Here is a 54,796-nt window from a genome sequence, read left to right as displayed (position 1 = left end):
CAGGTCGCGGATCTCGAACGAGAGCTGGTCGGGCACTGAAGCCCGCAGAAACCTCCTCCATCACTGCGGATCCCTGCAGTAGGGCCAGGATCGGAAGAAGACATGTCGCTAGTCCAGTCCCTCAGCAGAGCCTCAGGCTCGCTCAAGGGATTCAAAACAGGCATCGACGGCGCCGGCCGCTCCGCCGGCGCGCTCGGTAAGCAGGCCGGTACGGCCAACACCAATGTGGGGCGGATCAAGGGGGCCGCCCAGCAGTCCGCCAAGGAGCTCAAGGGGATGAAGACCGCCGCCGACCAGGCGGCCAAGTCCGTCGGGAAGGTCGGCAAGGAGGCCGGGACCGGCGGGGTCTCGATGGGCAAGCTGCAGGGCGGGCTCAAGAAGGCCGACGGCGGGTTCAAGGGCCTCAACAAGGCCATGAGGGGCAACGTCATCGGGATGCTGCTCGAACTCTTCGCCCCGCTCATCGAGAAGGTCGTCGCCATGGCGACCAAGTCGAAGGCGATGCAGAAGATCATGAAGGTGGCCTTCGACGTCATCGGCAAGGTCGTCGACACCGTCATGAAGGCGATCGGCCCGCTCATGAAGAGCACCGGGAAGATCATTTCGAGCGTCTGGAACGGCATCAAGGGCGCGATCCTGCCCATCGCGCTGTGGATCGCCAGCTTCATCCCCGGTGCGTTCGACACCGTCAAGAACGCCCTGTCCAGCGCCTGGGGCGGGCTGTCCCGGTTTGCGGGCGGGGTGTTCGACGGGATCCTGTCGGCGGTGAAGTCGCCGCTCAACATGGTCATCGGGCTCATCAACTCCGCCATCGGCGCCCTCAACGGCATCCACGTCTCGATCCCCGGCTGGGTCCCGCTCGTCGGCGGCAAGACGTTCGGCGTCAACATCCCGAGGATCCCGATGCTGGCCGAGGGCGGCATCGTCGCCCCGCGCAGCGGCGGTGTCCCCGCGATCGTGGCCGAGGCGGGCGAGTCGGAGGCGGTCCTGCCGCTGTCCCGGCTGGACCGGCTGCTGAGCCGCGCCGCCCGCACGGGACCGCTGCCCGCCGGAGCGGGCGCCTACGGCGAGGGCTTCCACATCGAGAACTACTACGCCACCCAGGGCACCGACCCGCAGGACACCGCCCGCGCCCTGCTCTTCCTCGCCAAGGCGCGCGGATGACGCCCCGCGGCACGTACCGGACCCGAACCGGCACAGAAGCCCGGACCGGCACAGAAGGGAGGGCACGCCATGGCCGGGGCCCCGCCGCACCCGCTCGCCAACTCCAGCGGCGCCTTCCGTAGCTTCGGCTCCTCGGCCGGCCAGGCCGCCGGGGCGGCCGGGGCCGCGCGGACCGGCATCACCAGCGCCGCCCGGGCCGTCGACCGGATCAGGGCGTCGGCCACCCGGACCGGCAAGGACATCAAGCAGTTCGCCACCGGAGCCGACGGCGCCGGCCGCGCCGTGGGGGCGCTCGGACGTCAGGCGCCCGGCGCCACCACCCAGGTCCTGAAGGTGAAGTCCGGTGCCCAGGGCGCCTCCCGCGAGGTGAAGAACCTCAAGCGGAGCTCCGACCTCGCCGCCAAGTCCCTCACCGTCTCCGCGAAGGGCTCCGGCGTGCTCGGCAAGGTGACCGGGCTCTTCGGCGGGAAGCTGAAGATCGCCAGTGGTGTCATGACCGCGATCAACCTGGTCATGAAGGCCAACCCATGGGTCCTGGTCGCCACCCTGCTCGCCCCGTTCGCGGAACAGCTCATCGAGTTCGCGCTCGACTCGCAGCTCGGGCAGCAGCTCATGGAGACGGTCATGACCACCCTCGGCAGCCTGATCGAAACCGCCCTGACCTACGTCGCCCCCGTCATCACCGGCTATCTGACCGTCGTCCTCGGGTTCTGGAAAGGCGTGGCCCAGGTCCTGAAGCCCGCCGTCGACTGGATCACCAAGTCCCTTCCCGGCGGCTTCCGTTCGGTCAGCTCCGCGATGGAGAAGGCCCTGCACGGCATGGGCGACTTCCTTCAGAGCGGCTTCCAGATGGCCGTCGGCGTCATCAAGGGCCCCATCAACGGCCTCATCGCCTTCGCCAACTGGGTCATCGACGGCCTCAACAAGCTCAGCTTCAACTTCCTCGGCAAGCACTTCGGCGTGGATCTCTCCAAGATCCCGATGCTCGCCGCGGGCGGGGTCGTGGCACCCCGCACCGGAGGCGTCCCGGTGATCCTCGCCGAGGCGGGCGAGGCCGAGGTCGTCCTGCCGCTGTCCAAGCTCGACGCGCTGCTCGCCCGCACCGCGGCGGCCGCCCGCGCCGCCCGGTCCGCCGCCGACACCCCCCGCATCGAGCACTACCACGAGCCCGCGGGCCGCGGCTCGTACGGCATCGCCGAGGATCTGCTCTTCCTGGCGCACACGACGTAACCCAGAAGGTGAGGGCCAACCACCCATGCCCCCAGCACAGTTGACCACCACGACCGAACCCCCCGGCTCACTGATCACCCGCGACGGGCAGATCCAGTGGGCCGGACTCCTTTTCGGGCCCGGCACCGACTACGAGATCGCCGACAGCGGCCTCACCGGCTGGGCCGACCTGCCCGGCCTCGACAGCGGTGACGTCCTGCGGCCCGACCAGCACGGCGCCTGGCCCGGTGCCCAGTGGTCGCAGCCCCGTACCGTCACCGCCGCCATCTGGCTGCTGCCCGACGGGCGCGAGCAGGCGGCCGCCGTCGCCCAGCGCTTTCGCGCCGCGACCTCGGTGCACTACGGCGAGCAGTGGCTCGCCGTGCGGCTGCACGGCGAGACCCTGGCCGTGCGGGCCCGGATCAGCCAGCGTTCCCTGCCGCACGACCGGATGTACGTCACCCACGGCGCCGCCAAGGCGACCGTGCAGTGGATCTGCGCCGACCCGCGCCGCTTCGCGCTCGACGTCCAGTCCGTACGCACCGGGCTCCCCCTGCCCGAGCCCGGCCTCACCTGGGAACGTCCGCCCGCCCAGGTCCCCGACCCGAACCAGCCACCGCCCAGGCCCGACGAGGAGACCCGGCCCTCCGGGGGGACGCCCGTGGCCGCCCCCGTCGTCGCGCCCGCCGTCACCGACCCCGCTCCCCCGGCCGGTCTGGCCTGGCCGCTGGGCTGGGGCGCGGCCCGCTCCACCGGGCTCGCCACCGCGTTCAACGGCGGCGACGCGCCCGCCAACCCGGTCATCGAGTTCCGCGGCCCGGTCCGCAAGCCGTCCCTGACCCGGCTCGGCGACGGGGTGCGCCTGGAGTACGACATCACGCTGGCCGCGTCCGACGTCCTGAGCGTCGACACCGGCGCGGGCACGGTGCTCCTCAACGGCACCGCCTCGCGCATCCACACGGCCACCGCCTGGTCCACCCCCGAGCAGCTCTTCCAACTGGAGCCGGGCCAGAGCACGTTCAGCTTCCGTGCCGGGGCGGGCTCGGCCGCGCCGGCCCCCCAGGGCCCGCAGCCCTCGGCGACGGTCAGCTGGCGCGACACGCACTGGTAGACCGCCCCGCGCACCCCCGTCCCGCGCACCCCGCGCCCCAACTCCCGTACGTCCCTTAGGAGATCGCATGAACATCGGCAGTGCCTGGCTGCTCAACAGCACCGACGGCAACGGGGGCCAGTCCCGGCTCGACACCCGGCTCGCCCCGATCGGCACCATGGCCCCGGACGGCCCGCTCGCCACCCGCAGCGGCATCATCCCCGGCTCCCCCGAGGGCCAGTTCTTGATGGCCGGCCTGTACGTCTTCGGCGACACGGCGGGCATGAGCGCCCTCGTCGCGCCGGGCCGCGCCGTCATCCAGGGCCGCCCGGGCGCGGGCGCCTACCCCGTCTACATCTCCGAGTACACGAGCCTGACCTTCCTCGACGGCGACCCGGGCCTGCCCCGCATCGACCTCGTCGTGGTGCGGGTCTACGACGACGCCGGCAAGACCGCGGCCGTCCTGGAGGTCGTCCAGGGCGCCTACGCGGCCAGCCCCGTCGCACCCCAGGTGCCGGAGGCCGCCCTCGCGCTCGCCGAGGTGCGGGTGCCGGCCGGCGCGTCCGCGGGCAGCGGCGGCATCGACTGGACCACGGCCGTGAAGGACCTGCGCCGCCCCACGGCGTCGGTCGGCGGCATCATCCCCGCGGGCGGCCCCGCCTACCGCGGCTCCTACCCCGGCCAGTACCGCGACAACGGCGGCAGCCTGGAGCGCTGGAACGGCACCGAGTGGCGGCCCTACCCCGAGCCGCGGGCCACGTGGCGGGACTACACGCCCGCCTGGGGCCAGGCCACCGCCGGCGCCCCGGTCCCCAAGCTCGGCAACGGCTCGCTGTGGGGGCGCTACATCAAGGACGGCCCGATCGTGCACTTCCAGGCCGCCCTGGTCATCGGCTCCACCAGCAACTGGGGCGGGCCGAACAAGAACGGCAACTGGTACCTGAGCCTGCCGGTCCGCCCGGCAGGACCGCGCGGCCTGACCATCAACTTCCGTGCCCGCACGGGCGGCGACGCGGGCGGCTACTTCTACGGCGGCGCCGAGACCAGCACCGCCTTCCACCCCAACGGCGTGGCCCGCAACTGGTCGACCGTCCAGGCCAGCGGCAAGCCGACCGGCGTGTGGGTCGACGCCGACGACCCGATGACCCCGGTGCCGGACAGCTGGTACGAGGTGTACGGCACCTACGAGGTCGCCCCGTGAACCGTGCGATGCCGACCGGCGAGGTCACCTATCGCGCCCTGTTCTGCGATCTGCGGACCGACCGGGTCATCGACGCGCTGCCGCTCACCGAGGTCGAGTTCGACGACTTCATCGGCAAGCCGGGCCAGCTGCGCGCCACCGTCCCGCTGCCCGACGCGGCGCTCGCCGCGCGGGCCCGCGCGGCGCTCCGGCCCGGCCGCACCGCGGTCTGGCTGGAGCGCGGCTCGGACATCTGGTGGGGCGGGATCCTGTGGACCTCGACCCCGGCGGGCGACGACCGGGGCCGCCTGGAGGTGCAGATCCAGGCGGGCACCTTCGACTCCTACCTCGACCACCGCATCCTCTCCGCCGACCTGTCCTTCCCGGCCCCCGGCGCCGACCAGTTCGACATCGCCCGCGCGCTGGTGCGGCACGTCCAGGAGCAGCCGGGCGGCGACATCGGGATCGTCCTGGACGACGAGCCGTCGGGCGTGCTGGGCAGCCATGCCTACGCCCGCACCGACCTCGCCCGGGTGCGGGAGCTGATCGACCAGCTCGCGGCCCTGCAGTACGGCTTCGAGTGGCGCGTGCAGTGCTATCGCGACTCCGACACCGGGGCCCGGGTCAAGAGGCTCCAGCTGGGGCACCCCAAGATCCGTACCGGCGCGGTGCCCATCGTCCTGGACCGGCCGGGGCCGGTGCTGACCTACAGCCTGCCCGCCGACTCGACCGTGCAGGCCAACGTGTGGCTCGCCCGCGGCGAGACGGCGAACAACAACAACGCCGCCGCCTCGCTGCCGCAGATGTCCGACCCGGCGGTCGCCGGCGACGACCTGGAGGCGGGCTGGCCCCGCCTGGAGGGGTCGTCGGACCACAGCGGCATCTCGGACCGGGCCGTCCTGGACAGCCTCGCCCGGGCCGAACTGGCCCGGGCCCGGCAGCCGCAGATCATCCCCGAGGTCACCGTCCGGGTGGACGGCCGCATCACGCCCGCCCTCATCGGCGCCTCGGTGCTGCTGCGCATCCGGGACGGCTGGCACCAGGAAGGGCCCGATCCGCGCTACCGGATCGTCGGCCTGACCGTGACGCCTCCCGGCCGCGGCCGGGCCGAGACCGCGAAGCTCTATCTGGAACTGGAGGACGCCTAGATGGCCGCGATCCCCACGGATCTCCTGGACCGCATCCGCGCCCTGGAACGCCAGGTGCGGGCCCTGATGGGCAGCGCCAACACCCGCCCCGCGATGGACCGCATCAGCGGCGGCAACGTCGTCATCAGCGACGGCGGACAGCTCGCGGTCCGCAACCGGGACGAGCAGAAGGGCGCCGAGCTCCTCTACATCGGCCAGGTCTCCCCGGCCCGGCCCGGGGGCGAGGAGCAGCAGGGGTTCTTCGTGCGGCGCGACGACGGGTCCAAGGCGCTCACCGTGCACGCCGACGCTCCCGACCTCCAGCCCAACCAGTCGGTGAAGGTCTTCGACCGCAAGGGCAACGCCCTGTTCGCCGACGACACCGGCGGCGAGGGCCTGGCCCGCCCCTACATCCCGTATCCGCTGCCCACCCCTGAGGACACCGGCCGCTGGGAGTCCACCTCGGCCACCGAGTGGACCACCCTCTACAACGGCAACGCCATCGCCCAACACCCGTACCTGTACTGCCTGATCGCGGCGACGCCGGGCGGCGAGGTCCGGCTGCTCGTCAACGGTGTCCAGGTCGGGCCGAGCGCCACGGGAACGCTGGAGTTCACCGCGCCGATCGGCGCCGCGTACGACAGCCCCGTCACCTTCCTGGTGCAGGCGCGGGCCGGGGCGCCCGGCGCCACCGTCCGCTGCTCGCCCCGCGCGCTGTACGGCGTCAAGTCCTGACGCCGCTGCCGTCCCCCTCTCCTGACCCCCAGTCCTAGGAGCACCTCCGTGTTGCCCTCCACCATTCCCACGGTGACCGTCACCGCCCGCTACCTCACCCCGGCGGGCACCGCCCTGAGCGGCACGGTCACCTTCAGCGCCCCCGCCCTGCTCACCCACACCGCGAGCGATGTCATCCTCGGCGGCCCGATCGTGGCCCCGCTGGACGCGGACGGCCGGGTCAGCGCGGTGCTGCCGGCCACCGACGCCCCGGGCATGAACCCCGCCAAGTGGCAGTACACCGTGACCGAACAGCTCTCCGGGCTGCCCTCCAACCGCACGTACAACATCGTGCTCCCGGCGGCCCGGCCGGCCGTCGACCTCGCCGACCTCGCTCCCGCCGACCCGCAGGCCCCGGAGTACGTCGCCGTTCCCGGCCCGCCGGGACCGGCCGGCGCACAGGGCCCGGCGGGACCGGCGGGCGCGCCCGGCGCCGTGCGGTCCGTGAACGGCAAGGGCACCGCCGACATCGTGCTCACGCCCGCCGACGTGAAGGCCGTGCCCGCCGCCTCGGTCGGTGCCGCGAACGGCGTGGCCGCGCTCGACGCGGCCGGCCGGGTGCCCGTCACCCAGCTCCCGCCCGGCACGGTCGACCCGGTCTCGTCGGTCAACGGCAAGAAGGGCGCCGTCGTGCTCAGCGCGGCCGACGTCAACGCGCTGGACCAGGCCGCGGGAGATCTGCGCTACGTACGCCCCGAGGGCATTCCGGTGCAGTCGGTCAACGACCGCACCGGCAAGGTCGTCCTGGACGCCGTCGCGGTCGGCGCGGCCCCGCTGGGCTCGGCGGTCCTGCTGAGCGGGGCGCAGAGCATCGACGGCGCCAAGACGTTCACCTCGGCCCCCACCACCCCCGACACCCCCACGGCCGCGGGCCATCTGACCCGCAAGGCGTACGTGGACGCGGTGGCCACCCCCGGCAGTTGGGCGCCGGGCGACCTCGGGTTCAAGGCCTGGGGCTTCGACCCCGCCGCGACCTCCGGCACCCGCTCGCAGTACTGCGGCGCCGGCTCGGTCTATCTGATGGGCGTCCGCCTCAACACCCCCGCCACCCTCAGCAGTCTCGTCTTCTACTGCACCGGTTACGTCGGCGGCACCCTGAGCGAGGCGACGTACGCGGGGCTCTACGACGCGAACGGCACCCGGGTCGGCGTCACGGGCTCGTTGAAGGACGTCATCAAGGACGGCGCCACCGCGGTGTGCCCGCTGACCAAGAGCTATGACGCGGCCGCCGGGAACTACTGGGTGGCGCTGCTCATCAACGGCCCCACCGAGCCGGGCAAGGGCCCCGCCTTCGCGATGGGCGCGGGCGCGGGCGACCGGCCCGCGGGTTCCGCCCGGATGCCGAACGCGTTCGCCCGCTACGGCCGACTGCCCGCGACGGGCCAGGCCTCGCTGCCGACGACCTTCGCCCCCAAGACCGTGATCAACGACACCAACTCCCTCTGGGCGGCCGTCGCCTGACCGTCCCGCCCTCCCTCTCCCCGCCCTCCCCCTCCACCGGCCCCCCGTGCCTTCCGGCACGGGGGGCCTTCACCTTCCCACCGAACGGATCATCCATGTCAACTCCCCTGTCCGCAGACGCATTTGTGAGCGCGCTGCGCGCCGAAGGCGTCAGCGTCGTCGAGGTCGACGGCTGGCGCGACCACAACCGCAACCACAAGGGCGCCTGGGGCCCGGTCAACGGCGTGATCGTCCACCACACGGTGAGCAGCGGCACCGATGCCTCGGTCCGGCTCTGCTACGACGGCTACGACGAGCTGCCGGGCCCGCTGTGCCACGGCGTCATCGCCAAGGACGGCACCGTCCACCTGGTCGGCAACGGCCGCGCCAACCACGCGGGCGGCGGCGACCCGGCCGTCCTGAACGCCGTGATCGCGGAGGACTACGGCGACCGCCCGCCGGCCACCCACCGGCACGAGGGCAGCTCGGGCGCGGTCGACGGCAACGCCCGCTTCTACGGCTTCGAGTGCGTCAACCTGGGCGACGGGGAGGACCCCTGGCCCGCCGCCCAGCTCGACGCCATCGAGCGGGTGTCGGCGGCCCTGTGCCGCGCCCACGGCTGGTCGGCCAAGAGCGTGATCGGCCACCTGGAGTGGTCGGACTGGAAGAGCGATCCGCGCGGGTTCACCATGCCCGATCTGCGCGCCCGCATCGCCGCCCGCCTCGCCGGCAAGGACGCGGGGACCTCCGCGGCGGCCGAGGCCGCAGCGGCGGCGGCCCGCGCCGGGGCGTCCCGCCAGCCGTTCCCCGGCGCCGGGTTCTTCACCGAGGGCCGCGAGTCGCCGGTGATCACCGCCATGGGACGGCGCCTGGTCGCCGAGGGCTGCTCGGCGTACGCCGAGGGCCCGGGCCCGCGGTGGACCGGCGCCGACCGGGCCTCCTACGCCCAGTGGCAGCGCCGGCTGGGCTTCGACGGCCCGGACGCCGACGGCGTGCCCGGACGCACGTCCTGGGACGCCCTGAAGGTCCCGTTCACCGCCTGACCGCCCCGCCCGGCCCCGGGGCCGCCACCCCGGGGCCACCCGGGGCCACGGAGGCGGCGCACCGCCGGCCCGGGCCCCGGGCAGCCCCCGTGCCCCGCCGCACCAGAAATGAGAACCCCATGTCCGAAGCAGCCAAGACCACCCTGCGCACCGTCCTCCAGACCGCCGTCGCCCTCGCCCTCGCCCTGCCCGCCCTCGTGGACGCCTCCGGCATCCCGGCCGGCCTGCCCTGGGTCGCCGGGGCCCTGGCCGTGGCGGGCGGGCTCGCCCGTGTCATGGCGCTGCCCGCCGTCCAGGCCCTGCTGCCGGGCTGGCTGCGCACCGGGTCCCAGCACACGGGTGCCGCCGATGACCGAGGCTGACCCGGGCGACCCGGTCGCGGTCGCCCTGGAGCTTGAGCGGCTGCGCGGCACCCTGGAGGCCGGGTTCGCCCGCGTCGACGGAGCGCTCGCCCTGCTCGTCCAGCGCAGTGACCAGACCGACCGCCAGCTCGCCGACCACGAGAGCCGCCTCGACGCGCTGGAGCGGACCCGCTGGCCGGTGGCGAGCATCGCCGCGCTGACCGCGGTGACCGGGACCGCGCTCGGCCTGTGGCAGCTGGCCGCGCGCTGAGCACGCCGGAAAACCCCGAAGGGCGCCCACCCCGCGCAAGCGGAGTGGGCGCCCTTCGGCAGACGTACGCCTTACTGGTTGTACGGACCGTAGTCGTAGTCCTCCAGCGGAACGGCCTGGCCGGAGCCCGTGCCGAACGGCGAGTAGTCGATGTCGTCGTAGCCGACGGCCGAGTACATCGCGGCCTTGGCCTCTTCGGTCGGCTCGACCCGGATGTTGCGGTAGCGGGACAGGCCCGTACCGGCCGGGATGAGCTTACCGATGATGACGTTCTCCTTGAGGCCGATGAGGCTGTCGGACTTGGCGTTGATCGCCGCATCCGTCAGGACTCGGGTCGTCTCCTGGAAGGAGGCGGCCGACAGCCAGGATTCCGTCGCCAGCGAGGCCTTGGTGATACCCATCAGCTGCGGACGGCCGGAGGCGGGGTGACCGCCCTCGGTGACCACACGACGGTTCTCGGTCTCGAACTTCGAGCGCTCGACGAGCTCGCCCGGCAGCAGCTCCGCGTCGCCGGACTCGATGATCGTCACGCGGCGCAGCATCTGCCGGATGATGATCTCGATGTGCTTGTCGTGGATCGACACGCCCTGCGAGTTGTAGACCTTCTGGACTTCGCCGACCAGGTGGACCTGGACCGCACGCTGACCGAGGATCCGCAGCACGTCGTGCGGGTTGGTGGCACCGACGGTGAGCTTCTGGCCCACCTCGACCGCGTCGCCCTCGCCGACCAGCAGACGGGCACGCTTGGAGATCGGGAACGCCGTCTCCTCGCTGCCGTCGTCCGGGGTGACGACGATCTTCTTGGTCTTCTCGGTCTCCTCGATCCGGACGCGGCCCTTGGCCTCCGAGATCGGCGCGACACCCTTGGGCGTACGGGCCTCGAAGAGCTCGACGACACGCGGCAGACCCTGCGTGATGTCGTCACCGGCCACACCACCGGTGTGGAAGGTACGCATCGTCAGCTGGGTACCGGGCTCACCGATGGACTGGGCGGCGATGATGCCGACCGCCTCACCGATGTCGACCAGCTTGCCGGTGGCGAGCGAGCGCCCGTAGCAGAAGGCACAGGTGCCGACCGCGGACTCACAGGTCAGGACCGAGCGGGTCTTGACCTCCTCGACACCCGCACCCACGAGGGCGTCGATGAGCACGTCACCGAGGTCCACGTTGGCCGGCGCGATGACCTTGCCGTCGACGACGACGTCCTCGGCGAGCATGCGGGCGTAGACGGAGGTCTCGACGTCCTCGGTCTTGCGCAGCACGCCGTCGGCGCCCCGCTCCGCGATCTTGAGCTTGAGGCCGCGGTCGGTGCCGCAGTCCTCCTCGCGGATGATGACGTCCTGCGAGACGTCCACCAGACGACGGGTCAGGTAACCCGAGTCGGCGGTACGCAGGGCGGTGTCGGCGAGACCCTTACGGGCACCGTGGGTCGAGATGAAGTACTCGAGCACGGTCAGGCCCTCGCGGAACGAGGCCTTGATCGGACGCGGGATGGTCTCGTTCTTCGCGTTCGACACCAGACCACGCATACCGGCGATCTGACGCATCTGCATCATGTTTCCTCGGGCACCCGAGTCAACCATCATGAAGATGGGGTTCGTCTTGGGGAAGTTCGCGTTCATCGCCTCGGCAACCTCGTTGGTCGCCTTGGTCCAGATCGCGATGAGCTCCTGCGTGCGCTCGTCCTTGGTGATCAGACCGCGCTCGTACTGCTTCTGGACCTTCTCGTCCTGCGCCTCGTAGCCCGCGACGATCGCCTTCTTGGCCTCGGGGACCACGACGTCGGAGATGGCCACGGTGACACCGGAACGGGTCGCCCAGTAGAAGCCGGCCGCCTTCAGGTTGTCGAGCGTCGCCGCCACGATGACCTTGGGGTAGCGCTCGGCCAGGTCGTTGACGATCTCGGAGAGCTGCTTCTTGCCCACCGAGTAGTCGACGAACGGGTAGTCCTCGGGCAGCAGCTCGTTGAAGAGCGCGCGGCCCAGGGACGTACGCAGCCGGAACGAGTCGCCCTGCTGCCAGGTCGTCTCGCCGTCCTCGTCGAGCGGCGGGGTCCAGCCACGCGGCGGGACGGTGCCGATCGGGAAGCGGATGTCGACCTTCGCCTGGAGCGAGAGCTCCCGGGCGTCGAACGCCATGATCGCCTCGGCGGTCGAGTTGAAGGAACGCCCGGCGCCCTTCACCTCGCGCTCCTCTTCGTCCGTGGTGAGGAAGAAGAGGCCGAGCACCATGTCCTGGGTCGGCATGGTGACGGGACGACCGTCGGCCGGCTTCAGGATGTTGTTCGAGGACAGCATCAGGATGCGGGCCTCGGCCTGCGCCTCCGCGGAGAGCGGCAGGTGGACGGCCATCTGGTCACCGTCGAAGTCCGCGTTGAACGCGGTGCAGACGAGCGGGTGGATCTGGATGGCCTTGCCCTCGACCAGCTGGGGCTCGAAGGCCTGGATGCCGAGGCGGTGCAGCGTGGGCGCACGGTTCAGCAGAACCGGGTGCTCGGCGATGACCTCTTCGAGGACGTCGTACACGACCGTGCGGCCGCGCTCGACCATCCGCTTGGCGCTCTTGATGTTCTGCGCGTGGTTCAGGTCGACCAGGCGCTTCATCACGAACGGCTTGAAGAGCTCCAGTGCCATGGCCTTGGGCAGACCGCACTGGTGCAGCTTCAGCTGCGGACCGACGACGATGACGGAACGCGCGGAGTAGTCCACGCGCTTGCCGAGCAGGTTCTGACGGAATCGACCCTGCTTGCCCTTGAGCATGTCGGACAGCGACTTCAGCGGACGGTTGCCGGGGCCCGTGACCGGGCGACCACGACGGCCGTTGTCGAAGAGCGCGTCGACGGCCTCCTGAAGCATGCGCTTCTCGTTGTTCACGATGATCTCGGGCGCACCGAGGTCAAGGAGTCGCTTGAGGCGGTTGTTGCGGTTGATCACGCGGCGGTACAGGTCGTTCAGGTCGGAGGTCGCGAAGCGGCCACCGTCCAGCTGCACCATCGGACGCAGGTCCGGCGGGATGACCGGCACGCAGTCGAGCACCATGCCCTTGGGGCTGTTGCTGGTCTGCAGGAACGCGGAGACGACCTTGAGGCGCTTGAGCGCACGGGTCTTCTTCTGGCCCTTGCCGGTGCGGATGATCTCGCGGAGGCGCTCGGCCTCCTCGTCGAGGTCGAAGGTCTCCAGGCGCTTCTGCAGGGCAGCGGCACCCATCGAGCCGTCGAAGTACGTGCCGAAACGGTCACGCAGCTCGCGGTAGAGCAGCTCGTCGCCCTCGAGGTCCTGGACCTTGAGGTTCTTGAAGCGGCTCCACACCTCGTCGAGACGGTCGATCTCGCGCTGCGAACGGTCGCGCAGCTGCTTCATCTCGCGCTCGGCACCCTCGCGCACCTTGCGGCGCACGTCGGCCTTGGCACCCTCGGCCTCAAGCTCGGCGAGGTCCGTCTCGAGCTTCTTGGCGCGGGCTTCGAGGTCCGAGTCGCGGCGGTTCTCGATCTGCTGACGCTCGACGGAGACGTGCGCCTCCAGCGACGGCAGGTCGCGCGTGCGGCGCTCCTCGTCCACGAACGTGATCATGTACGCGGCGAAGTAGATGACCTTCTCGAGGTCCTTCGGCGCGAGGTCGAGCAGGTAGCCAAGACGCGACGGAACGCCCTTGAAGTACCAGATGTGGGTCACGGGAGCGGCAAGCTCGATGTGGCCCATCCGCTCACGGCGCACCTTGGCACGCGTGACCTCTACGCCACAGCGCTCACAGATGATGCCCTTGAAGCGGACGCGCTTGTACTTGCCGCAGTAGCACTCCCAGTCCCGGGTCGGACCGAAGATCTTCTCGCAGAAGAGTCCGTCCTTTTCGGGCTTGAGGGTGCGGTAGTTGATGGTCTCCGGCTTCTTGACCTCACCGTGGGACCACTGACGAATGTCGTCAGCGGTGGCGAGGCCGATCCGCAGCTCGTCGAAGAAGTTGACGTCGAGCACTTGTCGTCAATCCCTCTTTCGGGGTCGATTCTTCAAGATGGTCTGAGGGGGGTCCGGATGGGGGTCCCTCCCAGGCCCATAAGGCCTAGGGGGAGACGGGGGCTCTCAGCGAGCCCCCGTCAGACCCGTCAGACCTCTTCGACGCTGCTCGGCTCGCGCCGGGACAGGTCGATACCGAGCTCCTCCGCAGCGCGGAAGACGTCCTCGTCCGTGTCGCGCATCTCGATGGACATGCCGTCCGAGGACAGCACCTCCACGTTGAGGCAGAGCGACTGCATTTCCTTGATGAGCACCTTGAAGGACTCGGGAATGCCGGGCTCGGGGATGTTCTCGCCCTTGACGATGGCCTCGTAGACCTTCACACGGCCGGTGACGTCGTCGGACTTGATGGTCAGCAGCTCCTGGAGGGCGTACGCGGCGCCGTATGCCTCCAGCGCCCACACCTCCATCTCACCGAAGCGCTGGCCACCGAACTGGGCCTTACCACCCAGCGGCTGCTGGGTGATCATCGAGTACGGACCGGTCGAGCGGGCGTGCAGCTTGTCGTCGACCAAGTGGTGCAGCTTCAGGATGTACATGTACCCGACCGAGATCGGGTCCGGGAACGGCTCGCCGGAGCGGCCGTCGAAGAGCTGCGCCTTGCCGGACGGGCGGACCAGGCGGTCGCCGTCGCGGTTGGGGATCGTGGCCTCGAAGAGACCGGAGATCTCGTCCTCGCGGGCACCGTCGAAGACCGGGGTCGCGACGTTGGTACCGGCGGCGACCTGGTCGGCGCCGATGGCCTGCAGACGCTTGGCCCAGTCGTCGGCCAGACCGGAGACGTCCCAGCCGCGGCTGGCGAGCCAGCCGAGGTGGATCTCCAGGACCTGCCCCGGGTTCATTCGGGACGGGACACCGAGCGGGTTGAGGATGATGTCGACCGGGGTCCCGTCCTCGAGGAACGGCATGTCCTCGATGGGCAGGATCTTGGAGATGACACCCTTGTTGCCGTGACGGCCGGCGAGCTTGTCACCGTCCGTGATCTTGCGCTTCTGCGCCACGTAGACGCGAACCAGCTGGTTCACACCCGGCGGCAGCTCGTCGCCCTCTTCACGGTCGAAGACGCGGACGCCGATGACCTTGCCGGTCTCGCCGTGCGGCACCTTCAGCGAGGTGTCACGGACCTCGCGGGCCTTCTCACCGAAGATCGCGCGGAGCAGGCGCTCCTCCGGCGTCAGCTCGGTCTCGCCCTTGGGCGTGACCTTGCCGACGAGGATGTCGCCGGCGACGACCTCGGCACCGATACGGATGATGCCGCGCTCGTCGAGGTCGGCGAGGACCTCCTCGGAGACGTTCGGGATGTCCCGGGTGATCTCCTCCGGGCCGAGCTTGGTGTCACGGGCGTCGACCTCGTGCTCCTCGATGTGGATCGAGGAGAGGACGTCGTCCTGCACGAGGCGCTGCGACAGGATGATCGCGTCCTCGTAGTTGTGACCCTCCCACGGCATGAACGCCACGAGCAGGTTCTTGCCCAGCGCCATCTCACCCTGCTGGGTGGCGGGACCGTCGGCCAGGACCTGGCCCTCGATCACGCGGGCGCCCTCGTCGACGACAACCTTCTGGTTGACCGAGGTGCCCTGATTGGAGCGGGAGAACTTGGCGATCCGGTACGTGGTGTACGTGCCGTCGTCGTTGGCGACGGTGATGTAGTCCGCGGAGACCTCCTGGACGACACCCGCCTTCTCCGCCTTGATGACGTCACCGGCGTCGACCGCGCAGCGGTACTCCATGCCGGTGCCGACGAGCGGCGCCTCGGACGTGATCAGCGGCACGGCCTGACGCATCATGTTCGCGCCCATGAGGGCACGGTTGGCGTCGTCGTGCTCGAGGAACGGGATCATGGCGGTCGCGACCGACACCATCTGGCGCGGCGAGACGTCCATGTAGTCGACCTCGGTGCCGGGCACGTAGTCGACCTCGCCACCACGGCGGCGAACCAGGACGCGCGGCTCGGTGAACCGCATCTCGTCGTTGAGCGCGGCGTTGGCCTGCGCGATGACGAAGCGGTCCTCCTCGTCGGCGGTGACGTAGTCGACCTCGTCGGTGACCTGGCCGTCGACGACCTTGCGGTACGGCGTCTCGATGAAGCCGAACGCGTTGACGCGGCCGTACGAGGCGAGCGAACCGATCAGACCGATGTTCGGGCCTTCGGGCGTCTCGATCGGGCACATGCGGCCGTAGTGGGACGGGTGCACGTCACGGACCTCGAAGCCGGCACGCTCACGCGAGAGACCACCCGGGCCGAGCGCCGACAGACGGCGCTTGTGGGTGAGACCCGACAGCGGGTTGTTCTGGTCCATGAACTGCGACAGCTGGCTGGTGCCGAAGAACTCCTTGATGGAGGCGACGACCGGCCGGATGTTGATCAGGGTCTGCGGCGTGATCGCCTCGACGTCCTGGGTCGTCATGCGCTCGCGCACGACGCGCTCCATACGAGCCAGACCCGTACGGACCTGGTTCTGGATGAGCTCGCCGACGTTGCGCAGACGACGGTTGCCGAAGTGGTCGATGTCGTCGGTCTCGACGACGATGTTCCGACCCGACTCGCCGACCGTCTCGGTCTCACCGGCGTGCAGCTTGACCAGGTACTTGATGGTCGCGATGACGTCGTCGGTGGTGAGCACGCCGGCGTCCAGCGGCTCGTCGGCGCCGAGCTTCTTGTTCACCTTGTAGCGGCCGACCTTCGCGAGGTCGTAGCGCTTCGGGTTGAAGTAGAGGTTCTCGAGCAGCGTCTGAGCGGCCTCGCGCGTCGGCGGCTCGCCCGGACGCAGCTTGCGGTAGATGTCGAGCAGCGCGTCGTCCTGGCCCTGGGTGTGGTCCTTCTCCAGGGTGGCGCGCATCGACTCGTACTCGCCGAACTCCTCGAGGATCTGCTCGGTGGTCCAACCGAGAGCCTTCAGGAGAACGGTGACGGACTGCTTGCGCTTGCGGTCGATGCGGACACCGACCATGTCGCGCTTGTCGATCTCCATCTCGAGCCAGGCACCCCGGGACGGGATGATCTTGGCCGTGAAGATGTCCTTGTCGGACGTCTTGTCGATGTTGGAGTCGAAGTAGACACCCGGCGAGCGGACCAGCTGCGACACGACGACACGCTCGGTGCCGTTGATGACGAAGGTGCCCTTGTTGGTCATGAGCGGGAAGTCGCCCATGAAGACCGTCTGGGACTTGATCTCGCCGGTCTCGTTGTTGGTGAACTCTGCGGTGACGAAGAGCGGGGCCGCGAACGTGAAGTCGCGCTCCTTGCACTCGTCGATCGAGTTCTTCGGCGGCTCGAAGCGGTGGTCGCGGAAGGTCAGCGACATCGACCCGGAGAAGTCCTCGATCGGGGAGATCTCTTCGAAGATCTCCTCCAGACCGGACTTCGTGGGGACGTCCTGTCCACTCTCGAGAGCGGCCTCGACCCGAGACTTCCAAGCGGCATTGCCGAGCAGCCAGTCAAAGCTCTCGGTCTGCAGCGCAAGAAGGTTCGGAACCTCGAGGGGCTCCTTGATCTTTGCAAAGGAGATGCGCAGCGGGGCGGTGCTGGCGCCGTTGTTCGTATTGGCGGTCGAGGCGTTGCGCGAGGCGGCCAAGAGGGGGTCCTTCCGAGGGCTCGGACTCACTACGCGCGTACCGGTCCCACGTGGGCACAGAGAGAGACGTTTCTGATTCGGCCGGAAAAGCCAGGTCAGGGCGGTTCAATCCGAGGTGCTCAAGCGAGGGCATGCCCCTGGTGACGGGCAGGGGACAGCTAACAGGCAGCGCAAAGGGACAGTGTAGCCACTCGGCACACTGATGTCCAGGGCGGATTTTTCGAGACCCGCATTGCTCTTCTCAAGTACCTCGGTACCTCGGTCAGCCGTGCGCCGCGCAGACGCAGATTAGTACTGCCCTCTTCGCCGTCGATCCATGCCTCGGATCCGGATCGTTGTGACGACGCGTCCTGAGAATTGCGCGCTGCGTGCGGTTCGTCAAGACCCCTCCGCTCCCCGGAGATCGCCGCGGGAGCCGTTGCGGGGCGTACGCCTGCGTCCTCGCCGAGCAGACGGCGAAGATCACCATACTCCCCGACGAGCCGCGTGCAAGGCAGGCGTCACGGGTACGCCGAAGGGCGACCACCCGGATGGGTGATCGCCCTTGGCGGTGTCCGGCGGCGCGCGGGCGCGCCTGCGGGACGGTGCGGGTCAGGGACCCGCGAGGTGTTACTTGACCGTGACGGAGGCGCCAGCGGCCTTGAGGGACTCGGCAGCCTTGTCAGCGGCCTCCTTGGCGACCTTCTCGAGGACCGGCTTCGGGGTGCCGTCGACGAGGTCCTTGGCCTCCTTCAGACCCAGGGAGGTCAGCTCGCGCACGACCTTGATGACCTGGATCTTCTTCTCGCCAGCACCCTCGAGGATGACGTCGAACTCGTCCTGCTCCTCGACGGCCTCGGCGGCCGGGCCACCGGCGGCGGGGCCGGCAACGGCGACGGCCGCGGCGGCGGTGACGTCGAACTTCTCCTCGAAGGCCTTCACGAACTCGGAGAGCTCGATGAGGGTCATCTCCTCGAACTGGGCGAGCAGGTCTTCCTGGCTGAGCTTCGCCATGATGGGCGATCCTTCCACTAATTCGGCGGGTGCCGGATGTACATGTAGGCGGGCGTACGTTCGGCCCGCTGCGACCGCGCCCCTAGTGGGCCGCGATCAATGCGCGAGCCGAGTTACTCGGCACCGCCCTGCTCGGCGAGCTTGACGCGAAGCGCTTCCGCGGTGCGGACGAGCTTCGACGGCAGCGCCTGGAAGAGCGAGGCAGTCTGGGACTGCTTGCCCTTGAACGCGCCGGCCAGCTTGCTGAGCAGAACCTCGCGGGACTCGAGGTCCGCAAGCTTCTTGATCTCATCGGCGGACAGCGCCTTGCCATCAAGGACACCGCCCTTGATGATCAGGTTCGGGTTCTCCTTGGCGAAGTCACGAAGACCCTTCGCCGACTCCACCGGGTCACCGGTGATGAAGGCAACCGCCGTCGGACCGTTGAACTGGTCGTCGAGCGAAGTGATCCCGGCCTCGTTGGCCGCAATCTTGGTCAGCGTGTTCTTCACCACGGCGTACTGGGCGTTCTCACCGAGCGAACGACGCAGCGTCTTGAGCTGCGCCACGGTGAGACCCCGGTACTCGGTCAGCACGGCGGCGTTCGAGCTGCGGAACTGGTCCGCGAGCTCGGCTACCGCGGCAGCCTTGTCGGGCCTTGCCATAGAGCGTCGGCCTCCTTCCGGGTGATGAGGACCGCTCAGAAGGGGCTGAACAATACGAAACGCCCCGGCGCAGGCGCACGGGGCGTAGCTCAACCAGCTGCACTCAGAAGAGGAACATCCAGGAACTTTCCACGGTCACCTGCGCGGGTCGTCCGCATCCAGCGGATCCTTCGGCCACCGCCCCCTCGATTGAGAGCACGGCAACGACCAGCGGTCTTTGGCTTCTGGGGAAGCGTACGTTACGGGGCCCGGGTCGAGCAAATCCGCTCATAGGGACCCGGCGCGGGCCGTCCGGATCCGTGGCCGTCAGGCGGTGCCGGCGCCGCCCGCGGTGGCGCCGGCGGTGGCACCCTTCATCATCTCGGCAAGGTCGGCGACCTGGTCCGGCTGCGGGGCCCGCACGGTGACCGGCTTGTTGTAGTCCAGGAACTTGACGGTCATGTCCAGCGGGCCCTTGGCGGCCGTGGCCTGCGTCCGGAACTGCTTGGTGTGGTCCTGTCCGTCGATCCACATGTCCATCTGCAGCGAGCCGACGCCCCACTCCTCGTACTGCTTCAGGGACTTCTCCGCGCGGCCCTTGGCGGCGGCGTCCTTCCCCTTGAGGCTGTCGCGCAGCTGGTCGAGGGTGACGGTGCCCGCGTAATGCGTGGTCTTCACGCCGTCGACCGTCTCCTCGCCGATCTTCTTGAGGTCCTTGGCGGCGGTCAGGTTGTTGGACTCCTCGGCCGGGTTCTTGTCCGCCTGGCCGCCGAGGCCGGCCAGGGGGTTGCTGCCACCCTGCTTCCCCAGGGCGGACAGGTCGAGCTTGAACCAGGACTTGCCGTCCACCGGTTCGCCCGCGTTCATGTACATGGCGTTGTCGACGAAGCGGATCTCGAACTCGCCGGACTCGCCCCCGGAGCCGCCCTTGGCCTTCATCTGCATCGCGAGCGGCTTCATGCTCATCGACGCGCTCGCCTCGACGGCGCCGGCGTCGGGCACCTTCCCGGTCATCGTGTACGAGAACGACGTCAGCTCGCTGTTCTTGGCGGCCGCGCGCTTCACAGCCGCCGCGAACGTCGCCTCGGCGGGCTTCCCGGCCGCCTGGTCCGCGGAGCCCTCGGCCGACTTGCCCGCGGCCGGTTTGTCGCCGCCGGAACAGGCGGCGAGGCCGGTGACCAGAACACCGGCCAGCACGGCGGCAGCGGCGTTGCGGTGGATGTGACGCATGTGGATCCCCCCAGGATCTGCTGGTGCCGCGCATCGGTAATGAATCGGCAAACTCCGAAGAGCCTAACCGCTGCCACTGACAAGGGCACACGAAAAAACCGGCCCCCGCTCCTCTGACGAGGTGCGGGGGCCGGTCTCAGTACAGCTCAGCGCGCGAACCCGCGACTGCTGCCGATCCGGAGGATCAGACGGCGGCCGGGTCCTCCTCGACGAGGAGGTTGCGGGTGCGGTTCGAGTCGAGCGCGATACCGGGGCCCATCGTGGTGGTGATGGTCGCCTTCTTGATGTACCGGCCCTTGGCGGCGGACGGCTTCAGACGGAGGATCTCCTCCAGAGCCGCACCGTAGTTCTCCACCAGCTTGGCGTCGTCGAAGGACACCTTGCCGATGATGAAGTGCAGGTTCGAGTGCTTGTCGACGCGGAACTCGATCTTGCCGCCCTTGATCTCCTCGACCGCCTTGGCGACGTCGGGGGTGACCGTACCGGTCTTCGGGTTCGGCATCAGGCCACGGGGACCGAGCACGCGGCCGAGGCGGCCGACCTTGCCCATGAGGTCCGGGGTGGCGACGACGGCGTCGAAGTCCAGACGGCCCTTCGAGACCTCGTCGATGAGCTCGTCGGAGCCGACGATGTCGGCGCCCGCGGCAAGCGCGGCCTCGGCACGGTCGCCGGTCGCGAAGACCAGGACCCGGGCGGTCTTACCGGTGCCGTGCGGGAGGTTCACGGTGCCACGGACCATCTGGTCGGCCTTGCGCGGGTCGACACCCAGGCGGAAGGCGACCTCGACGGTGCCGTCGAACTTGGTCGTGGAGGTCTCCTTGGCGAGACGGACCGCCTCGAGCGGCGCGTACAGCTTGTCCGCGTCGATCTTGGCGTCCGCAGCGCGGAGAGTCTTGCTGCGCTTCACTTCTGCTCCTGTGTGAAGTAACACCATGCGGCTGGCGCCGCGTGGCAGGCATGGAGTCGTGGTGTGGGCCAGCGCATGGCCCTACCACTGGGGGTCAAACGGGGGTGAGCTGAGATCAGCCCTCGACCGTGATGCCCATGGAACGGGCGGTGCCGGCGATGATCTTCGACGCGGCGTCCAGGTCGTTGGCGTTGAGGTCGGCGAGCTTCGTCGTGGCGATCTCGCGGACCTGGGCCTCGGTGATCTTCGCGACCTTGGTCTTGTGCGGCTCGCCGGAGCCCTTCTCGACACCAGCGGCCTTGAGGATCATCTTCGCGGCCGGCGGAGTCTTGGTGATGAAGGTGAAGGAACGGTCCTCGTAGACCGTGATCTCCACCGGGATCACCCAGCCACGCTGCGACTCGGTCGCCGCGTTGTAGGCCTTGCAGAACTCCATGATGTTGACGCCGTGCTGGCCGAGCGCGGGGCCGACCGGCGGGGCCGGGTTCGCCGCACCGGCGTTGATCTGGAGCTTGATAAGCCCCGTGACCTTCTTCTTCTTGGGAGGCATTGCTCTCTCCGGGTCCTAGTGAGAGTGAACCGCCTGCATCCGATCAACCGGATGGAGGCATACCGCACAACGATAACGGGTATAGCTGCGCGGCTAAAAACCGAGCAGGTCAGAGGGGCTGTGAGAGCCCCTCTGACCTGCTCGGAAGTGCTGGTTCCAGAAAGCGCGGGCGGCCGGAGCCGCTAGTTCTTCTGGATCTGGTCGAAGCTGAGCTCGACCGGGGTCTCGCGGCCGAAGATCTCGACGAGGCCCTTGACCTTCTTCGAGTCGGCGTTGATCTCGTTGATGGTCGCCTGCAGCGTCGCGAACGGGCCGTCGGTGACGGTGACCGAGTCGCCCACCTCGAAGTCCAGGACCTGGACCTCGACCTTGCGCTGCGGAGCCGGCTTGCCCTCGGCCTCGGCGGCCTCGCGGGCGGCCTTCTCCTCGGCCTCCGGGGCGAGCATCTTCACGATCTCGTCCAGCGTCAGCGGGTACGGGTCGTAGGCGTTGCCCACGAAGCCGGTGACACCGGGGGTGTTGCGGACGACGCCCCAGGACTCGTTCGTCAGATCCATGCGGACGAGAACGTAACCGGGCAGCTTGTTCTGCCGGACGTTCTTGCGCTCGCCGTTCTTGATCTGGACGATCTCCTCTTCGGGGACCTCGGCCTGGTAGATGAACTCCTCGACGTTCAGCGAGACGGCACGCTGTTCGAGGTTGGCCTTCACACGCTTCTCGTAACCGGCGTACGTGTGGATGACGTACCACTCGCCGGGCAGGAAGCGGAGCTCCTGGCGCAGGGCCTCGACCGGGTCGACGGGGGCGGCGGGCTCCGCCGGCTCCTCTTCCTCGGTGGACTCGTCGGACTCGTCGTCCTCAGCGGCGTCGGCGAGCTCGTCCTCGTCGAAGGCCTCGGCCTCGTCGAGAACGTCGTCCTCGGTGGACTCGGTCGCGGAGGCCTCGACGTCATCGGACTCGACGTGCAGGGCAGCCTCTTCGGCCGCTTCGCCCGCAGCGGCGTCGGCAGCCTCGGCCTCGTCCTCGTCGGCCGCCTCGGTGATCTCGAGCTCGTCCTCGACGGACTCGACCGACTCGATGGCGTCGTTCAGGTTCGGGTCAGACACGGTGGCTGCTTCTTCCTGGCTACAGATGGGGTGGAACATGCGAAAGGGGCGCCGATGAGGGGCGCCCTTCGCTGATCAGCCGAAGACGTACTTGACTACCTGCGAGAAGCCGGAGTCAATCAACGTCACGATGCCAATCATGATGACAACGAACACGATCACGACGGAGGTGTACGTCGTCAGCTGGCTGCGTGTCGGCCAGACAACTTTACGGAGTTCGGCGACGACCTGCCGGTAGAAGAGCGCGAGACGGCCCAGAGGGCCCTTCTTTCCGCGCTTACCGCCCTTGCGGGCCTTCTTCTTCGAATCCTTGGACTCCGCTGCCTCGTCCTGGGCATCAGGCATGTCGATGGAGCCCACGGCGTCCGTCACGCTTCTCACCTGATTCCGGGTCATGGCCGTGCCGCGCCCGGTGGAGCCGCACGGCGGTGCATTGAAGTACGTACATGCGCACACATCCTGGCGAAGGTGTGTGTAGCAGGGCCGGAGGGACTTGAACCCCCAACCGCTGGTTTTGGAGACCAGTGCTCTACCAATTGAGCTACGACCCTTTGTGGTTCCCCCAACCTACCGCATCGAACGATGTGGTCGTTGAGGGCCAACAGCCAGTGAGTGTACGTGGTCAGCGGCCCGGCGTCGAACAGCACGCTCCTGAACACCTTCCGACCGCCCCGGCACCCCTTCCCCGCCCTCCTTGCCAGAGCCTGCTCAAACGCCTGTCCACATGCTGACCGGTCCGTGAAACGCGGGTGCTCCCCTCGGCGGAGGTCTGGGACCATGGCCCGCATGAGCGCTGCAACTCCCCCGCCTTCCTCCCCCACCGAGCGCCGGGTCTCCGCGCGCATCGGTGCCATCTCCGAGTCCGCGACCCTCGCCGTCGACGCCAAGGCCAAGGCCCTCAAGGCCGCCGGGCGTCCGGTCATCGGCTTCGGCGCGGGCGAGCCCGACTTCCCGACGCCCGACTACATCGTCGAGGCCGCGGTCGAGGCCTGTCGCAACCCGAAGTACCACCGCTACACGCCGGCGGGGGGCCTGCCCGAGCTGAAGGCCGCGATCGCCGCGAAGACGCTGCGCGACTCCGGATACGAGGTCGACGCCTCCGAGGTCCTGGTGACCAACGGCGGCAAGCAGGCGATCTACGAGGCCTTCGCCGCGATCCTGGACCCGGGCGACGAGGTCATCGTCCCGGCCCCGTACTGGACCACCTACCCGGAGTCGATCCGGCTCGCGGGCGGCGTGCCGGTGGAGGTTGTGGCCGACGAGACGACCGGGTACCGGGTGTCGGTGGAGCAGCTGGAGGCGGCGCGCACGGAGCGTACGAAGGTCGTCCTGTTCGTCTCCCCGTCCAACCCGACCGGCGCCGTCTACAGCGAGGCCGACGCCGAGGCGATCGGGCGCTGGGCCGTCGAGCACGGCCTGTGGGTCATGACCGACGAGATCTACGAGCACCTGGTGTACGGCAGCGCCGCGTTCACCTCGCTGCCCGCGATCGTGCCCGAGCTGCGCGACAAGTGCATCGTGGTCAACGGCGTCGCCAAGACGTTCGCGATGACCGGCTGGCGGGTCGGGTGGATCATCGGCCCGAAGGACGTCGTGAAGGCCGCGACCAACCTCCAGTCGCACGCGACGTCCAACGTGAGCAACGTGGCCCAGGTCGCCGCCCTCGCGGCCGTCACGGGCAACCTGGACGCCGTCGCGAAGATGCGTGAGGCCTTCGACCGGCGCCGCCAGACCATGGTGCGCATGCTGAGCGAGATCGACGGTGTGGTCTGCCCCACCCCCGAGGGCGCGTTCTACGCCTACCCCTCGGTCAAGGGCCTGCTGGGCAAGGAGATCCGCGGCAAGCGCCCGCAGACCTCCACCGAGCTCGCCGCCCTCATCCTGGACGAGACCGAGGTCGCGGTCGTCCCGGGCGAGGCCTTCGGCACCCCGGGCTACCTGCGGCTCTCCTACGCGCTGGGCGACGAGGACCTCGTCGAGGGCGTCTCGCGCATCCAGAAGCTGCTGGCCGAGGCGCGGGACTAGGTTCCGGGCCGGTCGGCCTCCTGAAGCGGGCCCCTCGGGGCCCGCTTCTGCGTTCGGGGCCGCTCCCGATCGGGGAAAGGGGCTGCCGGATTCCGGCCCGGTGCGGCAAGATCCCTGGATGGAGCACGTTCGCGACGTACGAAACCTGCCGAAGGCCCATCTGCATCTGCACTTCACCGGGTCCATGCGGCCCGCGACCCTGCTTGAGCTCGCCGACAAGTACGGCGTGCGGCTGCCCGAGGCACTGACCGGCGCCGAGCCGCCCAAGCTGCGGGCCACCGACGAGCGCGGCTGGTTCCGCTTCCAGCGGCTCTACGACGCGGCACGGTCCTGTCTGCGCGCCCCCGAGGACATCCAGCGCCTGGTGCGCGAGGCCGCCGAGGAGGACGTCCGGGACGGCTCGGGCTGGCTGGAGATCCAGGTCGACCCCACCTCGTACGCCCCGCTGCTCGGCGGCCTCATCCCGGCCCTGGAGATCATCCTGGACGCGGTCGACTCCGCGTCGCGCGAGACCGGGCTCGGCATGCGCGTGGTGGTCGCGGCGAACCGCATGAAGCACCCCCTGGACGCCCGCACCCTGGCCCGGCTCGCGGTGCGCTACGCCGATCGCGGCGTGGTCGGCTTCGGGCTCTCCAACGACGAACGCCGGGGCATGGCAAGGGACTTCGACCGCGCCTTCGCGATCGCCCGCGAGGGCGGTCTGCTCGCGGCCCCGCACGGCGGCGAGCTCTCCGGCCCGGCCTCCGTGCGCGACTGCCTCGACGACCTGCACGCGCGGCGGGTGGGCCACGGGGTGCGCGCCGCCGAGGACCCCCGGCTCCTGCGCCGCCTGGCCGACAAGGGCGTCACCTGCGAGGTCTGCCCGGCGTCCAACGTCGCCCTCGGCGTGTACGAGAAGCCCGAGGACGTGCCGCTGCGGGTGCTGTACGACGCGGGGGTCCCGATGGCGCTGGGCGCCGACGACCCCCTCCTCTTCGGCTCCCGCCTGGCCGACCAGTACGAGATCGCCCGCCACCACCACGCCTTCGACGACCCCGCCCTGGCCGAACTGGCCCGCCAGTCGATCCGCGCCTCGGCCGCGCCCCCGGACACCCAGAAGCAACTCCTCACGGGAGTGGAGGCGTGGCTGGCCGAGGGGTGAGCCCGCCCGGGGAGCCGACCGCGGCACCTGACATCCCACACCGCCGCACGACAAACCAGCGCCGCCGACTGGTCGCCCCGGCTCGCCCCCCAGCCCCCCAGGGGCGCGGGGAACTGCGCGATCAGCCACGCACGGCCCGCGGACAACGAACCACCCGCGGCAGCACCACACGCACCCCGAGCACAAGAAACCCGGCCCGACCCCCAACCCCCAGGGGCGCGGGGAACTGCGCAAAAAGCAACCGCGGCCCGCGGACAACGAACCGCATCGAGCCGAGAAGCCCCCTACCCCAACCCCCGCAGCAGCGTCCGGGCCGCCCCACGGGCAAACGCGTCCAAGGACTGCGGAGGCCCCCCCGCCTCAGTCATGTCGTACGCGAACGCCCGCTGCGCACACGCCCCCAGCAGCAGCGACGCAGCCGCGTACGTATCCGCGTCGGCCCCCACCCGCCCCGCCCGCTGCTCCGCACGGAGATACGCGTCGACCCACTCCAGCGGCATGTGCGGCCCCGAGCCGAGCTCGCGCAGGGCCTCGTCGTGGCGCCGCTTGAGCTGGGGGTCCGCGTACAGCGAGGCCGCGATCGGGAAGCTCTCCGCGTAGAACAGCGCCGCCTGGCGGGCGATCTCGGTCAGGTTCTCCTCCACCGAGCCGCCCCCCGGCTCCGCCGCGAGCCGTTCGAGCAGCGGCCCCAGCTTCGGCAGCCGCTCCTTCAGGACCGTCACGAACAGGTCCTCCTTGCTCGCGAAGTGCTTGTACAGCGCCGCCTCCGAGCACCCCGCCGCCTTCGCGATCTCCTTCGTCGTGGCGCGGGCGAGGCCGATGGTGTGCATGAGCTCGTGCGCGGCGTCGACGATGCGGACGCGGGCCGGCGGCGACTGCATGGGGGCTCCAACGGGGCTTGACTTGTGGGTGAGTGCTTACCCACTCTAGGGGTGAGTGAATACTTACCCACCCTAGGAGGGTGACGCGATGAGGCTCACTGTTTTCGGTGCCACCGGGGGCATCGGGCAGCAAATCGTCAAGCAGGCGCTGGCCGTCGGCCACGAGGTCACCGCGGTGGTGCGCGACCCGGCCGGGCTCACCGTCACCGGCCCGGGCCTGGCCGTCTTCCAGGCCGACCTGACCGACCCCGAGTCGCTGCGCGAGGCGGTCGCGGGGCGGGACGCGGTCCTGTCCGGGCTCGGCGCCCGCAAGCGCTCGGACGCCGGGATCACCGCGCGGCTCACCCGCTCGGTGCTGGCCGCGATGGAGGCCGAGGGAACCCGGCGCCTCGTCGTCGTGAGCGCGGCGCCGGTCGGCCCCGAGGCCCCCGGCGACGGGTTCCTCGACCGCGGCATGCGGTCCATGATCAGCGCGATCCTGAAGGACGTGTACGCCGATCTGCGCGCCATGGAGGCCGAGTTGGCGGCCAGTGCGACGGACTGGACGTCCGTACGCCCGCCCAAACTCACCGACAAGCCGCTCACCGGCGCGTACCGCCGCGTCATCGGCGGCAACCCCAAGGCGGGCCGGACCATCGCCCGCGCGGACGTGGCCCACGCCATGCTGGCGTGCGTCGGCGACCCCGCGACGGTCAAGCAGGGGGTGGGGGTGGCCTACTGAGCGGGCCCGCCGGGTGATCCGCGGAGCAGGAACGCGGAGGAGCGACACGGGGCGCTCCTCCCCCGCAGGCATATCCGTGGGGTGGGCCCCGCTTCTTAGATCTCCACGCCGACCGCCACCGGCTCGTTGACCAGCGTCACTCCGAAGGCCCGCTCGACTCCCGCGACCACCTCGCGGGCCAGCGCCAGCAGGTCCTCCGTCGTGGCGCCGCCGCGGTTCGTCAGCGCCAGGGTGTGCTTCGTGGAGATGCGGGCCGGGCCGGTCCCGTACCCCTTGGTGAAGCCCGCCTTGTCGATCAGCCAGGCGGCCGAGGTCTTGGTGCGGTCGGCGCCCACGGGCCACGCGGGGGGCGTCACCTCCGCGCCGAGGCGTTCCTGGGCGCGGGCGAGGAAGGCCGCGTACGCCTCGTTGGGGAGGATCGGGTTGGTGAAGAACGAGCCCGCCGACCAGGTGTCGTGGTCCTCCGGGTCGAGCACCATGCCCTTGCCCGCGCGGAGCTTCAGCACGGTCTCGCGGGCGGTGGCGGCGGGGACGCGGTCGCCGGGCTCCACACCGAGGGTGCGGGCGGTCTCGGCGTACTTGACCGGCGCGGAGAGGCCCCCCGCGTCCTCCAGCTCGAAGACGACGCGCAGCACGACGTAGCGGTCGGGGTGCTGCTTGAAGCGGCTGTGGCGGTACGAGAAGTCGCACTCGGCGTTGGTGAGGGTGACGGTGGCGCGGTCGAGGCGGTCGTAGGCGACGACTTGGGTGATGGTGCTGGACACCTCCTGGCCGTACGCCCCGACGTTCTGGATCGGGGTGGCGCCGGCGGAGCCGGGGATTCCGGCGAGGCACTCGATGCCGGCGAGCCCGGCCTCGACGCTCCTGGCCACGGCGTCGCTCCACACTTCGCCCGCGGCGAGTTCGAGGCGGGTGCCGTCGAGGTCGAAGCCTCGGGTGGCGATGCGCAGGGCGGTGCCCGCGAAGCCCTTGTCCCCGATGAGCAGGTTGCTGCCGCCGCCGATGACGAGGAGGGGGGTGCCGGTGTCGTCTGCCTCCCGTACGGCGGCGATGACCTCGGCGTCGGAGGTGGCCGTGACCAGCCGGTCCGCCGGGCCGCCGAGGCGGAGGGTGGTCAGGGGGGCGAGGGGGGCGTCGTGGAGTTCCTGCACGGGGTCCAGCGTACGGGGGCTCCGGGAGAGGGGGTCGCCGCCCTGCGGTCCCGGGGTCCCGGGGTCTTTAGGGTCCCGGGGTCTTAGGGTCCGGTGGACCTGGTGTCCGGGTGGCGTCGCACCGCCGGGGAAGGGCGCCGCCCTGCGGTCGGCAGTGCGGCCGGGTGCGGTGGGCCGGGGTCGCGGCTTCGCCGGTACGTATCGCACCGCCGGAGCGTGGGGGCGTGGACGCGACGGGGTACCTCCTCATACGTCGCGCCGTTCCGCCCACCGAAAAGCCCCCAGAACCAGCGCTCCTCCTTGCGGGGGCACCCCGCCACGTCCCCACCCGACCGAACAGCGCCCGCCCCTGACCCTTTGGTTCCGGTCCAGACACCGCACCACCACGGCGTCCGCCCGCGCAGACATGCACCCGTCCGTGATCCGTTGACTCCGGTCCAGACACCGCACCGCCACGATTCCGTACGGGCACGTCCTGTCCGCGATCCTTTGGGTCGGGTCCGGGCATCGCGCCTCCACAACCCCGCCCAGCCGGACACGCGCCCGCCTGGGCTTCTCCGGTTCTGGACCGGCAACCGCCACCACCCGACCGGACAAGCACCCGCAGCCCGTGCTCCTTCATGCTCGTGCGGGCAACCCGCGCTCCCGGCAGCTATTGCTCACTCCCCTGGCATACCCGTCAGCGCCAGGCCGCCAGCGAACCACTACCACCCACCAGTCCCCCACGCTTTCCAAGCGAGCAGAACGGGCGGGCGGGTGGGAAAGCATCTGTCCGCCGCAGGCGGGCGCCCCACCACCGGCGCCCGGGCCGCAACGAACCCCAGTCCGCCACGCTTTCCAAGCGAGCAGAACGGGTGGGCGGGCGGGAAAGTATCTGTCCGCCGCAGGCGAACCCCGCCCGCCCGGGGTGACGGGCGGACAGGGCCCCGTCGTACCCCCCTCAGCCCACCAACTCCCGCACCTCTTCCCGGGCCACCCCAGAGGGCGCGGACGGAGTGCGGCGGGGGAGGAGCAGGGCGGAGGCTGCGGCCGCCGCGACTACGCCCGCGCCCACCCAGAGCGCGGGGGCGAGGCCGTCCACGAAGGCCTGCGCCGACCCGTACCCGCCCTGCGCGGAGAACACCGAGGCCAGCACCGCGATGCCGAGCGCGCCGCCCACCTCCCGCAGCGCGTTGTTCGCGCCGGAGGCGATGCCCTGTTCCGAGGGACGCACGCTGGACATCACCAGGTTCGCGGCCGGTGCGAAGTACAGGCCCATCCCGATGCCGCTGACGATCAGTGCCGGAAGCTGCGCCCCGTACGAGACATGCGGCGAGAGGATCACGGCGAACCACCCGAGACCCACCGCCTGGAGCGCGAGGCCCGTCGCCACGACAGGCCGACCGCCGATCCGGTCGGACAGGAACCCCGCGAGCGGCGCGGCGATCATGGGCATGCCGGTCCACGGCAGCATCCGCAGACCTGCCTCGGTGGGCGAGTAGCCGATCACGTTCTGCAGGAACTGGCTGAGCAGGAAGATCGAGCCGAACATCCCCACGAACATCAGCAGGCTCGCCGCGTTGATCCCGGAGAACGCCCTGCTGCGGAACAGCCGCATCGGCAGCATCGGGTTCGCGCTGCGCATGCCGTGTGCCACGAAGCCCGCCAGGAGAACGCCCCCGGCGATCAGACCCGTGAGCACGGTCGCGCTGGTCCAGCCGTCCGGGTTGCCCCGGATCAGCGCGTACACGATCCCGAAGAGCCCGCCGCTCGCCAGCAGCGTGCCCACGATGTCGAGCGGGGCGCCCGTGCCGTACGACTCGTTCAGGCGCAGCCGGGCCAGCGGAAGGGTGATCAGACCGAGTGGAACGTTCAGCCAGAAGATCCACTGCCAGGACACGTGCTCGGTGAGGCTGCCGCCGATCAGCGGGCCCGAGGCCACCGCGAGGCCGTTCACCGCGCCCCAGATGCCGTACATCAGCCCGCGCTTGGCGGCGGGCACGGCCGCGGTCAGCAGCGTGAGCGTGAGCGGCATCATGATCGCGGCGCCGACCCCCTGTATCCCGCGGGCCGCGATCAGCCCGTTGATCCCCGGCGCCAGCGCCGCGCCGGCCGAGGCCCCGGTGAAGATCGTCAGCCCGGTGATGAAGAGCCTGCGGCGGCCGAAGCGGTCACCCAGCGCCGCCCCGAACATCAGCAGTACCGCGAAGGTGAGGGTGTACGCGCTGACCGTCCATTCGAGGTCGTCCAGCGCTCCCCCGAGGTCCTTGCGGATCGAGGGCAGCGCGGTGGTCACGACGAGGTTGTCCAGGGCCGCCATGAACCCCGCCACGCTGGTGATCACCAGCGCCCAGCCCGCGCCCCCGCGCCGTGGCCGGGCTTCCCGCTCCGTCTTCTCCGACATCGCATCCCCTTGGGTTAGTAATTGATGACTAACTTCTGTGCGCAGGAAAGGCGCGCCCCCTCAAGACCGGCTTACGCCGTGCCGGGACGCTTCGGCTGGGCCGACTCGTAGAAGCCCTTCCAGACCCGGTCCTCGGGCGGGAATCCCAGCGCCACCAGGGTGTTGATGAGCATCCCGTACGCCAGGAACGTCGTCGTCTCGGCCGGATCGGCGCCCAGCGCCAGGTGGACCGTGTCGTACAGCTCCGTCCAGCCCGCCCGCACCGCCCTGCTGAACTCGTGGTCCCCGGCCGCCTCCGCGGAGGCCGCGGCCACATAGATCTGCATCTGCAGGAGCAGCTTGTCGCGGTCCTCGGCGATCAGGGTCTGGTAGGCCTCGGCCATCGCGGACAGCGCCGCCTCGCCGTCCAGCCCCTCGGACGCGGCCCGGAACACCGCGATCGTCTCCGCGATGCACCGGTCGGACGCCGCGAGGAAGATGGCCTGCTTGTTCGGGAAGAGGCGGAAGAGGTACGGCTGTGAGACGCCCACCCGCTTGGCGATCACCTCGGTGGACGTGCCGTGATAGCCACCGCGGGCGAATTCCACCATCGCCGCGCGAATGACGCTCTCGCGCCGCTCCTCTGCGCTCATCCTGACCATGGATATTAAGTTAGTGGTCGATTACTAAGTTCGTCAATCGCGTGGCGGGCGCGGCCCCCTCCGGGGAGGCCGCGCCCGGCGGCTCAGGCCAGGCGTACGACCGCCCGGGACATCCCGAGCACCTTCTGGCCCGCGCTCATCGCCGTCAGGTCGACGCGTACCGTGCGCGCCTCGTCGTCCAGCTTCGCCGCCACCTTGGCGCTGACCTCGATCAGCGCACCGGTCTCGTCGTTGGGGACGACGACCGGCTTGGTGAAGCGGACGCCGTACTCGGTCACCGCGCCCGGGTCACCGACCCAGTCGGTCACCACGCGTGCCGCCGCCGCCATCGTGAACATGCCGTGCGCGATGACGTCGGGCAGCCCGACCTCCTTCGCGAACTTCTCGTTCCAGTGGATCGGGTTGAAGTCGCCGGAGGCACCCGCGTACTGGACCAGTGTGGCGCGACTCACGGGGAAGGACTGGGCCGGCAGCTCGGTGCCGGGCTCCACGTCCTCGTAACGGATCTTCGCTGTCATCTGCGTCACGCCCCCTCGGCCGCTCGGGACACCAGCTTGGTCCAGGCGGTCACGACGTGTTCGCCGGCCTCGTCGTGGACCTCGCCCCGGATGTCCAGGATGTCGTTGCCCGCCATGGACTTGATCGCCTCGATGGTCGAGGTGACGGTCAGCCGGTCGCCCGCGCGCACCGGGCGGCTGTACGCGAACTTCTGGTCGCCGTGCACCACCCTGCTGTAGTCCAGACCCAGCTGCGGGTCCTGGACGACCTGGCCCGCCGCGCTGAACGTGATGGCGAACACGAAGGTCGGCGGCGCGATCACATCGGTGTGCCCCAGCGACTTGGCGGCCTCCGGGTCGGTGTACGCGGGGTTCTCGTCCCCGATCGCCACGGCGAACTCGCGGATCTTCTCGCGGCCGACCTCGTACGGGGCGGTGGGCGGATAGGTCCGCCCCACGAAGGACTGGTCGAGCGCCATCGGCTGGCTACCTCCTGCGAATGAGGAATGGGGTGCTGGCTTCGTACGCCGAAAGGCCGCTCCCCGGTGTGGGGAACGGCCTCTCGAACGAGCCTGAGTGCCAGACGCCGTGGTTAGCGGGTCTCGCGGTGCGCAGTGTGCGAGTTGCAGCGCGGGCAGTGCTTCTTCATCTCAAGACGGTCCGGGTTGTTACGCCGGTTCTTCTTGGTGATGTAGTTCCGCTCCTTGCACTCCACGCAGGCCAGCGTGATCTTCGGGCGGACGTCGGTGGCAGCCACGTGAGTGCTCCTTGACGGACGGGTTGACGGATGAACGCAAAAAAGAGTAGCCGATCGAAGGACCGACCCCACAATCGGCTACCGTGTGTAGCGGTGACCGGACTTGAACCGGTGACACAGCGATTATGAGCCGCTTGCTCTACCGACTGAGCTACACCGCTTTGACACGGAGTCCCTCACCCGAAGGTGAGGGCTTCCGCACCAGAGCCCCAATACGGAATCGAACCGTAGACCTTCTCCTTACCATGGAGACGCTCTACCGACTGAGCTATTGGGGCGAGCGAGGAAGACATTACACGGTCCTTCGCCGATCGCCCAAATCCGTTTCCCGCCGCTCAGCGGGCGGCCTCCCGGGGCCCCGCCCCACCGGTCTCGTAGGCCACTCAGGGCCACACCGGTACGACTATTTCGCTCCTCCTCGATGCGCGGGTTGGGCGCCCCTAGGCTCGCCTCACGCTGCGTGATCATGCCCGCCCGAGCCCGATCACCCGAGCCCGATCAGGAGCGCGATGTCCGACAGCCACCAGCAGCCGGCCCACTCCCCCGGCACCGGCGAAGGCCCCGACCCCGCCCCCGGCTCCTCCCTGCTGCTGTGCGGCGCCCGGCTCGCCGACGGCCGCACCGTGGACGTGCGGCTCGGCGGCGGTCGCATCGAGGCCGTCGGCACCGCGGGCAGCCTCACCGCCAACGGCTCCTCCCGCGTCGACCTGAACGGCTTCCTGCTGCTGCCCGCCCCCGCCGAGCCGCACGCCCACAGCGACACCGCCCTGACCGCCTTCAGCGCGGAGGGGCCGGTCTCGTACGCCGTCGAGGAGGTCCAGCGCCGGGCCACCGAGGCCGCCCTGCTCCAGCTCGGGCACGGCGCCACCGCGCTGCGCTCGCACGTGCGCATCGACGAGGTGAGCGGCCTAGACCCGCTGGAGGCGGTGCTCCAGACGCGCCGCTCGCTGCGCGGCCTCACCGAGCTCGCGGTGGTCGCCGTGCCCCGGCTGCTCACCGGGGTGGCCGGCGCGGACGGGCTCGCCATGCTGCGCGACGCGGTGAAGATGGGCGCCTCCGTGGTCGGCGGCTGCCCCGATCTCGACGCCGACCCGGCCGGCTACGCGGAAGCCGTCCTGGAGCTCGCCGCCGAGCACGGCTGCCCGGTCGACCTGCACACCGACGGCTCCGACCCGGCGCGGCTGGCCCGGCTCGCGGCCATGTCCGGCGGGCTGCGCCCCGGCGTCGTGATCGGCCCCTGCGGCGGCCTCTCCCGCCTCCCGCGCGACACCGCGGCCCGCGCCGCCGACCAACTCGCCTCCGCGGGCGTCGCGGTGACCTGCCTGCCCCAAGGCGGCTGCGGCATGACGGACCGTCAAGGCGCCGCTCCTGTACGCCTGTTGAAGGCAGCGGGAGTCCGACTGGCCGCCGGGAGCGGCGCGTTGCGCGACGTCTCCAACCCGGTCGGCCGGGGCGACCCCCTGGAGGCCGCCTACCTCCTCGCCTCCCAGGCCTGCCTGCGCCCCGAGGACGCGTACGCGGCGGTCAGCTCGGTGGCCCGCGAGACGATGGGGCTGCCCGAGGTGCGCGTCGAGGCGGGCTTCCCGGCCGAACTGCTCGCCGTACGGGGCGAGCGCATCGCGGGTGCCCTCTCGCTCGCCTACAGCCGCATCGTCATCCACCGGGGCAGGGTGGTGGCCCGCACGAGCGCGGTGCGCGAGTACTGCGACTCGGCGGCGGCGGTCGCCCTGGACCTGCCCCGCCAGGGCCGGCCCGACCCCGGGCGCGGCGAGACCGGGTGACGAGTCGGCCGCTCCGCCAGCGGGCGGCGGCATCTCCGCGTACCGTCGGGAGCATGCGCATTGTCATCGCTGGAGGTCATGGTCAGATCGCGCTGCGGCTCGAACGGCTGCTCGCGGCGCGCGGCGACGAGGTCGTGGGCATCATCCGCAAACCGGAACAGTCGGACGACCTGCGGGACGCCGGCGCGGAGCCGGTCGTACTCGATCTGGAGTCCGCGACGGTGGACGCCGTCGCCGAGGTGCTGCGGGGCGCGGACGCGGTGGTGTTCGCGGCGGGCGCGGGCCCGGGCAGCGACGCCGCCCGCAAGGAGACGGTGGACCGGGCCGCGGCCGTCCTGCTCGCCGACGCGGCCGAACGCGCGGGTGTACGCCGCTACGTGATCGTGTCGTCGATGGGCGCGAACGCGGCGCACCGCGGCGACGGCGTGTTCGACGCCTATCTGCGCGCGAAGGGCGCCGCCGACGACGCCATCCGCTCCCGCACCGCCCTGGACTGGACGGTCCTGCGCCCCGGCTCGCTGACCAACGACGCGGGCCGCGGCCTGGTCTCCCTGGCCGCCTCGACCGGCCACGGCGCGATCCCCCGCGACGACGTGGCCGCCACCCTGGCCGAACTCCTCGACACCCCCGCGACAGCGGGCCTGACCCTGGAACTGATCACCGGCTCCTCGCCGCTGGCGGTCGCGGTGAAGGGCGTGGCGGGCAACTGAGCCCCCGGGCCCCTGGCATCCGTACGGCGTCCGGCCCGGGTGAGCTGCCTCACTCCGGGCCGGAGGCCGTACGGAAGGCGTGAAACGAAGAAACCCCTGGACTTCTGCGTGTCGCAGAAGACCAGGGGTTTCACCCACTGTGGCGGCGCCAGGATTCGAACCTGGGTAGGCAGAGCCGACGGATTTACAGTCCGTTCCCATTGGCCACTCGGGCACACCGCCATGGGATGTCGCCGTTGGATTCCCGCTTTCGGCGGTGCTCCGTGGCAACGACGTAAACGATACCCGATGCCCAGGGGTGCTTCGCCACCCCATTGATCAGCGCTGTGGCGGGCACGGGGTGACTAGGCTTTGGGGCGGTGGTTCGGCAGTGGGGCCGGGTCGCCGCGCGCTCGGCCGCAGGGCTGGTGCGCACCCACACGCACCCGATCCAAGGAGCCACAGGACATGGCCGACTCCAGTTTCGACATCGTCTCGAAGGTCGAGCGGCAGGAGGTCGACAACGCCCTCAACCAGGCCGCGAAGGAGATCTCGCAGCGTTACGACTTCAAGGGCACGGACGCCTCGATCTCGTGGTCCGGCGAGAAGATCCTGATGCAGGCGAACGGCGAGGAGCGGGTCAAGGCGATCCTCGACATCTTCGAGACCAAGCTGATCAAGCGCGGCATCTCGCTGAAGTCGCTGGACGCGGGCGAGCCGCAGCTGTCCGGCAAGGAGTACAAGATCTTCGCCTCCATCGAGGAGGGCATCTCCCAGGAGAACGCCAAGAAGGTCGCGAAGGTCATCCGCGACGAGGGCCCCAAGGGCGTCAAGGCGCAGGTCCAGGGCGACGAGCTCCGCGTCTCCTCCAAGAGCCGCGACGACCTCCAGGCGGTCCAGGCCCTGCTCAAGGGCAAGGACTTCGACTTCGCCATCCAGTTCGTGAACTACCGCTGAGCCCGCTCGCCCCGGCCCCGGACGCGGTGTCCGTTTTCCGCCAGCATCCCGCGGCCGGGGGTCGCAGACTCGGAGTCGTACGCAAGGGAAGGAAAGTGCGATGACTGTCTGTGCGACCCTCGACAGCCCGCTGGGCGAGCTGTTGCTCGTGGGTGAGGAATCGGCCACCGCGCCGGGCGGGACCGCGCTGGTCTCGCTCTCCGTGCCGGGGCAGAAGGGCGGCGCCGTCGTCCTGGACGGGTGGCGGCGGGCGCCCGAGGCCTTCGCCTCGATCGCCGAGCAGCTGCGGGCGTACTTCGCGGGCGAGCTGACCCGTTTCGACGTCGAGTACGCCGCCGACGCGCCCGGCACCGCCTTCCAGCGCCGGGTCTGGGCCGAGCTGGACGCCATCGCGTACGGGACGACGGCCTCATACGGGGAGATCGCGCGGCGGATCGGGGCCACGTCGGTGCAGGTGCGCGCGGTGGGCACCGCGATCGGGCGGAACCCGCTGCTCGTGGTGCGGCCGTGCCATCGGGTGATCGGCTCCGACGGCTCCCTCAAGGGGTACGCCGGTGGTCTGGAGCGCAAGGCGGCGCTGCTCGGGCTGGAGGGGGCCCTGGCGTCGTGAGCGAGGGGCTGTTCCGGCTGCCCCGGCCCGCGCGGGCCGAGATCGCGCCGGGCGCCGTCCACGTGCCCGGCTGGCTCCCGCTCGACCGGCAGCGCGAGCTGGTGGCCGCCTGCCGGGAGTGGGCGCGCGGGCCCGTGCCGATCCGGCACACCACGCTGCCCAACGGCGGTGTCATGTCCGTGCGGACGGTGTGCGTCGGATGGCACTGGCAGCCCTACCGGTACACCCGCACCGCGGACGACGTGAACGGGCTCCCCGTGCCCCCGTTCCCCGACTGGCTGGGCGAGTTGGGGCGCGCCGCGGTCGCGGCGGCGTACGGCGGTCCGGCCGCCGAGGGCTACCGCCCGGACACCGCGCTCATCAACTTCTACGACGGCGCGGCCAAGATGGGCCTGCACCAGGACAAGGACGAGCGGTCCGGCGCGCCCGTGGTCTCGCTCAGCATCGGCGACAGCTGCGTCTTCCGGTTCGGCAACAGCGAGAACCGCGGGCGTCCCTACACCGATGTGGAGCTGGTCTCCGGCGACCTGTTCGTCTTCGGCGGGCCGGCCCGGTTCGCGTACCACGGGGTGCCCAAGGTGCTGCCGGGGACGGGCGATCCGGCCACCGGCCTGAGCGGCGGGCGGCTCAACATCACCCTGCGCGAGACCGGGCTCGCCCAGCCCCCGCCACCGTCCTCGTCAGCGGCTGCGTGAATTGCCGAACAGGATGCGGTAGATGATCAGCAGGACGAGCGAGCCGCCGATCGCCGCCGCCCAAGTGGCGCCGTCGTAGAAGTGGTTGGAGATCGGGCGGTCCAGCCAGCGGGCCGATATCCAGCCGCCGACGAACGCTCCCGCCACGCCGATGAGGGTGGTGCCGATCAGGCCGCCCGGGTCGCGGCCGGGAAGCAGGATCTTGGCGATCGCCCCGGCCAGCAGGCCGAGAATGATCCAGCTGACGATGCCCATGCCGGGAACCTGCCCTTCGTCCGTGCACGCTGCGCGGGGTAGCTGCCGTGTTGCGTAACCCCGCAACCATTCGGTTCGTCCGGGAAGACGCCCCGGGCACACGCACGGTTGCGCCGCCGGTCGGGGTGCGGCGCAGGCCACAGTCGGGCCCGCGCCGCGTGGCTCACCGGGCGGCGAACGGCTGGTCGGTGGGGACGATCTCCTTGCCCAGGGGCAGCAACGACACCGGGATCAGCTTGAAGTTGGCGATGCCGAGCGGGATGCCGATGATCGTGACGCACAGGGCTATGCCGGTGAAGATGTGGCCGAGCGCCAGCCACCAGCCGGCCAGCACCAGCCACAGGACGTTGCCCACACACGAGGGCGCGCCCGCCCCCGAGCGGTCGACCACGGTGTAGCCGAACGGCCAGAGGGCGTACACGCCGATGCGGAACGCGGCCAGGCCGAACGGGATCCCGATGATCGTCACGCAGAGCAGCAGGCCCGCGAGCAGGTAGCCGAGGAACATCCAGAAGCCGCACAGGATCAGCCAGATGACGTTCAGGATTGTCTTCATGGGCGGCGACCTGCCATCTGTTCGAGTCGGGCGATGCGTTCCGCCATCGGCGGGTGGGTCGAGAACAGTTTGGACACTCCCTGACCGGGCCGGAAGGGGTTCGCGATCATCATGTGGCTCGCGGTCTCGATGCGGGGCTCCGGCGGCAGGGGCAGCTGCTGGGTGCCCGCTTCGAGCTTGCGCAGCGCGCTCGCCAGGGCCAGCGGGTCGCCGGTGAGCTGGGCGCCGGACGCGTCGGCCTCGTACTCGCGGGAGCGGCTGATCGCCAGTTGGATGACCGAGGCCGCGAGCGGACCCAGGATCATGATCAGCAGCATGCCCACGATGCCCGGGCCGTCGTCGTCGTCGGAGCGGCCGATCGGGATCAGGAAGGCGAAGTTGACCAGGAACATGATCACCGAGGCGAGGGCGCCGGCGACCGACGAGATCAGGATGTCGCGGTTGTAGACGTGGCTCAGCTCGTGGCCGATCACGCCCCTCAGCTCCCGCTCGTCGAGGATCTGCATGATCCCCTCCGTGCAGCACACGGCCGCGTTGCGCGGGTTGCGGCCCGTCGCGAAGGCGTTGGGCGCCTGCGTGGGCGAGATGTACAGCCGGGGCATGGGCTGACGCGCCTGCGTCGAGAGCTCGCGGACCATCCGGTACAGCGCCGGGGCCTCGAACTCGCTGACCGGGCGGGCCCGCATGGCCCGCAGCGCCAGCTTGTCGCTGTTCCAGTACGCGTAGGCATTGGTGCCCAGCGCCACCAGGACCGCGATGATCAGCCCTCCGCGGCCGAAGAAGCTGCCGAAGACGATGATGAGCGCGGACAGTCCTCCGAGGAGGACAGCTGTCCTCAGCCCGTTGTGCCGGCGGTGCACGGTACGCCCTCCAAGTGGTACGGCGGGGAGCCCTTCGCTGGTCGTCCTTCCACGTTCCAGTGGACTCTCCCGTACTGGTCAACGCCAGGCGGGGGACGCTGGTTCCCTTGTGCGCGCTGGAGGGCGCGTTACGCCGTACGGGAAGCGGTCAGCGCGGGGCGGGCAGCCCGGCCATCTCCAGGGCCGTCGGGTCGGGCTCGATCTCGCTGGTGCAGTGCGAGCAGCGCGTGGCGATGCCGGGGATCTGGGAGTAGCAGCGGGGGCAGTCGCGCAGGGCGGCCTTGATGTCCACGGGCTTGTCCCGGTCGAAACGTGCCTGGACCTTCATCATGGGCACGACGACGAGGAAGTAGAGCACCGCCGCCGTGATCACGAAGGCGATGGCCGCGCTGATGAACTTGCCGTACGGGAAGGTCACGCCCTCGGCGGTGAAGGTCGCCGTGCTGAAGTCGCCGGTGGAGCGGGTGGCCATGCCGATCAGCGGGGTGATGAACGCGGTGCTGAAGCCCGTGACCACCGCGGTGAAGGCGGATCCGACGGCCAGACCGACCGCCATCGTGACTATGTTCCCGCGCAGGATGAAGTCCTTGAACCCGCTCAGCACCGCTCTGCTCCTTGCTCGCCATGACCGTGTCTGGTGTGTCGTACGTACGTGCCCACCTTTGGTGTGCGCGTACGACAGTGCCTTGTCAGGGGCGTGTCGACCAAACCGTGCCCGCGGACCGGGCGCGCCAAAACGCCCGGCCCGCCGCGATGGAGGCACGCCGACGGCGCGCCCGTGCGAGAGCGCGCGTCCTCAGAAGAGGGTCACCGAGGCGAAGTGCAGGACCAGTTGGGGCGCGCCCGACAGCACGACGCCGATGACCGCGGTGAGCGCGATGGCGACGGTGAGCGGGGCCGGGACCCGGGGCCGCTCCGCCCCGGCGGGGGCCTCGGCGGCCTCCGGCGAGCGGAACAGGAGCGCGGTCCAGCGCAGGTAGTAGTAGAGGGCGACGACCACGTTGACCGCCATGACGACCGCGAGCCAGCCGAGCCCCGCGTCGACCGCCGCCGAGAAGACGGTGACCTTGGCGAACAGGCCGATGATGCCGGGCGGCAGTCCGGCCAGGCACAGCAGGAAGAAGGCGAGCGCGAGCGCGGCGAACGGGCGCTCGGCGTACAGGGCCCGGTAGTCGGCGAGGCGGTTCAGCGGTCGGCCGCGGGCCACCAGGGCGGCGACCGCGAACGCGCCCAGGTTCACCACGGCGTACATCAGGGCGTACGCGACGGTCGCGCCGACCTGGCTGTTGCCCGAGTAGGCGGCGGCCGCGATCGGCACCAGGAGGTAGCCGGCCTGGCCCACCGAGGACCAGGCGAGCAGCCGCACCGCGCTGTACGCGCGGGCGGCGGACTGGCGCAGCGCGGCCGCGTTGCCGACGGTCATGGTCAGCGCGGCCAGGACGGCGAGCGCGGGGCCCCACACGTCGGCGTACGCGGGGAAGGCGACGACGGTCACCAGGATGAGTCCGGAGAAGCCGACCGCCTTGCCGACCACCGAGAGGTAGGCGGCGACGGGCAGCGGCGCGCCCACATAGGTGTCGGGCACCCAGAAGTGGAAGGGCGCGGCGGCCGTCTTGAAGGCGAAGCCGACGAGGGTCAGCACGACGCCGGTCTCGGCGACGGTGCCCAGCTGGCCGGGGACGTCGGCGAGCTTGGTGGCGATCTCCGTGAGGTGCAGGGTGCCGGTCGCCGCGTACACGAAGCTGACGCCGAGCAGCATCACGGCGGTGGCGGTGACCGACGACAGGAAGAACTTCAGGGCCGCCTCGGAGGACAGCCGGTCGCCGCGCTTGAGCCCGACCAGCGCGAACGCGGGCAGCGAGGCGACTTCCAGGGCGACGACGAGGGTGGCCAGGTCGCGGGCGGCGGGCAGCAGGGCCGCACCGGCCGCCGAGGAGAGCAGCAGGAACCAGAACTCGCCCGCGGGCAGCCTCTCCTCGGTGTCCCGCACCGAGAGGAGGGCGGTCAGCAGGGCGCCGCCGAGCACCAGGGCCTGGATGACGAAGGCGAACTGGTCGACGGTGTAGCTGCACGCGTCCGGGTTGGCGGTGAGGCAGAACGTGGAGCGGCTGCCGGTGCGCAGCGGCGCCAGGGAGGCGAGCGCCGCGACCAGGCCCGCGATCGTGACCCAGCCGAGCATCCGCTTGCGCGCCGGGGGCAGGAACAGGTCGGCGAGGAGCACGACCAGGGCCAGTGCCGCGGCGATCAGGGGCGGGGCGATCGCGACCCAGTCGACGGACTGGACCAGGCTTGCGGTGCCGGCCGCCGCGGTGGTGACGTCGGGGGTCACGACTTGCCTCCTGCGAGGAGCTTCTGGACGGCCGGGTCGGTGAGGCCGAGGAGGACCGCGGGCCAGAGCCCGGCGAGGACGGTGAGCGCGACGAGCGGGCTCCAGGCGGCGAGCTCGTACCCCTGGACGTCGGCGAGCACGGGCGCCTCGGCCGGCCTGCCGCCCATGCAGACCCGGCGCACCACGACCAGCAGGTAGGCGGCGGTGAGCAGGGTGCCGAGCGCGGCGACGGCCACGAAGGTGAGGTACGCGGGGCGGCTGAGCCCCGCGGCCGGGTCGAAGGCGCCGAACATCGCGAGCATCTCGCCCCAGAACCCGGCGAGTCCGGGCAGGCCGAGCGAGGCGACGGCGGCGAAGGCGAGCAGCCCGCCCAGGCGCGGGGCCCGGCCGTAGAGGGCGGCTCCGGTGGCCCCGGCCAGGGTGTCGAGGTCGGCGGTGCCGTAGCGGTCCTTGAGGGCGCCGACCAAGAAGAACAGCAGGCCGGTGATGAGGCCGTGGGCGATGTTGGCGAACAGCGCGCCGTTCACCCCGGTGGGGGTCATCGAGGCGATGCCGAGCAGCACGAAGCCCATGTGGCCGACGGAGGAGTACGCGATGAGCCGCTTCAGGTCGCCCTTGTTGCCCTGCTTGGCGAGCGCGAGGCAGGCGAGGGACCCGTAGATGATCCCGGCGACGGCGAAGGCGGCCAGGTAGGGCGCGAAGGTGTGCATGCCGTGCGGCGCGATCGGCAGGACGATGCGGACGAACCCGTACGTGCCCATCTTCAGCAGGACGCCGGCCAGGAGCACCGAGCCGACGGTCGGGGCGGCGGTGTGGGCGTCCGGGAGCCAGCTGTGCAGGGGGAACATCGGGGTCTTGACCGCGAGCCCGATCCCGATCGCCAGAACGGCGATGACCTGCACGGACGTGGTCAGGCCGCGGCCGTTGTCAGTGGCGAGTGCCACCATGTCGAACGTGCCCGCCTTGAGTCCGATCAGGAGCAGGCCGAGCAGCATGACGACCGAGCCGAGCAGCGTGTAGAGGATGAACTTCCAGGCGGCCGCCTGCCGTTGGTCCCCGCCCCAGCGGGCGATCAGGAAGTACATCGGGATGAGGACCATCTCGAACGCGAGGAAGAACAGCACGAGATCGAGGACGGCGAAGGTGGCGAGGGTGCCGGACTCCAGGACGAGCAGGAGCGCGACGAACGCCTTCGGGCCGGGGCCGGAAGGCATCTTGAAGTAGCTGTACAGCGCGCAGAGGAAGGTCAGCAGCGCGGTCAGGACGAGGAGGGGGAGTGAGATGCCGTCGACGCCCAGGTGGATGTGGACGTTGAGCGCGGGGATCCACTGGATGTCCGTCGTGGCCTGCATCTTCGACGGGTGGCCGTGGTCGAAGCCGAGCGCGAGGACGATCGCGGCGAGCAGGATCACGCCGGTCACGGTCACGCCGTGGCGCAGCACGGCCTGTTCGGGGCTCCGGCCCCTCAGTCCGGGCGGGGCGGGCAGCAGGGCCGCCACGGCGCCGATGAGGGGGACGACGACGATGAACGCCAGAAGGAACTGCATCACGGACTCGCTGATATCGATCACGGCTCAGGACCCCGCGGTGACGTTGGCAAGGACGACCACGGCGGCCGCCAGGACGAGTGAGCCCGCCAGCAGCGCGCTGAGGTAGCTCTGCACATTGCCGTTCTGCGCGCGCCGCACGGCCCAGCCGAACCAGCGCGGCAGGGCGCTCGCCCCGCGGACGTAGGTCTCGACGACCTCGCGGTCCAGGAACCGGACGAGGCCGGCCGCGGCCAGGACGGGCCGGACGAACAGCACGTGGTAGACGGCGTCCAGGTGGAATCCGGTGGCCGCGTGGCGGTGCAGCGGGCCGAGCAGGAGACGGCCGGGGTCGGCGGGGTCGGGAGCGGACGCGATGTCGCCGTACACCTGGGTGTGGCTGGCGATGGCCTCCTCCTCGACCAGGCCGCCGTCGGCCTCGGGGTGCGCGGCGACGGCGCCCAGCGGGGTGCGGGCGGCCAGCGCCGAGGTGTGGCGCCAGGCCGCGTAGGTGACCAGACCGCCGACCAGGGCGACGCCCGTGGACAGGACGGAGGTGGTGACGGCGGGGGTCAGCGTGTGTCCGTCGAACCAGTCGCGGAGGTAGCCGGTGGTGAGTCCGAAGCCGATGGAGGGGATGGCGAGCACCCACAGGACGGCGTTCATGACGACGGGCTGCCTGCCGTGGTCCGGGGCCTCGACTCCCCTGCCTCGGAAGGCGAGCAGCCACAGCCGCATGGCGTAGGCGGCGGTGAGGAGGGCGGTGAGGAGTCCGGCGATCAGCACGGTCCAGCCCGCGCCGGAGGGGGCGACCTGGCTCTCGCCGAGCGCGGTGTGCTCGGCGGCGGACAGGACGGCCTCCTTGGAGAAGAACCCGGCGAAGGGAGGGATCGCGGCGAGCGCGAGCAGGGCGACGGTCATCGTCCAGTACGCGTCGGGGATGCGCTTGGCGAGGCCGCCCATGCGGGACATCGCGGTCAGCGAGTTGGTGCCGGCGGCGTGGATGACCACGCCAGCGGCGAGGAAGAGGAGCGCCTTGAAGGCGCCGTGCGACAGGAGGTGGAAGACGGCGGCCCCGCGGTCACCCACGGCCAGCGCGCCCGACATGTAGCCGAGCTGTCCGATGGTCGAGTAGGCGAGCACGCGCTTGATGTCGTCCTGGGCGAGCGCGGCGAGCGCCGAGCCGACCATGGTGAGCGCGGCCATCACGGCGAGCACGGTCATCGCGGCCGCCGAGGCGGCGAAGACGGGCAGCAGCCGGGCCACGAAGTAGATACCGGCGGCGACCATCGTCGCGGCGTGGATCAGCGCGGAGACCGGGGTCGGGCCGGCCATCGCGTCGGGCAGCCAGGTGTGCAGCGGGAACTGCGCCGACTTGCCGGCCACCCCGGCGAGCAGCAGCAGCGCGACGAGGGTGGGGTGGCCGATGCCGCCGGTCAGGGCGGCCTGGACGACGCCGGTGATGCGGAACGTACCGGCGTCGGTGGCGAGCGCGAACAGACCGATCAGGAAGGGGACGTCGCCGAGCTTGGTGACCAGGAAGGCCTTGAGGGAGGCGGCACGCGCCTCGGGGGTCTCCCAGTAGTGGCCGACCAGGAAGTACGAGCAGATGCCCATGATCTCCCAGCCGACCAGGAGCACCATCAGGTCGCCGGAGTAGACGACGAGCAGCATCGCGGAGGTGAAGAGGGAGACGAGCGCGGCGTACGAGGTGTAGCGCGGGTCGTCGCGCAGATAGCCCGTCGAGTAGAGCTGGACGCAGGTGGCGACCAGGCCGACCAGGACGGCGACGAGGACCGCGAACCCGTCCAGGTGGAGGGCGAGTTCGATCGGGACCGAGCCGGTCGGGGTGAGGCGGGTGGCCGCGTCGATGGCCTTGTCGCCGCCCTGGTCGACGGCCACGACGACGGCGAGCACGAACGCGGCGAACGTCGGCAGGACCGCGAGCGGCCGGACGAAGCCGGGGGCCCGGCGGCCGAGCAGCAGTCCGGCCGCGGCGCCCAGGAACGGGAGGAGGGGGACGAGGACGGCGAGGGTCGTGGTGGTCACGCGGCGGCCTCAGCCTTCTGTGCCGGGGCGGCGGGGTCTTCGGGGTCGGCCGGGTCGGGGCCCGGGCCCTCGGCGGTGTCGCGGAGCCGGTCGATGTCCGCGGTGCCGCGGTTGCGGTACACCGCGAGCACGATGGCCAGGCCGATGCCGATCTCGGCGGCGGCGATGGCGATCGTGAACAGGGTGAGCGCCTGGCCCGCGTGGAGGGTGTCGCGCAGCCAGACGTCGAAGGCGACGAGGTTGAGGTTGACGGCGTTGAGCATCAGCTCGACCGACATCAGGACCAGGATCGCGTTGCGCCGCGCGAGCACACCGTAGAGACCGGTGCAGAACAGGAGGACGGCGAGCACGGCGGGATAGGCGAGGTGCATCAGCGCGACTCCGTCTCACGGGCGGCGGCAGCGGTGGTGGCGTCCGGGGCATCGCCGGGGGCGCTCTTGCGGGACAGCACGATCGCGCCGACCAGGGCGGCCAGGAGGAGCACGGACAGCGCCTCGAAGGGCAGCACCCAGTGCCGGAAGAGGATCTCGCCGGACACCTTGGTGGAGCCCTGGGCGGGTCCCGCGAGGTCGATCCAGCTCGTGCGGAAGGCGTCCACGACGACCCAGACGAGGGTCCCGGCGGCGGCGACGGCCACCGTGAGCGCCGCCCAGCGGTTGCCGGAGTCGGCGTCCGGGGAGGGGCCGATCGGGGCCTTGGTGAGCATCAGTCCGAACAGGAGGAGCACCACGATCGAACCGACGTAGATGAGGACCTGCACCCAGGCGATGAACTCGGCGGTGAGCAGGAGGTATTCGACGGCCAGGCCGCCGAGCGCCACCACCAGCCACAGGGCCGCGTGCACCAGCTGCCGAGTCGTGACGGTCATGACGGCGGCGCCGAGGGTGGCGATGCCGACGAGGAGGAACGCGATCTCCACGCCGGTCGGCGACAGGAAGCCGTGCGGCGCGGTGAGGGCGCCCTGGGCGAGGATCCCGCTCATGCCCGGCCTCCCTCGGGGCCGGAGCCCGGAGCGGGGTCGGCGGGGGCGGCGGCCTCCGCTGCGGCCAGCTTGTCGGCGGCCTTGCGGGCGGCGGCGACCTCCTTCGGCTCCTCGGCGCCCGGGTCGAGCGCGGGCGGGGCCGGGACCGTCCACATCCACTCGCGCAGTTTGTCGCGCTCGTGGGTGAGTTCGTGGATGTCCGTCTCCGCGTACTCGAACTCGGGGGACCAGAACAGCGCGTCGAAAGGACACACCTCGATGCAGATACCGCAGTACATGCAGAGCGAGAAGTCGATGGCGAAGCGGTCGAGGACGTTGCGGCTGCGTTCGCGGCCGCCCTCGACCGCGGCCGGGACCGTCTCCTTGTGGGAGTCGATGTAGATGCACCAGTCGGGGCACTCGCGGGCGCACAGCATGCACACCGTGCAGTTCTCCTCGAACAGGCCGATCACGCCCCGGCTGCGGGGCGGGAGTTCGGGCTGGACGTCGGGGTACTGCGCGGTGACGGTCTTCTTCGTCATCGTGCGGAGCGTGACGGCGAGGCCCTTGGCGAGGCCGGAACCGGGGATGGGCATTAGCTGATCGCCACCTTCACGATGCCGGTGAGCGCGATCTGCGCGAGGGCGAGCGGGATGAGCGTGGTCCAGGCGAGCTTCTGCAACTGGTCCTCGCGGAGCCGGGGGTAGCTGACCCGGAGCCAGATCACGACGAAGGCGAGCACGGCCGTCTTGAGCAGGGTCCAGACCCAGCCCAGACCGTCGGCGCCCCACGGGCCGTGCCAGCCGCCCAGGAACAGGACGGTGGTGAGGCCGCACAGGACGACGATGCCGGCGTACTCGGCGAGCAGGAACAGCGCGAAGCGCAGTCCCGTGTACTCGGTGTACGCGCCGAAGATGATCTCGGAGTCGGCGACGGGCATGTCGAAGGGCGGGCGCTGGAGTTCGGCGAGGCCCGCGACGAAGAAGACCAGCGCGCCGATGATCTGCCAGGGCAGCCACCACCAGTGGAAGGCGTTGAGGATGCCCGGCAGCGAGACCGTGCCGGCCGCCATCGCCACGGAGGCGGCGGCGAGCAGCATCGGCAGCTCGTACGCGAGGAGCTGGGCGGCGGTGCGCAGTCCGCCCAGGAGGGAGAACTTGTTGGCCGAGGCCCAGCCCGCCATGAGCGAGCCGAGCACGCCCACGCCCATCACGGCGAGCACGAAGAAGATGCCCGCGTCGACGACCTGGCCGACCGCGCCCTCGCCCGGGCCGATCGGGACGGCCACGAGCACGAGGAGGTAGGGCAGCAGCGCGACGGCGGGCGCGAGCTGGAAGATCCGCCGGTCGGCCGCGGCCGGTACGACGTCCTCCTTCTGCGCGAACTTCACGCCGTCGGCGACGAGTTGGGCCCAGCCGTGGAAGCCGCCCGCGTACATCGGGCCGAGCCGGCCCTGCATGTGCGCCATCACCTTGTGCTCGGTCTGCCCGATGACGAGCGGCAGCACCATGAACACGGCGAAGACGACGACCAGCCGGAGGGCGACGTCGAGTGCGTCATTCACGCGGGTCGCCTCCGGCGGGGTCGGTGGATTCGGCGGGGTCGGACACGTCGGCCCCCTCGGCTCCGGAAGCGGGCTCCCTGGCGGGGGGCTGCGGTTGAGCCGGGGTCGGCTCGTCGGCCGTCGACTCTTCGTCCGGGGCTGGCTCTTCGTCCGGGGCGGACTCTTGGGCGGGCGCTTGGGCCGGGGTCGGCTCCGAGGCTGGGGCGGGCGCTTGGACCGGGCTGGACTCGGGGTCCGCGGTCGGCTCCGGGACCGGGGCGGACTCTTGAACCGGGGTCGGCTCCGAGGCTGGGGCGGACTCTGGGTCCGCGGTCGGCTCCGACGCCGGGGTGGACTCCCGCCTCGCGGTCGGCTTCGGCTCGCCCTCGGCGGGGGCCTCGACCTCGGCCCGCTCCGGGGTCTCGTCGGTGAAGGCTGGTTTGGGGTTGTGCCAGGGGGCGTCCGCACTGCGCGTCCGGGGCGGCGCGGCGGGCTCCCCCGCCACGGCACCGGCCTGCTGCGACGCCGAACCCTCGCCCGCACTCCGGGTCCGCCGCGGACGTACCGCAGAAGCATCCGGGGTCCCGGCCGCCTCGGACGCGTCCGGGGTCGCCTGTGACGCCGAACCCTCCGACACGCTCCGGGTCCGACGCGGACGCACCGCAGAAGCCTCGGGAGCCCCTGCCGAAGGACCGGCCGCCTCCGGCGCGTCCGGGGTCGCCTGCGACGCCGAACCCTCCGACACGCTGCGCGTCCGACGCGGACGTACCGCAGAAGCATCCGGGGTCCCGGCCGCCTCCGGCGCATCCGGGACCGCCTGCGACGCCGAACCCTCCGACACGCTGCGGGTGCGGCGGGTCGGGCGGTCGGTGGTCGCTCCTGCCGCGCGCGGGGTGCGGGCCGGGCGGGCCGGGGCCGGGGGGAGCTGGCCCTTCAGGGGGCCCCACTCGTTCGGGTCGGGGACGCCGGGCGGGAGCATCTGGCGGCGCTTGGGGCCGCCGTGTTCGGACTCGCCCGGCTCCTTGGCACCCGGCCACGCCTTGGCGACCCGGGCCGCGAGCACGAAGTCCTTGCGCAGCGGGTGGCCCTCGAAGTTGTCGGGCAGGAGGAGCGGGACCAGGTGCGGGTGGTCGGTGAAGTCCACGCCGAACATCTCGTGGGTCTCGCGCTCGTGCCAGGCCGCGCCCGCGTAGACGTCGACGGCGGAGGGCAGCGCGGGCGCCGCGTGCGGGACGGTCGTGCGCACGAGCAGACGGCGGACCCGGCCGTCGCCGAGCGCCACGACGTGCGCGCAGACCCGGAAGCCCGTGCCGGGTTCGTCGACCGCGCTCAGCCAGTCGAAGTAGGTGCAGCCCAGCTCGTCGCGGGCGGTTTCGAGGGCCGCGATCCAGGAACCGGCGGGCACGTCGACCGTGAGCAGGCCGTACGCCTCCTCCGCCGTGGACTCGGCGCCGAAGATCTCGGTGACGCCGCCGGGCAGGCTGTCGTACGCGGTCACGCCTGGCCCTCCCCCGGGGTGGGCGGGGCGGCGACGAGGCCGCTGGTGAGCTGGGCCGGGGTGGCCGCGTTCGCGTAGCGCTCGCCGAGCGATTCGCGAGCGATCTTCTCCTGGAGCTTGAGGATGCCCTGGAGCAGCGCCTCGGGCCGGGGCGGGCAGCCGGGCACGTACACGTCGACCGGGATGATCTGGTCCACGCCCTTGGTCACCGAGTACGAGTCCCAGTACGGGCCGCCGCAGTTGGAGCAGGCGCCGAAGGAGATGACGTACTTGGGCTCGGGCATCTGCTCGTACAGCCGCTTCACGGCGGGCGCCATCTTGTCCGTCACCGTGCCGGAGACGATCATGAGGTCGGCCTGGCGCGGGCCGGGCGCGAAGGGGATCACGCCGAGCCGGATGAAGTCGTGGCGGGCCATGGAGGCCGCGATGAACTCGATGGCGCAGCAGGCGAGGCCGAAGTTGAAGACCCACAGGCTGTAGCGGCGGCCCCAGTTGAGGACCACCTTCATCGGCTCGGGGGCCAGGCGCGAGAGCACGCCCAGCTTCTTCGGCTCGGGCAGCAGCACGGGCTGCGACTCGGGTCCGGGAGTCGTCACGTCCATTCCAGGACGCCCTTCTTCCATGCGTAGAGCAGTCCCACGGCCAGGAAGCCGAGGAAGATGAACATCTCGACGAGGGTGGTCGCGCCGTAGCCCGGGGCCGCGAAGACGGTCGCCCAGGGGAAGAGGAAGATCGAGTCGACGGCGAAGATCACGTACAGGAAGGCGTAGACGTAGTAGCGGACCTGGGTGTGGGCCCAGCCCTCGCCCACCGGGTCCACGCCGCACTCGTACGTCAGGAGTTTCTCCGGCGTCGGCACGACCGGCCGCAGCAGCCGCCCGGCCCCGAAGGCCACGGCGACGAACAGCACGCCGATCACGGCGAGCAGGCCGACGACCGAATAGCTGTGGAAGTAGTCGGCAGCCAACACCGGCATCTGGCGCACGGTCGGTTCCGGCACGTCGCGCCCCTCGCTCCCTGGCCTCGATGGTCTCGTCGCGCCCTGTTCGACGCTGTGTACGGACGGGAGTCTAGGCCCTGCTAAGGGGACCCTGGGCAGCCGCGTCTCACGGTATGGGCTACGGGGGTGGGGTTTTCCCCCGTGCGAGAGGGTGCGGCACCCCATGGCGCCGGCGATCGCGGCCCGGCAGGCTTGGCACCATGACCAGCACCCTCCGCGACCAGCAGCGGTACCCAGCAGCACACGCCGGCCGCGACGAGAACGCCGCCCCGCCCGCGGTGCGGTTCGCCTACGGCCGGCACACGTGGAAGGAGGTCGCCCATCTCCTCGCCAACCTGCCGCTGGCGCTGATCGGCTTCGTCTACGTCGTCGTGACCGTCGTGCTCGGCGTCGGTCTGTCGATCACGGTGATCGGCCTTCCGCTGCTCGCGGTGGGTTTGCTCGGCGCGCGCCAGCTCGGCAAGGCCGAACGGGCCCGGGCGCGGGCGCTGCTGGGGGTGCGGATCGACGAGCCGACGCCGATCCCGGCGAGTCCGCGCCGGCACGGCGGCTTCTTCGCCTGGCTGTGGACGAGCGTGAAGGACCCGGTGGCCTGGCGCGGTGTGCTGTACGAGTTCGTGCGGCTGCCCTGGGGGATCCTGACCTTCACGGTCACGCTGGTCTCCCTGCTCGTGGCGTGGCCGGTGCTCGGGTTCGTGGCGCGGGGTCTCACCAACGCCGACCGGATGATGGTGCGCGCGCTGCTGTCGCCCTCGGACGAACTGGAGCGGCGGATCGCCGAGCTGGAGTCGGACCGGGGTGTCGTGGTCGACACGGCAGCCGCGGATCTGCGCCGCATCGAACGGGATCTGCACGACGGGGCGCAGGCCCGCCTGGTGGCCCTCGCGATGGGACTCGGCCTCGCCAAGGAGAAGGTGCTCGAGGACCCGGAGGCGGCGGCCGCGATGGTGGACGAGGCGCACGGCGAGGTGAAGCTGGCCCTCCAGGAGCTGCGCGACCTGGCCCGCGGCATCCACCCCGCGGTCCTCACCGACCGCGGCCTGGACGCCGCCCTCTCCTCCGTCGCCTCCCGCTGCACGGTGCCGGTCAGGGTCACGGTCGACCTGCCCGCGCGGCCCGCCCCCGCGATCGAGGGCATCGCCTACTTCACCGTCTCCGAGCTGCTCCAGAACGTCAGCAAGCACAGCCGCGCGCGGGGCGCCTCGGTCGAGGTGTGGCGCAGCGCGGACCGGCTGCTCATCCAGGTCGAGGACGACGGGGTGGGCGGCGCGCGGCTGGACGGGGGCAGCGGCATGGCGGGCCTGGCCGAGCGGCTCGGCGCGGTGGACGGGCTGCTCGTCCTGGAGTCGCCCGTGGGCGGGCCCACCCTCGTCACGGCCGAACTGCCGTGGCGCGACCGGGGCCCGAGGGACTGACCGGTGGGCCGGGGGTAGGGAAAACCCCCGGCCGAAGAGGGTGACCGGCCGCATGGTCCGGGCCCCGCGCACCGACGAAGCTGGTGTTCACAGGGGGCGGCCGTCGGACACGGCGGCCGCGCGGGGCGAGGAAACGGACGGACGGGACCGATGACGATGGACACCGAGTACGGGTACGGCGCGGCACGGCCCGCCGAGCCGCGGCGGCACCTCCTTCCGCCGGTGCTGCGTGCCCCGTTCGAGGCGCGGACCTTCCGGGAGTTCGGCTATCTGATGCTGAGCCTGCCGATCAGCATCGTGCTGTTCTGCTGGGCCGTCACCACCGTGTCGGTGAGCGCCGGTCTGCTGGTCACCTTCATCGGCATTCCGCTGCTGGCGGTGGCCCTGCTCGGCTGCCGCGTCTTCGGGGTGATGGAGCGGGCCCGGGCCCGGGCGCTGCTCGGCGTCGAGATCGACGAGCCGCACCCGGCGCGGTCGCGCGGCGGCCTCATGTCGTGGATCGGCGGCGTCCTCAAGAGCGGCGTCTCCTGGCGCCACCTGCTGTACTCGGTCCTGCACTTCCCCTGGGCGCTCTTCGCCTTCTGCACTGCTCTGCCGCTGTGGACGGTCGGCTGGGCGCTGTTCACGTACCCGCTGTGGCAGTGGGTGTTCCCGATGTACGCGGGCCAGGCTGGCCTCCAGCTCTACGGGGACGACCACCACGACGTGTACCTGTCCTCGCCGTTCGAGATCGCGCTGACCTCGCTGGTCGGGCTGCTGATCACGCTGGCCGTGCCGTGGCTGGTCCGGGGGCTCGCCACGATGGACAAGGTGATGGTCATCGGGCTGCTCGGGCCCTCGCGCCTGGAGGAGCGGGTCACCGAGCTGGAGTCGGACCGCGGCGTCGTCGTGGACACCTCCGCTGCCGACCTGCGGCGCATCGAGCGGGATCTGCACGACGGGGCGCAGGCCCGCCTGGTGGCCCTCGCGATGGACTTGGGCCTGGCCAAGGAGAAGCTCACCGAGGACCCCGAGGCGGCAGCCGCGATGGTGGACGAGGCGCACGGCGAGGTGAAGGTCGCCCTCCAGGAGCTGCGCGACCTGGCCCGCGGCATCCACCCGGCCGTCCTCACCGACCGCGGCCTGGACGCCGCCCTCTCCTCCGTCGCCTCCCGCTGCACCGTGCCGGTGCAGGTCGACGTGGACCTGCCGGGCCGACCGGTCCCGGCGATCGAGGGCATCGCGTACTTCACCGTCTCCGAGCTGCTCCAGAACGTCAGCAAGCACAGCGGGGCGAGCCGCGCCTCCGTCGACGTGTGGCGGGCCGGCGCCCGGCTGATGCTCCAGGTCGGCGACAACGGGCGCGGCGGCGCCGACGTGAGCGCCGGGTCCGGCCTCGCGGGGCTCGCCGAGCGGCTCGACGCGGTGGACGGGATCCTCGTGGTGGACTCGCCGCGCGGCGGCCCGACCACGATCACGGCGGAGCTCCCCTGGCGGGCCTAGCCCCCACCGCCGCCCCTCGCCTCCCGGCCCCCCCCAACACGGGGTCGGGGGGTTTTTGCCTGGCGCACGCGGATTACCGCCCGGATGCTGGGATGCTGGAGGGGCACAGCGCCACGGTTCGCACTGAGCCGTGGGGTGCCAAAGGAGCCGGGGGGCTGCGAAGTCGTGGAGGACAGGGTGCGGGTGGTCATCGCCGAGGATTCGGTACTGCTTCGGGAGGGCCTGACCCGGCTGCTGACCGACCGGGGGCATGAGGTCGTCGCGGGAGTGGGCGACGGAGACGCGCTGGTCAAGACGGTGGGAGAGCTGGCCGACGAGGGCGCGCTGCCCGATGTCGTGGTGGCGGACGTGCGGATGCCGCCCACCCACACCGACGAGGGCGTGCGCGCGGCGGTGCTGCTGCGCAAGTTGTATCCGGACATCGGGGTGCTGGTGCTCAGCCAGTACGTGGAGGAGCAGTACGCCACCGAGCTGCTCGCCGGGTCGAGCCGGGGCGTCGGCTATCTGCTCAAGGACCGGGTCGCCGAGGTCAGGGAGTTCGTCGAGGCCGTGGTGCGGGTCGCCCAGGGCGGCACCGCCCTCGACCCGGAGGTGGTGGCGCAGCTGCTCGGGCGCAGCCGCAAGCAGGACGTGCTGGCCAACCTCACCCCGCGCGAGCGGGAGGTCCTAGGACTGATGGCCGAGGGGCGGACCAACTCCGCGATCGCCAAACAGCTCGTCGTCAGCGACGGCGCGGTGGAGAAGCACGTCAGCAACATCTTCCTGAAGCTGGGGCTCTCGCCGAGCGACGGGGATCACCGGCGTGTTCTGGCGGTGTTGACCTACATCAATTCGTGAGGGCCTGCCACCCTGTCGAGGTTCAAGCAGGATCCAGCCGACAGGGTGGAGACTCGGTCTCCGAGCCGGATTGAGCCGCCGCTCGCTGGGCTCCCGACACGGTGAGACCTAGAACCGAAGAAGGATGGCTGGGCGTCTTAGCAGAAGGGGCCGGGGGGCGGGTAAATCGTGGCAATTCAGGGCATCAGGGCGTCTCAAAAGAGCGTCCAACATATGAGCGGTCCAAGGAAGGCGACCCTTACCGACGTAGGGTGGGCCTTGGCGCTACCGGTCGGCCGGATGCGCCCGAGCAGCCCGCCCGAGGGAGGTCCAGTTCAGTGACCAGCCAGGTCAGTAGCCCAGCCGAGCAGGCCGACGGAGCCGATGAGGCCCTTGTCGGGGAGCAGCGCAGGCCCGCCGGGGAGAAGGAAATCCGGCGTCTCGACCGTGTCATCATTCGTTTCGCGGGTGATTCGGGTGATGGCATGCAGCTCACCGGCGACCGGTTCACCTCGGAGACGGCGTCGTTCGGAAACGACTTGTCGACGCTGCCGAATTTCCCGGCGGAGATCCGGGCGCCTGCCGGGACGTTGCCGGGTGTGTCGAGTTTCCAGCTGCATTTCGCGGACCACGACATTCTGACGCCGGGCGATGCGCCGAATGTGCTGGTGGCGATGAACCCGGCGGCGTTGAAGGCGAACCTGGCGGATGTGCCGCGGGGCGCGGAGATCATCGTGAACACGGACGAGTTCGCGAAGCGCGCGATGGCCAAGGTCGGCTATGTCACGTCTCCACTGGAGGACGGCTCCCTGTCGGCGTACAACGTGCATCGGGTGCCGTTGACGACGCTGACGATCGAGGCGTTGAAGGAGTTCGGTCTGTCGCGGAAGGAGGCCGAGCGCAGCAAGAACATGTTCGCGCTGGGTCTTTTGTCGTGGATGTAT

At 70.8% G+C, this 54,796-nt stretch carries 52 protein-coding genes and 4 tRNA genes; 22 read left to right on the top strand and 34 right to left on the bottom strand.

Going from position 1 to position 54,796, the window contains the following annotated elements:
• Positions 1 to 102 precede the first annotated feature (102 nt).
• The 10 genes from AC07F3_RS39860 to AC07F3_RS39815 all read left to right on the top strand — a co-directional run bounded on the left by AC07F3_RS39860 (position 103) and on the right by AC07F3_RS39815 (position 9,639).
• Positions 103 to 1,164 carry a phage tail protein gene (locus AC07F3_RS39860; RefSeq protein ID WP_479119824.1) on the top strand — a complete coding sequence of 354 codons (1,062 nt, stop codon included), beginning with the start codon at positions 103 to 105 and terminating at the stop codon, positions 1,162 to 1,164.
• 69 nt (positions 1,165 to 1,233) lie between these two features.
• Complete coding sequence (locus tag AC07F3_RS39855; protein ID WP_479119822.1) at positions 1,234 to 2,394, top strand: hypothetical protein; 1,161 nt, start codon at positions 1,234 to 1,236, stop codon at positions 2,392 to 2,394.
• Between the two features lie 25 nt (positions 2,395 to 2,419).
• The gene (locus AC07F3_RS39850; RefSeq protein WP_479119820.1) at positions 2,420 to 3,484 is read left to right on the top strand and encodes a phage distal tail protein; all 1,065 of its coding nucleotides are present in this window, start codon (positions 2,420 to 2,422) and stop codon (positions 3,482 to 3,484) included.
• Positions 3,485 to 3,551: 67 nt separating this feature from the next.
• Entirely contained in the window at positions 3,552 to 4,664 is a 1,113-nt protein-coding gene (locus AC07F3_RS39845) for a hypothetical protein (protein ID WP_479119819.1), read from the top strand.
• A gap of 8 nt (positions 4,665 to 4,672) precedes the next feature.
• Positions 4,673 to 5,791 (top strand): hypothetical protein, encoded by a 1,119-nt coding sequence (locus tag AC07F3_RS39840; RefSeq protein WP_479119827.1) that lies wholly within the window; start codon positions 4,673 to 4,675, stop codon positions 5,789 to 5,791.
• Positions 5,792 to 6,505 carry a hypothetical protein gene (locus AC07F3_RS39835; RefSeq protein ID WP_479119817.1) on the top strand — a complete coding sequence of 238 codons (714 nt, stop codon included), beginning with the start codon at positions 5,792 to 5,794 and terminating at the stop codon, positions 6,503 to 6,505.
• Positions 6,506 to 6,553: 48 nt separating this feature from the next.
• Entirely contained in the window at positions 6,554 to 8,005 is a 1,452-nt protein-coding gene (locus tag AC07F3_RS39830) for a phage tail protein (RefSeq protein ID WP_479119816.1), read from the top strand.
• A gap of 95 nt (positions 8,006 to 8,100) precedes the next feature.
• Positions 8,101 to 9,027, top strand: a complete 927-nt coding sequence (locus AC07F3_RS39825; RefSeq protein ID WP_479119815.1) for a peptidoglycan-binding protein — start codon at positions 8,101 to 8,103, stop codon at positions 9,025 to 9,027.
• A 119-nt stretch (positions 9,028 to 9,146) separates the two neighbouring features.
• Positions 9,147 to 9,389, top strand: coding sequence for a hypothetical protein (locus AC07F3_RS39820; protein ID WP_479119814.1), 243 nt, complete (start codon positions 9,147 to 9,149; stop codon positions 9,387 to 9,389).
• Entirely contained in the window at positions 9,376 to 9,639 is a 264-nt protein-coding gene (locus AC07F3_RS39815) for a hypothetical protein (RefSeq protein ID WP_479119813.1), read from the top strand. Before AC07F3_RS39820 ends, AC07F3_RS39815 begins: the two co-directional genes overlap by 14 nt.
• A gap of 71 nt (positions 9,640 to 9,710) precedes the next feature.
• Here the strand turns inward: AC07F3_RS39815 and AC07F3_RS39810 are convergent, their stop codons facing one another.
• The 10 genes from AC07F3_RS39810 to AC07F3_RS39765 form a co-directional block, all read right to left on the bottom strand.
• Positions 9,711 to 13,610 carry a DNA-directed RNA polymerase subunit beta' gene (locus AC07F3_RS39810; RefSeq protein ID WP_114037211.1) on the bottom strand — a complete coding sequence of 1,300 codons (3,900 nt, stop codon included), beginning with the start codon at positions 13,608 to 13,610 and terminating at the stop codon, positions 9,711 to 9,713.
• A gap of 128 nt (positions 13,611 to 13,738) precedes the next feature.
• On the bottom strand, positions 13,739 to 17,224 hold the full coding sequence (rpoB, locus tag AC07F3_RS39805; protein WP_114037212.1) for a DNA-directed RNA polymerase subunit beta: 3,486 nt from the start codon (positions 17,222 to 17,224) through the stop codon (positions 13,739 to 13,741).
• Between the two features lie 609 nt (positions 17,225 to 17,833).
• Positions 17,834 to 18,217: a 50S ribosomal protein L7/L12 gene (rplL, locus tag AC07F3_RS39800; RefSeq protein ID WP_114037213.1), complete on the bottom strand. Its 384-nt coding sequence runs from the start codon at positions 18,215 to 18,217 to the stop codon at positions 17,834 to 17,836.
• A 113-nt stretch (positions 18,218 to 18,330) separates the two neighbouring features.
• Positions 18,331 to 18,861: a 50S ribosomal protein L10 gene (gene rplJ / locus AC07F3_RS39795; protein ID WP_479119812.1), complete on the bottom strand. Its 531-nt coding sequence runs from the start codon at positions 18,859 to 18,861 to the stop codon at positions 18,331 to 18,333.
• A gap of 306 nt (positions 18,862 to 19,167) precedes the next feature.
• Positions 19,168 to 20,070 (bottom strand): SCO4651 family lipoprotein, encoded by a 903-nt coding sequence (locus AC07F3_RS39790; RefSeq protein WP_479119811.1) that lies wholly within the window; start codon positions 20,068 to 20,070, stop codon positions 19,168 to 19,170.
• A gap of 184 nt (positions 20,071 to 20,254) precedes the next feature.
• The gene (rplA, locus tag AC07F3_RS39785) at positions 20,255 to 20,977 is read right to left on the bottom strand and encodes a 50S ribosomal protein L1 (RefSeq protein WP_189389527.1); all 723 of its coding nucleotides are present in this window, start codon (positions 20,975 to 20,977) and stop codon (positions 20,255 to 20,257) included.
• 115 nt (positions 20,978 to 21,092) lie between these two features.
• On the bottom strand, positions 21,093 to 21,527 hold the full coding sequence (gene rplK, locus AC07F3_RS39780; RefSeq protein WP_053731185.1) for a 50S ribosomal protein L11: 435 nt from the start codon (positions 21,525 to 21,527) through the stop codon (positions 21,093 to 21,095).
• Between the two features lie 182 nt (positions 21,528 to 21,709).
• Positions 21,710 to 22,633 (bottom strand): transcription termination/antitermination protein NusG, encoded by a 924-nt coding sequence (gene nusG / locus AC07F3_RS39775; protein ID WP_479119810.1) that lies wholly within the window; start codon positions 22,631 to 22,633, stop codon positions 21,710 to 21,712.
• A 75-nt stretch (positions 22,634 to 22,708) separates the two neighbouring features.
• On the bottom strand, positions 22,709 to 23,005 hold the full coding sequence (secE, locus tag AC07F3_RS39770; protein ID WP_053731183.1) for a preprotein translocase subunit SecE: 297 nt from the start codon (positions 23,003 to 23,005) through the stop codon (positions 22,709 to 22,711).
• Positions 23,006 to 23,111: 106 nt separating this feature from the next.
• A tRNA-Trp gene (locus tag AC07F3_RS39765) sits at positions 23,112 to 23,184 on the bottom strand.
• A 235-nt stretch (positions 23,185 to 23,419) separates the two neighbouring features.
• On the opposite strand from AC07F3_RS39765, the gene AC07F3_RS39760 reads away from it, so the two are divergent.
• Positions 23,420 to 24,658, top strand: a complete 1,239-nt coding sequence (locus AC07F3_RS39760; protein ID WP_479119809.1) for a pyridoxal phosphate-dependent aminotransferase — start codon at positions 23,420 to 23,422, stop codon at positions 24,656 to 24,658.
• A 118-nt stretch (positions 24,659 to 24,776) separates the two neighbouring features.
• A complete protein-coding gene (locus AC07F3_RS39755) occupies positions 24,777 to 25,799 on the top strand; it encodes an adenosine deaminase (protein WP_479119808.1) in 1,023 nt (340 codons plus the stop codon).
• 284 nt (positions 25,800 to 26,083) lie between these two features.
• On the opposite strand, the gene AC07F3_RS39750 is transcribed toward AC07F3_RS39755, so the two are convergent.
• Positions 26,084 to 26,680: a TetR/AcrR family transcriptional regulator gene (locus tag AC07F3_RS39750; protein WP_479119807.1), complete on the bottom strand. Its 597-nt coding sequence runs from the start codon at positions 26,678 to 26,680 to the stop codon at positions 26,084 to 26,086.
• Between the two features lie 88 nt (positions 26,681 to 26,768).
• Between AC07F3_RS39750 and AC07F3_RS39745 the strand changes: the two genes are divergently transcribed.
• A complete protein-coding gene (locus tag AC07F3_RS39745) occupies positions 26,769 to 27,401 on the top strand; it encodes an NAD(P)-dependent oxidoreductase (RefSeq protein WP_479119805.1) in 633 nt (210 codons plus the stop codon).
• Positions 27,402 to 27,496: 95 nt separating this feature from the next.
• On the opposite strand, the gene AC07F3_RS39740 is transcribed toward AC07F3_RS39745, so the two are convergent.
• The 8 genes from AC07F3_RS39740 to AC07F3_RS39705 all read right to left on the bottom strand — a co-directional run bounded on the left by AC07F3_RS39740 (position 27,497) and on the right by AC07F3_RS39705 (position 33,108).
• On the bottom strand, positions 27,497 to 28,552 hold the full coding sequence (locus tag AC07F3_RS39740) for a UDP-N-acetylmuramate dehydrogenase (RefSeq protein ID WP_479119804.1): 1,056 nt from the start codon (positions 28,550 to 28,552) through the stop codon (positions 27,497 to 27,499).
• 940 nt (positions 28,553 to 29,492) lie between these two features.
• Positions 29,493 to 30,935: a DHA2 family efflux MFS transporter permease subunit gene (locus AC07F3_RS39735; RefSeq protein ID WP_479119802.1), complete on the bottom strand. Its 1,443-nt coding sequence runs from the start codon at positions 30,933 to 30,935 to the stop codon at positions 29,493 to 29,495.
• 71 nt (positions 30,936 to 31,006) lie between these two features.
• Positions 31,007 to 31,576, bottom strand: a complete 570-nt coding sequence (locus tag AC07F3_RS39730; protein ID WP_479119801.1) for a TetR/AcrR family transcriptional regulator — start codon at positions 31,574 to 31,576, stop codon at positions 31,007 to 31,009.
• An 83-nt stretch (positions 31,577 to 31,659) separates the two neighbouring features.
• Positions 31,660 to 32,094, bottom strand: coding sequence for a MaoC family dehydratase (locus AC07F3_RS39725; RefSeq protein WP_479119800.1), 435 nt, complete (start codon positions 32,092 to 32,094; stop codon positions 31,660 to 31,662).
• Between the two features lie 5 nt (positions 32,095 to 32,099).
• On the bottom strand, positions 32,100 to 32,552 hold the full coding sequence (locus tag AC07F3_RS39720) for an FAS1-like dehydratase domain-containing protein (RefSeq protein ID WP_479119799.1): 453 nt from the start codon (positions 32,550 to 32,552) through the stop codon (positions 32,100 to 32,102).
• Between the two features lie 113 nt (positions 32,553 to 32,665).
• Positions 32,666 to 32,830: a 50S ribosomal protein L33 gene (rpmG, locus tag AC07F3_RS39715; RefSeq protein ID WP_003956487.1), complete on the bottom strand. Its 165-nt coding sequence runs from the start codon at positions 32,828 to 32,830 to the stop codon at positions 32,666 to 32,668.
• Between the two features lie 88 nt (positions 32,831 to 32,918).
• Positions 32,919 to 32,991: transfer RNA gene (locus tag AC07F3_RS39710), tRNA-Met, on the bottom strand.
• Positions 32,992 to 33,035: 44 nt separating this feature from the next.
• Positions 33,036 to 33,108, bottom strand: a tRNA-Thr gene (locus AC07F3_RS39705).
• 231 nt (positions 33,109 to 33,339) lie between these two features.
• Here AC07F3_RS39705 and AC07F3_RS39700 point away from each other — a divergent pair.
• Together AC07F3_RS39700 and AC07F3_RS39695 are read left to right on the top strand one after the other, a co-directional pair.
• On the top strand, positions 33,340 to 34,611 hold the full coding sequence (locus tag AC07F3_RS39700; RefSeq protein WP_479119797.1) for an amidohydrolase family protein: 1,272 nt from the start codon (positions 33,340 to 33,342) through the stop codon (positions 34,609 to 34,611).
• A gap of 53 nt (positions 34,612 to 34,664) precedes the next feature.
• The gene (locus AC07F3_RS39695) at positions 34,665 to 35,321 is read left to right on the top strand and encodes an SDR family oxidoreductase (RefSeq protein ID WP_479119795.1); all 657 of its coding nucleotides are present in this window, start codon (positions 34,665 to 34,667) and stop codon (positions 35,319 to 35,321) included.
• A gap of 140 nt (positions 35,322 to 35,461) precedes the next feature.
• On the opposite strand, the gene AC07F3_RS39690 is transcribed toward AC07F3_RS39695, so the two are convergent.
• Positions 35,462 to 35,543: transfer RNA gene (locus tag AC07F3_RS39690), tRNA-Tyr, on the bottom strand.
• A gap of 225 nt (positions 35,544 to 35,768) precedes the next feature.
• Between AC07F3_RS39690 and AC07F3_RS39685 the strand changes: the two genes are divergently transcribed.
• The 3 genes from AC07F3_RS39685 (at position 35,769) to AC07F3_RS39675 (ending at position 37,562) form a co-directional block, all read left to right on the top strand.
• On the top strand, positions 35,769 to 36,257 hold the full coding sequence (locus tag AC07F3_RS39685; protein ID WP_100578076.1) for a YajQ family cyclic di-GMP-binding protein: 489 nt from the start codon (positions 35,769 to 35,771) through the stop codon (positions 36,255 to 36,257).
• Positions 36,258 to 36,357: 100 nt separating this feature from the next.
• Positions 36,358 to 36,867 carry a methylated-DNA--[protein]-cysteine S-methyltransferase gene (locus AC07F3_RS39680; RefSeq protein ID WP_479119794.1) on the top strand — a complete coding sequence of 170 codons (510 nt, stop codon included), beginning with the start codon at positions 36,358 to 36,360 and terminating at the stop codon, positions 36,865 to 36,867.
• Positions 36,864 to 37,562, top strand: a complete 699-nt coding sequence (locus AC07F3_RS39675) for an alpha-ketoglutarate-dependent dioxygenase AlkB family protein (protein ID WP_479119793.1) — start codon at positions 36,864 to 36,866, stop codon at positions 37,560 to 37,562. The genes AC07F3_RS39680 and AC07F3_RS39675 overlap by 4 nt, the downstream gene beginning before the upstream one ends.
• Here the strand turns inward: AC07F3_RS39675 and AC07F3_RS39670 are convergent.
• The 14 genes from AC07F3_RS39670 to AC07F3_RS39605 all read right to left on the bottom strand — a co-directional run bounded on the left by AC07F3_RS39670 (position 37,548) and on the right by AC07F3_RS39605 (position 50,115).
• On the bottom strand, positions 37,548 to 37,817 hold the full coding sequence (locus tag AC07F3_RS39670; RefSeq protein WP_114037228.1) for a GlsB/YeaQ/YmgE family stress response membrane protein: 270 nt from the start codon (positions 37,815 to 37,817) through the stop codon (positions 37,548 to 37,550). The genes AC07F3_RS39675 and AC07F3_RS39670 overlap by 15 nt on opposite strands.
• A gap of 163 nt (positions 37,818 to 37,980) precedes the next feature.
• The gene (locus tag AC07F3_RS39665) at positions 37,981 to 38,373 is read right to left on the bottom strand and encodes a YccF domain-containing protein (protein WP_479119792.1); all 393 of its coding nucleotides are present in this window, start codon (positions 38,371 to 38,373) and stop codon (positions 37,981 to 37,983) included.
• Positions 38,370 to 39,233, bottom strand: coding sequence for a zinc metalloprotease HtpX (gene htpX / locus AC07F3_RS39660; RefSeq protein ID WP_479119791.1), 864 nt, complete (start codon positions 39,231 to 39,233; stop codon positions 38,370 to 38,372). Before htpX ends, AC07F3_RS39665 begins: the two co-directional genes overlap by 4 nt.
• Before the next feature lie 148 nt (positions 39,234 to 39,381).
• Complete coding sequence (locus tag AC07F3_RS39655; RefSeq protein WP_479119789.1) at positions 39,382 to 39,837, bottom strand: large conductance mechanosensitive channel protein MscL; 456 nt, start codon at positions 39,835 to 39,837, stop codon at positions 39,382 to 39,384.
• Positions 39,838 to 40,029: 192 nt separating this feature from the next.
• Complete coding sequence (locus AC07F3_RS39650; RefSeq protein WP_479119788.1) at positions 40,030 to 41,562, bottom strand: NADH-quinone oxidoreductase subunit N; 1,533 nt, start codon at positions 41,560 to 41,562, stop codon at positions 40,030 to 40,032.
• Positions 41,559 to 43,133 (bottom strand): complex I subunit 4 family protein, encoded by a 1,575-nt coding sequence (locus AC07F3_RS39645; RefSeq protein WP_479119787.1) that lies wholly within the window; start codon positions 43,131 to 43,133, stop codon positions 41,559 to 41,561. The genes AC07F3_RS39650 and AC07F3_RS39645 overlap by 4 nt, the downstream gene beginning before the upstream one ends.
• A 3-nt stretch (positions 43,134 to 43,136) precedes the next feature.
• Complete coding sequence (locus AC07F3_RS39640; protein WP_479119785.1) at positions 43,137 to 45,137, bottom strand: NADH-quinone oxidoreductase subunit 5 family protein; 2,001 nt, start codon at positions 45,135 to 45,137, stop codon at positions 43,137 to 43,139.
• Positions 45,134 to 45,508 carry an NADH-quinone oxidoreductase subunit NuoK gene (gene nuoK, locus AC07F3_RS39635; RefSeq protein ID WP_469835819.1) on the bottom strand — a complete coding sequence of 125 codons (375 nt, stop codon included), beginning with the start codon at positions 45,506 to 45,508 and terminating at the stop codon, positions 45,134 to 45,136. Before nuoK ends, AC07F3_RS39640 begins: the two co-directional genes overlap by 4 nt.
• Positions 45,508 to 46,119, bottom strand: a complete 612-nt coding sequence (locus AC07F3_RS39630) for an NADH-quinone oxidoreductase subunit J family protein (protein WP_479119783.1) — start codon at positions 46,117 to 46,119, stop codon at positions 45,508 to 45,510. Before AC07F3_RS39630 ends, nuoK begins: the two co-directional genes overlap by 1 nt.
• Entirely contained in the window at positions 46,116 to 46,694 is a 579-nt protein-coding gene (locus tag AC07F3_RS39625) for a NuoI/complex I 23 kDa subunit family protein (protein WP_479119782.1), read from the bottom strand. Before AC07F3_RS39625 ends, AC07F3_RS39630 begins: the two co-directional genes overlap by 4 nt.
• Positions 46,694 to 47,662: a complex I subunit 1/NuoH family protein gene (locus tag AC07F3_RS39620; protein WP_479119781.1), complete on the bottom strand. Its 969-nt coding sequence runs from the start codon at positions 47,660 to 47,662 to the stop codon at positions 46,694 to 46,696. The genes AC07F3_RS39625 and AC07F3_RS39620 overlap by 1 nt, the downstream gene beginning before the upstream one ends.
• Positions 47,655 to 49,139: an NADH-quinone oxidoreductase subunit C gene (locus AC07F3_RS39615; protein WP_479119780.1), complete on the bottom strand. Its 1,485-nt coding sequence runs from the start codon at positions 49,137 to 49,139 to the stop codon at positions 47,655 to 47,657. Before AC07F3_RS39615 ends, AC07F3_RS39620 begins: the two co-directional genes overlap by 8 nt.
• Positions 49,136 to 49,741, bottom strand: a complete 606-nt coding sequence (locus AC07F3_RS39610; protein WP_053724081.1) for an NADH-quinone oxidoreductase subunit B — start codon at positions 49,739 to 49,741, stop codon at positions 49,136 to 49,138. Before AC07F3_RS39610 ends, AC07F3_RS39615 begins: the two co-directional genes overlap by 4 nt.
• Positions 49,732 to 50,115: an NADH-quinone oxidoreductase subunit A gene (locus AC07F3_RS39605; protein WP_114037282.1), complete on the bottom strand. Its 384-nt coding sequence runs from the start codon at positions 50,113 to 50,115 to the stop codon at positions 49,732 to 49,734. The genes AC07F3_RS39610 and AC07F3_RS39605 overlap by 10 nt, the downstream gene beginning before the upstream one ends.
• Positions 50,116 to 50,339: 224 nt before the next feature.
• Here AC07F3_RS39605 and AC07F3_RS39600 point away from each other — a divergent pair, with 224 nt between their 5' ends.
• The 4 genes from AC07F3_RS39600 to AC07F3_RS39585 form a co-directional block, all read left to right on the top strand.
• On the top strand, positions 50,340 to 51,554 hold the full coding sequence (locus tag AC07F3_RS39600) for a sensor histidine kinase (protein ID WP_479119778.1): 1,215 nt from the start codon (positions 50,340 to 50,342) through the stop codon (positions 51,552 to 51,554).
• Between the two features lie 156 nt (positions 51,555 to 51,710).
• Positions 51,711 to 53,036, top strand: coding sequence for a sensor histidine kinase (locus AC07F3_RS39595; RefSeq protein WP_479119825.1), 1,326 nt, complete (start codon positions 51,711 to 51,713; stop codon positions 53,034 to 53,036).
• Between the two features lie 177 nt (positions 53,037 to 53,213).
• On the top strand, positions 53,214 to 53,873 hold the full coding sequence (locus AC07F3_RS39590) for a response regulator transcription factor (protein WP_189389549.1): 660 nt from the start codon (positions 53,214 to 53,216) through the stop codon (positions 53,871 to 53,873).
• 317 nt (positions 53,874 to 54,190) lie between these two features.
• Positions 54,191 to 54,796 (top strand): 2-oxoacid:acceptor oxidoreductase family protein (locus tag AC07F3_RS39585; protein ID WP_479119777.1); only part of this gene is annotated, 606 nt, incomplete at its 3' end.

The sequence above is a fragment of the Streptomyces sp. NPDC045846 genome, assembly GCF_056431605.1.
Note: the sequence above shows the minus strand (reverse complement) of the source record. Positions and strands in the feature narration are given on the sequence as shown.

Excerpts from the sequence above, each read along its gene's own strand:
- AC07F3_RS39860 (WP_479119824.1), top strand. The coding sequence starts at position 103 with ATGTCGCTAGTCCAGTCCCTCAGCAGAGCCTCAGGCTCGCTCAAGGGA.
- AC07F3_RS39855 (WP_479119822.1), top strand. The coding sequence starts at position 1,234 with ATGGCCGGGGCCCCGCCGCACCCGCTCGCCAACTCCAGCGGCGCCTTC.
- AC07F3_RS39850 (WP_479119820.1), top strand. The coding sequence starts at position 2,420 with ATGCCCCCAGCACAGTTGACCACCACGACCGAACCCCCCGGCTCACTG.
- AC07F3_RS39845 (WP_479119819.1), top strand. The coding sequence starts at position 3,552 with ATGAACATCGGCAGTGCCTGGCTGCTCAACAGCACCGACGGCAACGGG.
- AC07F3_RS39840 (WP_479119827.1), top strand. The coding sequence starts at position 4,673 with ATGCCGACCGGCGAGGTCACCTATCGCGCCCTGTTCTGCGATCTGCGG.
- AC07F3_RS39835 (WP_479119817.1), top strand. The coding sequence starts at position 5,792 with ATGGCCGCGATCCCCACGGATCTCCTGGACCGCATCCGCGCCCTGGAA.
- AC07F3_RS39825 (WP_479119815.1), top strand. The coding sequence starts at position 8,101 with ATGTCAACTCCCCTGTCCGCAGACGCATTTGTGAGCGCGCTGCGCGCC.
- AC07F3_RS39820 (WP_479119814.1), top strand. The coding sequence starts at position 9,147 with ATGTCCGAAGCAGCCAAGACCACCCTGCGCACCGTCCTCCAGACCGCC.
- AC07F3_RS39815 (WP_479119813.1), top strand. The coding sequence starts at position 9,376 with ATGACCGAGGCTGACCCGGGCGACCCGGTCGCGGTCGCCCTGGAGCTT.
- rplL (WP_114037213.1), bottom strand. The coding sequence starts at position 18,217 with ATGGCGAAGCTCAGCCAGGAAGACCTGCTCGCCCAGTTCGAGGAGATG.
- rplJ (WP_479119812.1), bottom strand. The coding sequence starts at position 18,861 with ATGGCAAGGCCCGACAAGGCTGCCGCGGTAGCCGAGCTCGCGGACCAG.
- AC07F3_RS39790 (WP_479119811.1), bottom strand. The coding sequence starts at position 20,070 with ATGCGTCACATCCACCGCAACGCCGCTGCCGCCGTGCTGGCCGGTGTT.
- rplK (WP_053731185.1), bottom strand. The coding sequence starts at position 21,527 with ATGCCTCCCAAGAAGAAGAAGGTCACGGGGCTTATCAAGCTCCAGATC.
- AC07F3_RS39760 (WP_479119809.1), top strand. The coding sequence starts at position 23,420 with ATGAGCGCTGCAACTCCCCCGCCTTCCTCCCCCACCGAGCGCCGGGTC.
- AC07F3_RS39755 (WP_479119808.1), top strand. The coding sequence starts at position 24,777 with ATGGAGCACGTTCGCGACGTACGAAACCTGCCGAAGGCCCATCTGCAT.
- AC07F3_RS39750 (WP_479119807.1), bottom strand. The coding sequence starts at position 26,680 with ATGCAGTCGCCGCCGGCCCGCGTCCGCATCGTCGACGCCGCGCACGAG.
- AC07F3_RS39745 (WP_479119805.1), top strand. The coding sequence starts at position 26,769 with ATGAGGCTCACTGTTTTCGGTGCCACCGGGGGCATCGGGCAGCAAATC.
- AC07F3_RS39735 (WP_479119802.1), bottom strand. The coding sequence starts at position 30,935 with ATGTCGGAGAAGACGGAGCGGGAAGCCCGGCCACGGCGCGGGGGCGCG.
- AC07F3_RS39730 (WP_479119801.1), bottom strand. The coding sequence starts at position 31,576 with ATGGTCAGGATGAGCGCAGAGGAGCGGCGCGAGAGCGTCATTCGCGCG.
- AC07F3_RS39725 (WP_479119800.1), bottom strand. The coding sequence starts at position 32,094 with ATGACAGCGAAGATCCGTTACGAGGACGTGGAGCCCGGCACCGAGCTG.
- AC07F3_RS39720 (WP_479119799.1), bottom strand. The coding sequence starts at position 32,552 with ATGGCGCTCGACCAGTCCTTCGTGGGGCGGACCTATCCGCCCACCGCC.
- AC07F3_RS39700 (WP_479119797.1), top strand. The coding sequence starts at position 33,340 with ATGTCCGACAGCCACCAGCAGCCGGCCCACTCCCCCGGCACCGGCGAA.
- AC07F3_RS39695 (WP_479119795.1), top strand. The coding sequence starts at position 34,665 with ATGCGCATTGTCATCGCTGGAGGTCATGGTCAGATCGCGCTGCGGCTC.
- AC07F3_RS39685 (WP_100578076.1), top strand. The coding sequence starts at position 35,769 with ATGGCCGACTCCAGTTTCGACATCGTCTCGAAGGTCGAGCGGCAGGAG.
- AC07F3_RS39680 (WP_479119794.1), top strand. The coding sequence starts at position 36,358 with ATGACTGTCTGTGCGACCCTCGACAGCCCGCTGGGCGAGCTGTTGCTC.
- AC07F3_RS39670 (WP_114037228.1), bottom strand. The coding sequence starts at position 37,817 with ATGGGCATCGTCAGCTGGATCATTCTCGGCCTGCTGGCCGGGGCGATC.
- AC07F3_RS39665 (WP_479119792.1), bottom strand. The coding sequence starts at position 38,373 with ATGAAGACAATCCTGAACGTCATCTGGCTGATCCTGTGCGGCTTCTGG.
- nuoK (WP_469835819.1), bottom strand. The coding sequence starts at position 45,508 with ATGCACCTCGCCTATCCCGCCGTGCTCGCCGTCCTCCTGTTCTGCACC.
- AC07F3_RS39630 (WP_479119783.1), bottom strand. The coding sequence starts at position 46,119 with ATGAGCGGGATCCTCGCCCAGGGCGCCCTCACCGCGCCGCACGGCTTC.
- AC07F3_RS39625 (WP_479119782.1), bottom strand. The coding sequence starts at position 46,694 with ATGCCCATCCCCGGTTCCGGCCTCGCCAAGGGCCTCGCCGTCACGCTC.
- AC07F3_RS39610 (WP_053724081.1), bottom strand. The coding sequence starts at position 49,741 with ATGGACGTGACGACTCCCGGACCCGAGTCGCAGCCCGTGCTGCTGCCC.
- AC07F3_RS39605 (WP_114037282.1), bottom strand. The coding sequence starts at position 50,115 with ATGCCGGTGTTGGCTGCCGACTACTTCCACAGCTATTCGGTCGTCGGC.
- AC07F3_RS39600 (WP_479119778.1), top strand. The coding sequence starts at position 50,340 with ATGACCAGCACCCTCCGCGACCAGCAGCGGTACCCAGCAGCACACGCC.
- AC07F3_RS39595 (WP_479119825.1), top strand. The coding sequence starts at position 51,711 with ATGGACACCGAGTACGGGTACGGCGCGGCACGGCCCGCCGAGCCGCGG.